This window comes from Micromonospora sp. NPDC051925 (assembly GCF_044548625.1).
Classification (GTDB): domain Bacteria; phylum Actinomycetota; class Actinomycetes; order Mycobacteriales; family Micromonosporaceae; genus Micromonospora.
Genome location: NZ_JBIUCH010000013.1, coordinates 23,052 through 80,560 on the forward strand (window position 1 = coordinate 23,052; position 57,509 = coordinate 80,560).

50 protein-coding genes (1 of these 50 only partly in view) are annotated in these 57,509 nt (G+C 73.3%); 34 read left to right on the plus strand and 16 right to left on the minus strand.

Annotated elements, in window-relative coordinates:
* Positions 1-234 precede the first annotated feature (234 nt).
* Positions 235-1,128: a ribokinase gene (locus ACIG87_RS18800; RefSeq protein WP_396851873.1), complete on the plus strand. Its 894-nt coding sequence runs from the start codon at positions 235-237 to the stop codon at positions 1,126-1,128.
* Positions 1,129-1,165: 37 nt separating this feature from the next.
* On the opposite strand, the gene ACIG87_RS18805 is transcribed toward ACIG87_RS18800, so the two are convergent.
* Entirely contained in the window at positions 1,166-1,936 is a 771-nt protein-coding gene (locus ACIG87_RS18805; protein WP_396851874.1) for a hypothetical protein, read from the minus strand.
* Between the two features lie 228 nt (positions 1,937-2,164).
* Here ACIG87_RS18805 and ACIG87_RS18810 point away from each other — a divergent pair, with 228 nt between their 5' ends.
* A complete protein-coding gene (locus ACIG87_RS18810) occupies positions 2,165-3,745 on the plus strand; it encodes an alpha/beta fold hydrolase (RefSeq protein ID WP_396851876.1) in 1,581 nt (526 codons plus the stop codon).
* 41 nt (positions 3,746-3,786) lie between these two features.
* Here ACIG87_RS18810 and ACIG87_RS18815 read toward each other — a convergent pair whose 3' ends face one another.
* Both ACIG87_RS18815 and ACIG87_RS18820 read right to left on the minus strand, forming a co-directional pair.
* Positions 3,787-4,272: a DUF6232 family protein gene (locus ACIG87_RS18815; RefSeq protein WP_396851878.1), complete on the minus strand. Its 486-nt coding sequence runs from the start codon at positions 4,270-4,272 to the stop codon at positions 3,787-3,789.
* Positions 4,273-4,473: 201 nt separating this feature from the next.
* Positions 4,474-4,983: a DUF6232 family protein gene (locus ACIG87_RS18820; protein WP_396851880.1), complete on the minus strand. Its 510-nt coding sequence runs from the start codon at positions 4,981-4,983 to the stop codon at positions 4,474-4,476.
* Positions 4,984-5,083: 100 nt separating this feature from the next.
* On the opposite strand from ACIG87_RS18820, the gene ACIG87_RS18825 reads away from it, so the two are divergent.
* From ACIG87_RS18825 to ACIG87_RS18840, 4 genes are all read left to right on the plus strand, one after another.
* Positions 5,084-5,857: an enoyl-CoA hydratase-related protein gene (locus ACIG87_RS18825; protein WP_396851881.1), complete on the plus strand. Its 774-nt coding sequence runs from the start codon at positions 5,084-5,086 to the stop codon at positions 5,855-5,857.
* Positions 5,858-6,158: 301 nt separating this feature from the next.
* Positions 6,159-7,781: an acetolactate synthase gene (locus tag ACIG87_RS18830; protein ID WP_396851883.1), complete on the plus strand. Its 1,623-nt coding sequence runs from the start codon at positions 6,159-6,161 to the stop codon at positions 7,779-7,781.
* A gap of 134 nt (positions 7,782-7,915) precedes the next feature.
* Entirely contained in the window at positions 7,916-8,884 is a 969-nt protein-coding gene (locus tag ACIG87_RS18835) for an ATP-binding cassette domain-containing protein (RefSeq protein ID WP_396851884.1), read from the plus strand.
* A complete protein-coding gene (locus ACIG87_RS18840; RefSeq protein ID WP_396851886.1) occupies positions 8,881-9,699 on the plus strand; it encodes an ABC transporter permease in 819 nt (272 codons plus the stop codon). Before ACIG87_RS18835 ends, ACIG87_RS18840 begins: the two co-directional genes overlap by 4 nt.
* Positions 9,700-9,818: 119 nt before the next feature.
* Here the strand turns inward: ACIG87_RS18840 and ACIG87_RS18845 are convergent, their stop codons facing one another.
* Genes ACIG87_RS18845 through ACIG87_RS18855 form a run of 3 tightly spaced genes read right to left on the minus strand, consistent with a single transcriptional unit; the run spans position 9,819 to position 11,062 of the window.
* Positions 9,819-10,313 (minus strand): PLD nuclease N-terminal domain-containing protein, encoded by a 495-nt coding sequence (locus ACIG87_RS18845; protein ID WP_396851888.1) that lies wholly within the window; start codon positions 10,311-10,313, stop codon positions 9,819-9,821.
* A 27-nt stretch (positions 10,314-10,340) separates the two neighbouring features.
* Positions 10,341-10,673 carry a DUF202 domain-containing protein gene (locus tag ACIG87_RS18850; RefSeq protein WP_396851890.1) on the minus strand — a complete coding sequence of 111 codons (333 nt, stop codon included), beginning with the start codon at positions 10,671-10,673 and terminating at the stop codon, positions 10,341-10,343.
* Entirely contained in the window at positions 10,670-11,062 is a 393-nt protein-coding gene (locus tag ACIG87_RS18855; protein WP_396851891.1) for a YidH family protein, read from the minus strand. The genes ACIG87_RS18850 and ACIG87_RS18855 overlap by 4 nt, the downstream gene beginning before the upstream one ends.
* Positions 11,063-11,102: 40 nt before the next feature.
* On the opposite strand from ACIG87_RS18855, the gene ACIG87_RS18860 reads away from it, so the two are divergent.
* The 4 genes from ACIG87_RS18860 (at position 11,103) to ACIG87_RS18875 (ending at position 14,298) form a co-directional block, all read left to right on the plus strand.
* Positions 11,103-11,900 (plus strand): GNAT family N-acetyltransferase, encoded by a 798-nt coding sequence (locus ACIG87_RS18860; RefSeq protein ID WP_396851893.1) that lies wholly within the window; start codon positions 11,103-11,105, stop codon positions 11,898-11,900.
* 2 nt (positions 11,901-11,902) lie between these two features.
* Positions 11,903-12,310 (plus strand): hypothetical protein, encoded by a 408-nt coding sequence (locus tag ACIG87_RS18865; protein WP_396851895.1) that lies wholly within the window; start codon positions 11,903-11,905, stop codon positions 12,308-12,310.
* 237 nt (positions 12,311-12,547) lie between these two features.
* Positions 12,548-13,327 carry an electron transfer flavoprotein subunit beta/FixA family protein gene (locus ACIG87_RS18870; RefSeq protein WP_396851897.1) on the plus strand — a complete coding sequence of 260 codons (780 nt, stop codon included), beginning with the start codon at positions 12,548-12,550 and terminating at the stop codon, positions 13,325-13,327.
* Between the two features lie 11 nt (positions 13,328-13,338).
* The gene (locus tag ACIG87_RS18875) at positions 13,339-14,298 is read left to right on the plus strand and encodes an electron transfer flavoprotein subunit alpha/FixB family protein (RefSeq protein WP_396851899.1); all 960 of its coding nucleotides are present in this window, start codon (positions 13,339-13,341) and stop codon (positions 14,296-14,298) included.
* Positions 14,299-14,463: 165 nt separating this feature from the next.
* On the opposite strand, the gene ACIG87_RS18880 is transcribed toward ACIG87_RS18875, so the two are convergent.
* Entirely contained in the window at positions 14,464-15,345 is an 882-nt protein-coding gene (locus tag ACIG87_RS18880) for an anti-sigma factor (RefSeq protein ID WP_396851900.1), read from the minus strand.
* Entirely contained in the window at positions 15,299-15,904 is a 606-nt protein-coding gene (locus ACIG87_RS18885) for an RNA polymerase sigma factor (protein ID WP_396851902.1), read from the minus strand. The genes ACIG87_RS18880 and ACIG87_RS18885 overlap by 47 nt, the downstream gene beginning before the upstream one ends.
* A 251-nt stretch (positions 15,905-16,155) precedes the next feature.
* Between ACIG87_RS18885 and ACIG87_RS18890 the strand changes: the two genes are divergently transcribed.
* The 7 genes from ACIG87_RS18890 (at position 16,156) to ACIG87_RS18920 (ending at position 23,001) form a co-directional block, all read left to right on the plus strand.
* Positions 16,156-16,986: a DUF4397 domain-containing protein gene (locus ACIG87_RS18890; RefSeq protein ID WP_396851904.1), complete on the plus strand. Its 831-nt coding sequence runs from the start codon at positions 16,156-16,158 to the stop codon at positions 16,984-16,986.
* Entirely contained in the window at positions 16,983-17,654 is a 672-nt protein-coding gene (locus tag ACIG87_RS18895) for a class F sortase (RefSeq protein ID WP_396851906.1), read from the plus strand. Before ACIG87_RS18890 ends, ACIG87_RS18895 begins: the two co-directional genes overlap by 4 nt.
* A 177-nt stretch (positions 17,655-17,831) precedes the next feature.
* Positions 17,832-19,007, plus strand: coding sequence for a cysteine desulfurase family protein (locus tag ACIG87_RS18900; protein WP_396851908.1), 1,176 nt, complete (start codon positions 17,832-17,834; stop codon positions 19,005-19,007).
* A gap of 322 nt (positions 19,008-19,329) precedes the next feature.
* Positions 19,330-20,403 carry a tRNA 2-thiouridine(34) synthase MnmA gene (gene mnmA / locus ACIG87_RS18905; RefSeq protein WP_396851910.1) on the plus strand — a complete coding sequence of 358 codons (1,074 nt, stop codon included), beginning with the start codon at positions 19,330-19,332 and terminating at the stop codon, positions 20,401-20,403.
* A 44-nt stretch (positions 20,404-20,447) separates the two neighbouring features.
* Positions 20,448-21,455 carry a methionine synthase gene (locus tag ACIG87_RS18910; RefSeq protein WP_396851911.1) on the plus strand — a complete coding sequence of 336 codons (1,008 nt, stop codon included), beginning with the start codon at positions 20,448-20,450 and terminating at the stop codon, positions 21,453-21,455.
* Between the two features lie 36 nt (positions 21,456-21,491).
* Entirely contained in the window at positions 21,492-21,860 is a 369-nt protein-coding gene (locus ACIG87_RS18915; protein WP_396851913.1) for a VOC family protein, read from the plus strand.
* Between the two features lie 139 nt (positions 21,861-21,999).
* Positions 22,000-23,001, plus strand: coding sequence for an ADP-ribosylglycohydrolase family protein (locus ACIG87_RS18920; RefSeq protein WP_396851914.1), 1,002 nt, complete (start codon positions 22,000-22,002; stop codon positions 22,999-23,001).
* A gap of 144 nt (positions 23,002-23,145) precedes the next feature.
* On the opposite strand, the gene ACIG87_RS18925 is transcribed toward ACIG87_RS18920, so the two are convergent.
* Positions 23,146-23,658: a type II toxin-antitoxin system PemK/MazF family toxin gene (locus tag ACIG87_RS18925; protein ID WP_396851915.1), complete on the minus strand. Its 513-nt coding sequence runs from the start codon at positions 23,656-23,658 to the stop codon at positions 23,146-23,148.
* A gap of 162 nt (positions 23,659-23,820) precedes the next feature.
* Here ACIG87_RS18925 and ligA point away from each other — a divergent pair, with 162 nt between their 5' ends.
* The 7 genes from ligA to gatB all read left to right on the plus strand — a co-directional run bounded on the left by ligA (position 23,821) and on the right by gatB (position 34,672).
* Positions 23,821-25,977: an NAD-dependent DNA ligase LigA gene (gene ligA / locus ACIG87_RS18930; RefSeq protein WP_396851916.1), complete on the plus strand. Its 2,157-nt coding sequence runs from the start codon at positions 23,821-23,823 to the stop codon at positions 25,975-25,977.
* 387 nt (positions 25,978-26,364) lie between these two features.
* Positions 26,365-28,980 (plus strand): putative bifunctional diguanylate cyclase/phosphodiesterase, encoded by a 2,616-nt coding sequence (locus ACIG87_RS18935; RefSeq protein ID WP_396851917.1) that lies wholly within the window; start codon positions 26,365-26,367, stop codon positions 28,978-28,980.
* Between the two features lie 209 nt (positions 28,981-29,189).
* Positions 29,190-29,495, plus strand: coding sequence for an Asp-tRNA(Asn)/Glu-tRNA(Gln) amidotransferase subunit GatC (gatC, locus tag ACIG87_RS18940; protein WP_067307096.1), 306 nt, complete (start codon positions 29,190-29,192; stop codon positions 29,493-29,495).
* A gap of 76 nt (positions 29,496-29,571) precedes the next feature.
* Positions 29,572-31,047: an Asp-tRNA(Asn)/Glu-tRNA(Gln) amidotransferase subunit GatA gene (gene gatA / locus ACIG87_RS18945; protein ID WP_396851918.1), complete on the plus strand. Its 1,476-nt coding sequence runs from the start codon at positions 29,572-29,574 to the stop codon at positions 31,045-31,047.
* 10 nt (positions 31,048-31,057) lie between these two features.
* On the plus strand, positions 31,058-32,449 hold the full coding sequence (locus ACIG87_RS18950) for an AAA family ATPase (RefSeq protein WP_396851919.1): 1,392 nt from the start codon (positions 31,058-31,060) through the stop codon (positions 32,447-32,449).
* Positions 32,449-33,078: a hypothetical protein gene (locus tag ACIG87_RS18955; RefSeq protein ID WP_396851921.1), complete on the plus strand. Its 630-nt coding sequence runs from the start codon at positions 32,449-32,451 to the stop codon at positions 33,076-33,078. Before ACIG87_RS18950 ends, ACIG87_RS18955 begins: the two co-directional genes overlap by 1 nt.
* Before the next feature lie 94 nt (positions 33,079-33,172).
* Complete coding sequence (gene gatB / locus ACIG87_RS18960) at positions 33,173-34,672, plus strand: Asp-tRNA(Asn)/Glu-tRNA(Gln) amidotransferase subunit GatB (protein ID WP_396851923.1); 1,500 nt, start codon at positions 33,173-33,175, stop codon at positions 34,670-34,672.
* A 202-nt stretch (positions 34,673-34,874) separates the two neighbouring features.
* On the opposite strand, the gene ACIG87_RS18965 is transcribed toward gatB, so the two are convergent.
* The 3 genes from ACIG87_RS18965 to ACIG87_RS18975 all read right to left on the minus strand — a co-directional run bounded on the left by ACIG87_RS18965 (position 34,875) and on the right by ACIG87_RS18975 (position 39,656).
* On the minus strand, positions 34,875-36,497 hold the full coding sequence (locus ACIG87_RS18965; protein WP_396851925.1) for a metallophosphoesterase: 1,623 nt from the start codon (positions 36,495-36,497) through the stop codon (positions 34,875-34,877).
* Between the two features lie 122 nt (positions 36,498-36,619).
* The gene (locus tag ACIG87_RS18970) at positions 36,620-37,780 is read right to left on the minus strand and encodes a PQQ-dependent sugar dehydrogenase (RefSeq protein WP_396851927.1); all 1,161 of its coding nucleotides are present in this window, start codon (positions 37,778-37,780) and stop codon (positions 36,620-36,622) included.
* Between the two features lie 70 nt (positions 37,781-37,850).
* On the minus strand, positions 37,851-39,656 hold the full coding sequence (locus ACIG87_RS18975) for a GAF domain-containing SpoIIE family protein phosphatase (protein ID WP_396851929.1): 1,806 nt from the start codon (positions 39,654-39,656) through the stop codon (positions 37,851-37,853).
* A gap of 183 nt (positions 39,657-39,839) precedes the next feature.
* Here ACIG87_RS18975 and ACIG87_RS18980 point away from each other — a divergent pair, with 183 nt between their 5' ends.
* Positions 39,840-40,766: a 2-hydroxyacid dehydrogenase gene (locus ACIG87_RS18980; RefSeq protein ID WP_396851931.1), complete on the plus strand. Its 927-nt coding sequence runs from the start codon at positions 39,840-39,842 to the stop codon at positions 40,764-40,766.
* Between the two features lie 28 nt (positions 40,767-40,794).
* On the opposite strand, the gene ACIG87_RS18985 is transcribed toward ACIG87_RS18980, so the two are convergent.
* Complete coding sequence (locus tag ACIG87_RS18985) at positions 40,795-41,169, minus strand: PH domain-containing protein (RefSeq protein WP_396851932.1); 375 nt, start codon at positions 41,167-41,169, stop codon at positions 40,795-40,797.
* 265 nt (positions 41,170-41,434) lie between these two features.
* On the opposite strand from ACIG87_RS18985, the gene ACIG87_RS18990 reads away from it, so the two are divergent.
* Entirely contained in the window at positions 41,435-43,966 is a 2,532-nt protein-coding gene (locus ACIG87_RS18990; RefSeq protein WP_396851934.1) for a putative bifunctional diguanylate cyclase/phosphodiesterase, read from the plus strand.
* Between the two features lie 30 nt (positions 43,967-43,996).
* Here the strand turns inward: ACIG87_RS18990 and ACIG87_RS18995 are convergent, their stop codons facing one another.
* Entirely contained in the window at positions 43,997-45,016 is a 1,020-nt protein-coding gene (locus ACIG87_RS18995) for a LacI family DNA-binding transcriptional regulator (protein ID WP_396851935.1), read from the minus strand.
* 384 nt (positions 45,017-45,400) lie between these two features.
* Between ACIG87_RS18995 and ACIG87_RS19000 the strand changes: the two genes are divergently transcribed.
* From ACIG87_RS19000 to ACIG87_RS19030, 7 genes are all read left to right on the plus strand, one after another.
* Positions 45,401-46,681, plus strand: a complete 1,281-nt coding sequence (locus ACIG87_RS19000; RefSeq protein ID WP_396851937.1) for an extracellular solute-binding protein — start codon at positions 45,401-45,403, stop codon at positions 46,679-46,681.
* 197 nt (positions 46,682-46,878) lie between these two features.
* Complete coding sequence (locus ACIG87_RS19005; protein ID WP_396851939.1) at positions 46,879-47,892, plus strand: carbohydrate ABC transporter permease; 1,014 nt, start codon at positions 46,879-46,881, stop codon at positions 47,890-47,892.
* Between the two features lie 55 nt (positions 47,893-47,947).
* Positions 47,948-48,850: a carbohydrate ABC transporter permease gene (locus ACIG87_RS19010; protein ID WP_396851940.1), complete on the plus strand. Its 903-nt coding sequence runs from the start codon at positions 47,948-47,950 to the stop codon at positions 48,848-48,850.
* Positions 48,847-51,324: a glycoside hydrolase family 2 protein gene (locus tag ACIG87_RS19015; RefSeq protein WP_396851941.1), complete on the plus strand. Its 2,478-nt coding sequence runs from the start codon at positions 48,847-48,849 to the stop codon at positions 51,322-51,324. The genes ACIG87_RS19010 and ACIG87_RS19015 overlap by 4 nt, the downstream gene beginning before the upstream one ends.
* A gap of 153 nt (positions 51,325-51,477) precedes the next feature.
* Positions 51,478-53,487, plus strand: coding sequence for an FAD-dependent oxidoreductase (locus tag ACIG87_RS19020; protein ID WP_396851943.1), 2,010 nt, complete (start codon positions 51,478-51,480; stop codon positions 53,485-53,487).
* A 106-nt stretch (positions 53,488-53,593) separates the two neighbouring features.
* Positions 53,594-53,938, plus strand: coding sequence for an ArsR/SmtB family transcription factor (locus tag ACIG87_RS19025; protein WP_396851944.1), 345 nt, complete (start codon positions 53,594-53,596; stop codon positions 53,936-53,938).
* Positions 53,935-55,599, plus strand: coding sequence for a SulP family inorganic anion transporter (locus tag ACIG87_RS19030; protein WP_396851945.1), 1,665 nt, complete (start codon positions 53,935-53,937; stop codon positions 55,597-55,599). Before ACIG87_RS19025 ends, ACIG87_RS19030 begins: the two co-directional genes overlap by 4 nt.
* Positions 55,600-55,635: 36 nt before the next feature.
* On the opposite strand, the gene ACIG87_RS19035 is transcribed toward ACIG87_RS19030, so the two are convergent.
* The gene (locus ACIG87_RS19035; RefSeq protein ID WP_396851947.1) at positions 55,636-56,109 is read right to left on the minus strand and encodes a DUF2690 domain-containing protein; all 474 of its coding nucleotides are present in this window, start codon (positions 56,107-56,109) and stop codon (positions 55,636-55,638) included.
* A gap of 139 nt (positions 56,110-56,248) precedes the next feature.
* Here ACIG87_RS19035 and ACIG87_RS19040 point away from each other — a divergent pair, with 139 nt between their 5' ends.
* On the plus strand, positions 56,249-57,349 hold the full coding sequence (locus ACIG87_RS19040) for a helix-turn-helix domain-containing protein (protein WP_396851949.1): 1,101 nt from the start codon (positions 56,249-56,251) through the stop codon (positions 57,347-57,349).
* A 20-nt stretch (positions 57,350-57,369) separates the two neighbouring features.
* Here ACIG87_RS19040 and ACIG87_RS19045 read toward each other — a convergent pair whose 3' ends face one another.
* Positions 57,370-57,509: the final stretch of a stress response protein gene (locus ACIG87_RS19045; protein ID WP_396851950.1), read on the minus strand. The gene runs 1,258 nt beyond the window's last position; the window shows 140 of its 1,398 coding nt (coding positions 1,259-1,398); the start codon falls outside the window, past its right edge; it ends in the stop codon at positions 57,370-57,372.

Here is a 57,509-nt window from a genome sequence, read left to right on the forward strand (position 1 = left end):
CCGCCCCGCCCCGCCCCGCCCCGCCCCGCCCCGCCCCGCCCCGCCCCGCCCCGCCCCGCCCCGCCCCGCCCCGCCCCGCCCCGCCCCGCCCCGCCGGTCGATCATGGAGTTGTGGTGGGTTTAATGTCCCGCCGCAACCCTTTTATGAGCAGCACAACTCCATGATCGACGGGCGGGTGGTGGGGTGGTGGGTCTTAGACTTGGGGGGAAGGGGTTGGTGGGTGGGGAGGTTTGGTGGGGCAGAGTCGGATCGTGGTGGTGGGCAGCGCGAACATGGACGTGGTGGGGTCCGGTCCGAAGTTGCCCCGGCCGGGGGAGACGGTGCTCGGCAGCGACTTCGTGATGGTGCCCGGCGGCAAGGGCGCCAACCAGGCGATCGGCGCCGTCCGGGCCGGTGCCGCCTGCACCTTCCTCGGGGCGCTCGGCTCCGACTCGTTCGGGGTCACCCTGCGGGCCCGGATCACCGCCGCCCAGGTGGACACCACCCACCTGCGGGTGGTCTACGGGGCATCCGGGGTGGCGCTGGTCATGGTCAACGCAGCCGGTGAGAACGCCATCCTGGTCACCCCCGGCGCGAACGCCGCCTTCACCGCCCTCACCGACGCCGAACTGGATGCCGTACGCGGGGCGGACGTGCTGGTCGCCCAGCTGGAGATCCCGGTCGAGACGGTGACCGAGGCGGCGACGGCCGCCCGTGCCGCCGGCACCCGGGTGATCCTCAACGCCGCACCGGCCCGGCAGGTACCCGCCGAGCTGTTGGCCACGGTGGACCTGTTGGTGGTCAACGAGACCGAGTCGCAGCTGCTCACCGGCAGCGGGCGCGACGATCCGAAAGCACTGCTGGCGTTGGTGCCCCGGGCGGTGCTCACCCTCGGTGGTGAGGGGGCCTGGTATGTCGACCGGGACGGTCACGCCGTGCACGTGCCGGCCGTCGCGGTGGACGTGGTGGACTCGACCGCCGCCGGGGACGCGTTCACCGCCGCCCTGGCCGTGGCCTGGGGTGAGGGCCGCGAGGTGGTCGACGCGGTGCGCTGGGCGGCGGCGGCCGGCGCGGCCTGCGTACGCCGGCTCGGCGCGTCCGTGGCCCTGCCCAGTCGTAGCGAGATCGACGCCCTCTACACCCCCTGACCGGCCCGCCAGCGCAGCCGGGACACTGACCGAATGCTCAGTTGGCCGGGTCGTCGCTGAGCCGCTCGCCCCGGCGGCGCAACAGTCCCAGGCCAGGGATGCCGGCGACGGCGAGCTTGAGGTCGCGGGTCACGTCGAGCAGGTCGTGCAGGTCCGGGCCGACCCGGTCCAGGGTGGCCAGGATCGGCAGTACGTCCGACGTCAGATGCTCCTTGAGCTTCGGCAGCTCGTCGACGAGCCGGATCGCCGCGACCACCTCCTCGTGGCTCAGCTCGGCCACGAACCGGTTCGCCATCGGCGCACCCCGACGCAGCGCCGGCTCGTACGCGGCCAACAGCTCGGCCGCGACGGTGGCGGCACCCTCCGCGGTGACCACCGTGCCCGCGGCCCGGCTGGCCACCGCCTCGGCCTCGGCGACCACCGTCCCGGCGGCCCGGGACACCTGCTCGGCCCCGGTCACCACCACTGCCGCGGCCCCCGACACCTGCGCGGCCCCGGCCACCACCACGGCCGCCGCGTCCGCGACCTCGGTGGCCCGTTCGATGGCCGTGGTCGCCGCCGTACTGATCACCGCCACCTCGCGAACCGCCGTCTCGGCGTCGGTGAGCACCTGGTCGGTGCGGTCCAGGGTGTCCTCGATCCGGTCCACCACCCCGTTGATCCGGGTCAACAGCGCCTCCACCGCGTCGAGCACGGCGAAGGCGCGGGCCGGCACGGCGGCGAACGAGGCGGCCGAACCGAACGCCTGGTCGAGGGCGGAGCGGGTGAGGCCGACGACGGCGGCCGGTCGGGGCAGGGGGATGGCCATGTCACCCAGTGTGCGCCGGGTCGGCCAGTGGTGCCCCCCGACGCGGGCGGGCGCGGCAGGGGGCGCGGGCGTGGCCCAGGTCGGGGGCGGGCGTGGCGCGGGTTCGGGGTGGGAGTGGCCAGGCTGGGGGAGGGCGCGGTCCGGGTCGGGGGTGGGAGTGGCCAGGGTGGGGCGCGGGCGTGGTCCGGGTCGGGGCGTGGGCGTCCCGGTGGCCGGTAGGGTGCCGGCATGTCGGTCCGTCCCCTCGGCGTCGCGCCGGCCGCCCGCAGCCTCACGATCCTGGCGGTCCTCGCCGTGCTCGCCCTGGCCGCCGGCGGCTACGGACTTTCCCGGGCGGACGCCGGCCTGACCACCCGGCAGGTGACCGTCGACGGGGTGCCGCTGACCGAGGTGTGGGCCGGACCGGCGACGGGTCGCCGACCCGGCGTGGTGATCGCCCATGGTTTCGCCGGCTCGGCCCGGTTGATGCGCCCGCTCGCCGACACGGTCGCCCGGCAGGGCGCGGTCGCGTTGTCGCTCGACTTCGCCGGCCACGGCGGCAATCCGGCCCCGCTGTCCGGGGCAGGGGGCGACGACACCGACTCCCGTGCCACCCTGGAACACGACCTCGAGGTCGCCGTCGGACACCTGCGCAACCGGCCCGACGTCGACCCGACACGGATCGTCCTGGTCGGACACTCGATGGGTGCGGGCGCGGTGACCCGTTACGCCGCCGGTCACCCCGACATCGCCCGGACCGTCGCGATCTCGCTGCCCGACGGGGGTGACCTGCCCGAGGGTCGACTGGAGCGGCTGCTGCTGATCGTCGGTGGCCTCGAGTTCCCCGCCTTCCGGGACACCGCCGAGGTGGCCTCCCGCCGGGGCGTCGGGCGGCGGCTGGTGGTCGTACCCGGGGTCGAGCACATCTCGGTGCTCTTCGCCGGCCGTACCCATGCCGAGGTCGCGGGATGGGTCGGCGGTGGCGGCGACGCACCACCGCGCCCGGCTGCCCGGCTGGTCCCGGCGGGGCTGCTGCTGCTCGGGTTCGGGCTCGGCTTCGTCCCGCTGGCGGCGTTGCTGCTCGGCCGGCGGGTGGGGTCGTCGCCCGGCCCCCGGCCCCGGGCCGGCCGACCGGTCGCGCCGATCCCCGTCGTGCTGGTGGTGGCGGCGTCCGCCACGGGCCTCGGCGTGCTGGCCGGCACGGTGCCGCCCACCACCCGGCTTCCGCTCGCGGTCGGCGGGTACCTCACCGGCTTCCTGCTGGTCACCGGCGGTCTGCTCGCCGCCGCACGTCGGTGGCCGCTCGCGTGGATCACCGCCTCGGTCCCGGCTACCGCCTCGGTCCCGCCCACCGCCTCCGTCCCGGACGCCGGAACCGTCCCGGTCGCCGAGCCGCTCGGCCACCGCGCGCCGGCCCGGTCCGTGGTCGCGGCCCTGCTGCTGACCGGGTACGCGGTAGCCGCCGTCGCCGTGCCGATCCACCTCGGCCTCACCTCGGCCGTGCCGGTGGGTGCCCGGTGGTGGCTGCTGCCCCTGGTGGCCGCCGGCTGCCTGGCCTTCCTGACCGGCGCGGAGCTGGTGACGAACGGGCGGAGCTGGCGGTACGCGGCGGTCGGTGCGCTCGTCGTGCCGGCCCTGGCCGGGGCGGCAGTGGTGGGGCTGGCACCCGGCTTCGTGCTGCTGGTGGTGCCCCTGTTCGCGGTGCTGCTCGGTTGGCAGGCCGCCTGGGCGGTGGTGCTGCGGCGGGCCGGTGCGCCCCGGTGGTCACCGGCCCTGGTGGGTGCGGTCCTGCTGGCCTGGCCGGTCGCCACCGCGCTGCCCCTGACCTGACCGGCTCCGGGCGGCGGTGGGCGAGGGGCGACGACGGGTGCTCACCGGTGTTGTTCTCCGTGCTGTTCGACGGCGCGTTGGACGGCGCGGTAGATCTGCCCGAACCGCAACGCGTCGGGGGTGCGCAGCAGCATCACCTCCTGCCCGAGGTGCTGCACCCACAGCTCGTTCACCCGGTTGCCGCGTTCGTAGGAGCGGTCCAACCAGCCCAGCGGCAGCTCCAGGAAGGGCAGCAGGGCGAGCACCCCGACGCCGCAGGCCGCCAGGACGAGCAGGGCCGGCTTCCAGTCGCCGCGATCCTGCGCCGACCAGACCAGCGAGACCACACAGATCAGCGCGAGCAACGGGGGCAGCGAGAGCAGCAGCACCAGCACGCCGCGCCCGAGAATCCGGGACCGGACGGCCATGGTGGTGGCCCCCCGGGCGTGCCAGACGTACGCCACGTCGGCGAGCCGGACGATGTGCCCGCCGGCCCGGATCGACTCGGAGGTCACCTGCACCGTGTCGTCCCGGTAATAGAGGGTCATCACTAACCCTAACCGTTCGCAGGCAACCGGTGTCGCTGTGTGCCCGACCGATCGCGCCCGAGCGGGGTCGACCGCCCGCCGGTTCGGTGACCCGGATCGCTCGGTGCCGGGCCGTCGGCGGAGTTCGCCGGGCCGTGTGGTGACGCCGGACGGCCACGGCCTGGTGCCGGGCCTCGGGCTGCCGCCGGACGGGCCGATCGCCTACTGCGCCGCCGCCCGGGACGTCGGCCCGGTGTTCCGCCCCGATCGGGGCGGAAGCGCGGTGTTCTCCATCGCCCGCTGCACCGCCCGGTAGATCTTGCCGAAGCGCAGCGCGTCACCGGTGCGCAGCAGCAGTACGGGCTGGCCCCGCCAGCGGACCCACAGCTCGCGCTGCCGGCTGCCCCGGTCGTAGGACCGGTCCAGGTGATTGAAGAGGAAGTCGGCGATCGGCCCGACGGCCAGCCCGACCAGGACCGACGCCCCCACGATGGCGAGCGTGACGGTGGGGGAGCGGTGCAGCCACACGGCCACCGCGATGCCGATCACCGCGGCCACCAGCGGACCGGCCAGGGCCGCGCCGATCGCACCCCGCCCGGCCAGCACCCGCCAGGAGCGGCTGCCCTGGCGGTGCCAGACCAGGCCGATCTCGGCCAACGGGAAGGCCCGGCCGTCGACCCGGATGACGGCGGAGGTGACCTGCACCGACCGGTCGTCGTAGTACGTGATCATCGCGGGACTCCCGACTGCCGCTGGCGAACACCAGACTACGTACCCCAACGACCCGGGTCGTAAGGTTGGCACGCGACTTCGACGAGGAAGTGAGGGCGGCGTGAGCGAGTTCGTGCGGCTGGAGACCAGGGACGGCATCGGCACCATTCGGCTGGAGCGGCCACCGATGAACGCGCTCAACAAGCAGGTCCAGGAGGAGCTGCGGGCCGCCGCCACGGCCGCCGGCACCGACCCGGCCGTCCGCGCCGTCATCGTGTACGGCGGGGAGAAGGTCTTCGCGGCCGGCGCGGACATCAAGGAGATGGCCGACATGTCCTACGTGGACATGGCGGAGCGGGCCGCCGACCTGTCCAGCGCCCTCGGCGCGATCGCCCGGATTCCCAAGCCGGTGGTCGCCGCGATCACCGGGTACGCCCTCGGCGGCGGCTGCGAACTGGCCCTGGCCTGCGACTGGCGGGTGGTGGCCGAGGATGCCAAGCTCGGCCAGCCGGAGATCAAGCTGGGCGTCATCCCCGGCGCGGGCGGCACCCAGCGGTTGGCCCGGCTGGTCGGCCCGGCCCGTGCCAAGGATCTGATCATGTCCGGGCGGATGGTGGACGCGGCCGAGGCCCTGCGGATCGGGCTGGCCGACCGGGTCGCCCCGGCGGCCGAGGTCTACGACACCGCCGTCGCGCTGGTGCGCCCGTACCTGACCGGACCGGTGCAGGCGCTGCGGGCGGCGAAGCTGGCGGTCGACGCCGGCCTGGACATGGACCTGAACTCCGGGCTCGCCTGGGAGAGCCAGCTCTTCGCCGCGCTCTTCGCCACCGACGACCGGCGCGAGGGGATGGCCGCCTTCGTCGAGAAGCGCAAGCCGGACTTCACCGGCCGCTGATGCCGGCAGGCCGCCCGCGCCCGCTACCCCGGGCGGTGGGCCGGGGAGCGGGCGGCCGGCGAACCAGGCTGGGGCCGGACAGCCGGCGAACCCGGGCCGGGGCCGGACAGCCGGTGACCCGGGGCCGGGGCCGGACAGCCGGCGAACCGGGCCGGGTACGCGGTGGCCGGTGAACCGGGGGCGAGCGGCCTGCGGGCCGGCTCCGGCCGGACACCCGGCCCGACCCTGAGCCGAGAAGTGTTCACATCCTGCGTACCGGCCAGTAACGTGTGACTCCGGTCATGGGACGAGGGGAGCGGCGATGACGGAACGGGTCGAGGGCCACGGCGGAGCGCTGGCGCTGGCGGCGTTGCGGGCGCACGGCGTACGGGAGATGTTCACCCTCTCCGGCGGGCACGTCTTCCCGCTCTACGACGCCGCCCACGCCACCGGCTTCCCGATCTACGACGTCCGGCACGAGCAGTCCGCCGTCTTCGCCGCCGAGGCGGTGGCCAAGCTCCAGCGCCGCCCCGGCCTCGCCGTGCTCACCGCCGGCCCCGGCGTCACCAACGGCATCTCCGGTCTGACCAGCGCATACTTCAACGCCTCCCCGGTGCTGGTGCTGGGTGGGCGTGCCCCGCAGTTCCGCTGGGGCTCCGGCAGCCTCCAGGAGATGGACCACCTGCCGCTGGTCGCCCCGGTCACCAAACACGCCGAGACGGTCTTCACCGCCGACGACATCCCACGTGCGGTCTCCACCGCGCTGACCACCGCGCTCACCCCGCACCGGGGCCCGGTCTTCCTGGACTTCCCGCTGGAGGCGGTCTTCTCCGTCGGCGACGCCGAGCTGGCCGCCGCGGCTCCCGTCGCGCCGATCGAACCCGACCCGGACGAGGTGACGAAGGCGGCCCGGTTGATCGCCGCCGCCGCCCGCCCGGTGATCATCGCGGGCTCCGACGTGTACGCCGGTGACGCTGTCGCCGCCCTCCGCGAGGCCGCCGAGGCGCTGCAGGTGCCGGTCTTCACCAACGGCATGGGTCGCGGCGCGCTCCCCCCGGCGCACCCGCTCGCCTTCGCCAAGGCCCGCCGGGTCGCGCTGAAGGGCGCCGACGTGGTGGTCGTGGTCGGCACCCCGCTGGACTTCCGGCTCAGCTTCGGCGACTTCGGCGACGCGGCGGTGGTGCACGTCGTCGACGCACCCACCCAGCGGGCCGGGCACGTCCAGCCGGCCGCCAGCCCCGCCGGTGACCTGCGGCTGATCCTGTCCGCCTTCGCCGAGCACACCGGCGACCGGGCCGACCACACCGACTGGATCGCCCAGCTGCGGAACGCCGAGGACGCGGCGAAGGCGCGCGACGCCGCCGAAATGGCCGCCGAGACCGACCCGATCCGCCCGGCCCGGGTCTACGGCGAGCTGCGCCGGGCCCTCGCCCCGGACGCGATCACCATCGGCGACGGCGGCGACTTCGTCTCGTACGCCGGCCGCTACCTGGAGCCGGCGCAGCCCGGCACCTGGCTCGACCCCGGCCCGTACGGCTGCCTCGGCACCGGTCTGGGCTATGCGATGGGGGCCCGGGTCAGCCACCCCGACCGGCAGATCTGCGTGCTGATGGGCGACGGCGCGGCCGGCTTCTCGCTGATGGACGTGGAGTCGCTGGTCCGGCAGCGGCTGCCGGTGGTCATCGTGGTCGGCAACAACGGCATCTGGGGGCTGGAGAAGCACCCGATGCGGGCCATGTACGGCTACGACGTCGCCGCCGACCTCCAGCCCGAGCTGCGCTACGACAAGGTGGTCGAGGCGCTCGGCGGAGCCGGTGAGACGGTGGCGAAGGCGACCGACCTCGGTCCGGCGCTGGGCCGGGCGTTCGATGCCGGGGTGCCGTACCTGGTCAATGTGCTCACCGACCCGGCCGACGCGTACCCGCGCTCGTCGAACCTGGCCTGACCGCGGGCCCGCGGACGTCGCCGGGCCGGTGCTTCTGTCCACAGCATAAATCGGCGGAATGTCAGCCTCGGCGCACGTAACGTCAGACCCCTCGCCCATCGTTGGACGATCCAGCGATAACGACGGGAGTTCTGATGACATACGCCATCCGCGCCGAGGGACTGGTACGCCGCTTCGGCGCCACCACCGCCCTGGCCGGGGTCGACCTTGAGGTTCCCGCCGGGACGGTGTTCGGGCTGCTGGGCCCGAACGGCGCCGGCAAGACCACCGCGGTCCGGGTACTCGCCACCCTGCTCACCCCCGACGAGGGACACGCCACCGTCGGTGGGTACGACGTCCGCCGCGACGCCCACCGGGTCCGCCAGCTGATCGGCCTCACCGGCCAGTACGCCTCGGTCGACGAGAACCTGACCGGCACCGAGAACCTGCTGCTGATCGGCCGCCTGCTGGGCCTGTCCCGGCCGGCCGCCCGGGACCGGGCCGCCGAGCTGCTGGCTGGCTTCCAGCTCACCGACGCCGCCGGTCGGGCCGCGAAGACCTACTCCGGTGGCATGCGCCGCCGGCTCGACTTGGCGGCCAGCCTGGTCGGTCGGCCGCAGGTGCTCTTCCTCGACGAGCCGACCACCGGGCTCGACCCGCGTAGCCGCAACGATCTGTGGGACATCGTCCGTGGTCTGGTCACCGAGGGGGTGACCGTGTTGCTGACCACGCAGTACCTGGAGGAGGCCGACCAGTTGGCCGGCGAGATCGCCGTGGTCGACCACGGCCGGGTGATCGCCCAGGGCACCCCGGAGGAGTTGAAGGCCAAGACCGGCGGCCAGGTGCTGACCGTCCGGCCGGTCGAGGCCGCCGACCTGCCGACCGTGCTCGCCGTCGTCGGCGAGGTGACCGGGACCGCCCCGGAGGTCAACCAGACCACGGTCACCGTGCCGGTGAGCGGCCCGGGTGCGCTGCCCGCCGTGGTCCGCCGGCTCGACGACGCCGAGGTGTCGGTCGCCGAGTTGGCCCTGCGCGGGTCCAGTCTCGACGAGGTGTTCCTGTCCCTCACCGGCCACCGGGCCGAGGACGACACCGCCGACCAGTTGGAAGGGAGCCCGGCATGACCGCCGCGACCGCCGTCGCCCCGTCGACCCCGGCCGCGCCGGCCCGCCGGCTCAGCCCGACCGCCGGCCTGCGGCACACCGGCACGCTGGCCTGGCGCAGCCTGGTGCAGATCAAACACAACCCGATGGAGCTGCTCGACCTGAGCATCCAGCCGGTGATGTTCGTGCTGCTCTTCACGTACGTCTTCGGCGGGGCGATCTCCGGCAGCCCGGGGGAGTACCTCACCTTCGCGCTGCCGGGCATCATCGTGCAGAACGCCTTCTTCGCCACGATGACCACCGGTTTCGGGCTCAACCAGGACCTCACCAAGGGCGTCTTCGACCGGCTGCGGTCGCTGCCCGTCGCCCGCTGGTCCCCGCTCGCCGGCCGGATCGTCGCCGACACGGTCAAGCAGGCATGGTCGCTGACCCTGCTGCTCGGCGTCGGGATGATCCTCGGCTTCCGGCTCGGTAACGGCCTGCTCGGCCTGCTCGCCGCGTTCGCCCTGCTGCTGGTCTTCTCGCTCGCCGCCGCCTGGATGTCGGTGCTGGTCGGGGTGCTGGTCAGCGAGCCCGACAAGGTGCAGATCTTCGGCTTCACGGTGATCTTCCCGCTCAGTTTCACCAGCAACGCCTTCGTGCCGACCGAGACCATGCCGTCCTGGCTCCAGCACTGGGTCGAGGTCAATCCGGTGACCATCCTGGCGAACGCGCTGCGGGGTCTGCTGGTCGGTGGGCCGGTCACCGCGCCGGTGCTCCAGTCGCTGCTCTGGGCGGCGGGCATCGCCGCCGTCTTCGCCCCGCTCGCGGTGCGGGGACTCCGCCGTCGGGTGTGACCCCGGCGGCGTCGACCATGACCCCGGGTGGCGGCGGGCCGACGTGGTCGTAGCGGGTGCCCCGGCCGTCCGCGTACCCCTCGGTCCTACCGAGCGTGCGGGAGGCCGGGGTGTCCCGGTCACTTCTCGGGTCGGTCGTCCTCACGGGGCCGGTCGGCGTCACGGGGCCGGTCGGCGTCGCGGGGCCGGTCGGCGTCGCGGGGCCGGTCCTCGTCCGGGGGTGGCGCCTTCCTGTGGGGCGGGTGGCCGTCGTGGCGGCGCAGGTCGTCCTCCCGGCGGCGGAGGTCCTCCTCCCACCGCTGGAAGAGGGCGCTGTCGTCGCGGTGGGTCCGCTCGTCGATCGACTTGAGGAACTCGGGGTCGTCGTCGGGCGCGACGGGCCGCCGGGAGCCAGGGCCGGTCGGCCAGCCCTTCCGACGGTCGGCCCGGGGGACGGGACGCCCGGCGAGGAACCAGGCGATCGAGCCGACCAGTGGGAAGACCAGGATGATCAACACCCAGGCGAACCGGGGCAGCCTGCGGACCGCATCGTCCTCGGCGGAGAGACAACTGATCAACGCGCAGGCGGCGAGCACCACCTGGATCAGGAACAACAGCACGTAGAGCCGGGCCATGCCCCCATCATGACGCAGCGTTGCGCGTCACCACACCCCACGCAGCACCAGCGACACGCAGAGCAGCGCCAGGGCGGCCGTACCGAGAGCCACCAGCGCAACGGCCCGGGTGTCGACCCGGGCCTGACGGCGGCCGGTGGCCCGCCCCCAGCTGACCGCCAGCGTCGCCGACCAGGTCAGCACGGTGACCCCGGCGAGCAGCGCGCCGACGGTGTCGCCGGTGAGCGCCAGCCGGACCGCCAGCACGGTCGTCACCGTGAACGCCAGCGCGGTGCGCCGCCAGGCCAACCGGGTGCGCTCCGGCTGCAGGCCGGGATCGCCACCACCGGTACCGCGCCCGTGCGTCGGGACGCCGGTCACCGGCCGTTCGCCCCCTTCACCAGCACGGCCACCACCAGCAGCAGCGCGCCCGCCGCCACGATCAGGGCGAGCACGGCCGGGAAGCGGGAGGCCGGCAGTTGTTCGCCGAGCCGGATGGCCCGTTCGGTGCGGGACCAGTGGTCCACCGCCCGGACGGCGACGGTGCCGCCGAGCAGCAGCAGCGCCACGGCGATCACCTCGCGCAGGTGTCGCAGCGGCATCGGCGGCAGGAACTGGGCGGCGGCCAACCCACCGGCGATCAGTGCGAGCCCGGTACGCAGCCAGGCCAGGAAGGTCCGTTCGTTGGCCAGCGAGAAGCGGTAGTCGGGGGTGCTGCCCACCGAGTTGAGGTCCGACGGGTCGAACCACCGTCTGATCGCCTGCCACACGAGGCCGATTATCCGCTTGCGCCCGGCATAGCCTGGAGTGATGACCGATCTTGACGCCACCACCCTGCGCGACATCTACGACCGTCAGATCCGACCGGAGATCCCTGACCCGGTGCCGGCCGGCGTCACCGTCGAGCGGGACGGGCCGTTGGTGCGGGTGCTGGGTCTGGATGGCGGCGGCTTCCTCACCTACCGCACCCTGGACGGGCTGGTCGGGGCGGAACTGGACGCGTTGATCGCCCGGCAGGTCGAGCTGTTCCGGCAGCGCGGTGAGTCGGTGGAGTGGAAGCACAACAGCCACGACGAGCCCGCCGACCTGCCGGACCGGCTGCGCGCCGCCGGCTTCGTGCCGGAGGACCGGGAGACCGTCCTGATCGGTCCGGTCGCGCCGCTGGCCGGCGCCGTACCGGTGCTGCCCGAGGGGGTACGACTGCGTGAGGTCACCAGTCGCGTCGACCTGGAGCGGATCGCCGCGATGGAGGAGGAGGTCTGGCGCAACGACCGCTCCCACCTGGTCACCGGCCTGGCCCGGGAGATCGAGGCGGGCCCGCAGTCGATCACCGTGGTGGTGGCCGAGGCGGGGGATACGGTGGTCAGCGCCGGTTGGGTGCGCTACCTGAACGGCGCCGGCTTCGCCAGCCTGTGGGGTGGCTCGACGCTCGAACAGTGGCGGCACCGGGGCATCTACCGGGCGCTGGTGGCCTACCGGGCCCGTCTGGCCGACCAGCGCGGCAAGACGTTGTTGCAGGTGGACGCCTCGGAGAACAGCCGACCGATCCTGGAACGGCTCGGCTTCGTCCCGGTCACCACGACCACCCCCTACGTCTACACTCCGTGATGATGGAGCAGCGGCTGACGGACGACGAGCAGCAGGTCCTCAAGACGGGTGCCTTCGGGGCGGTCTTCCTGGTGTCGAACGCCGATCCCGGAGTATTCGGGATGATCCGGGAGAGCTTCGCCGCGTCCGGGGCGTTCGCCGAGGCGAGTGGGCTGGTGAAGGAGGCGCTCATCAGCGGCTCGCTGCCCCGGCTGCCCCGCGACTCGGCCCTGGAGGTCGAGGCGGTGGTGCTGCCGGCGCTGGGTCGCGCGGTGGACATCCTGCGGGCGAAGTCACCGGCCGATCTGTCGGCGTACCGCGACCTGGTGATCACCGCGGCGGAGCAGGTGGCCCGCGCGCACCGGGGGGTGACGCCGCCCGAGGCGGACGCCATCGACCGGATCAGGGCCGCGTTGACCGGGCCGGCCTAGGTTCCGGAACCCGTCCCGGCCCCGCAGCGCTCCGACTCCGGATAGACGCTGGTGGGTGCCCGGTGAGCTGTGTCACTGTGGCTGCCCGGGAAGGGTAAACTACCGGCGGGTAACATTGCGTTCGTGGGCAACTGCACAGCAGCCTGCGGTTGACCGGGTGTCAACGAACGCGCGAAGCTCCGCCCGTGACCGGGCGAGCAGATCGCACACCACCAACAGGAGGGTCGTCGAATCGCGATGAACATTGTCGTACTCGTCAAGCAGGTGCCTGATTCGGGCGCGGACCGCAACCTGCGTGCTGACGACAACACCGTGGACCGCGGTTCGGCGAACAACGTCATCAACGAGATGGACGAGTACGCCATCGAGGAGGCGCTGAAGATCAAGGAGGCGCACGGTGGCGAGGTCACCATCCTGACGATGGGGCCGGACCGCGCCACCGAGTCGATCCGCAAGGCGCTATCCATGGGTCCGGACGCCGCCGTGCACGTCCTCGACGACGCCCTGCACGGATCCTGCGCCGTGGCCACCTCGAAGGTGCTCGCCGCCGCCCTCGGGCAACTCGGAGCCGATTTGGTGATCTGCGGCGCCGAGTCGACCGACGGCCGGGTCCAGGTCATGCCGCACATGCTCGCCGAGCGACTCGGGGTCGCGGCGCTTACCGGCGCACGCAAGCTCACCGTCGACGGCGGCACGCTGACCGTGGAGCGGCAGACCGAGGAGGGCTACGAGGTGGTCACCGCCTCGACCCCGGCCGTGGTCTCCGTCTGGGACACCATCAACGAGCCGCGCTACCCCTCCTTCAAGGGCATCATGGCCGCCAAGAAGAAGCCGGTCCGCACGCTCGCCCTGGCCGACCTGGGCGTCGCGCCCGTCGAGGTGGGCCTCGCCGGCGCGACCAGTGCCGTCGTCGAGCACACCAAGCGTCCACCGCGCGCCGGCGGTACCAAGATCACCGACGAGGGCGAGGGCGGCGTCAAGCTGGTCGAGTTTCTCGCCACCGAGAAGTTCGTGTGAGGGGTCTGAACATGGCTGAGGTTCTCGTCGTCGTCGAAGCCACCCGGGAATTCGGCGTCAAGAAGGTCACCCTGGAAATGCTCACCCTCGCCCGCGAGCTGGGCACCCCGAGCGCCGTGGTGCTCGGCGGGCCCGGTGCCGCCGAGACGCTGAGCGCCAAACTCGGCGAGTACGGCGCGGAGAAGATCTACGCCGCCGAGAGCGAGGAGATCGACGGCTACCTGGTGGCCCCCAAGGCGACCGTGCTGGCCGAACTGGTCAACCGGGTGCAGCCGGCCGCCGTCCTGCTGGCGTCGGCCCAGGAGGGCAAGGAGATCGCCGCCCGGCTGGCCGTCAAGCTGGACAACGGCATCCTGACCGACGTGGTCGGCCTCGGCGCCGACGGCACCGCCACCCAGGTCGCCTTCGCCGGCTCCACCATCGTCAAGTCCAAGGTCACCAAGGGCCTGCCGCTGGTCACCGTACGGCCGAACTCGGTCACCCCGACCCCGGCGGCGGCCACCCCGGCCGTCGAGCAGCTCACCGTGGCGGTCACCGACGCCGACAAGCTGGCGAAGGTCGTCGAGCGGGTCGCCGAGCAGAAGGGCTCCCGCCCGGAGCTGACCGAGGCCGGCATCGTCGTGTCCGGCGGTCGCGGCGTCGGCAACGCCGACAACTTCAAGCTGGTCGAGGAGCTGGCCGACCTGCTTGGCGGTGCCGTCGGCGCGTCCCGGGCGGCCGTCGACTCCGGGTACTACCCGCATCAGTTCCAGGTCGGGCAGACCGGCAAGACCGTCTCCCCGCAGCTCTACGTCGCGTTGGGCATCTCCGGTGCGATCCAGCACCGGGCCGGCATGCAGACCTCGAAGACGATCGTCGCCGTGAACAAGGACGGCGAGGCCCCGATCTTCGAGCTGGCCGACTACGGCGTGGTCGGTGACCTGTTCAAGGTCGTACCGCAGGCCGCCGAGGAGATCCGCAAGCGCAAGTGACCCGAGCGGGTCCGCACCGAGCCGCCGTCCGCAGTCCCGGGCGGCGGCTCTGTCGTGCTCGGCGCGCCCTCGTCGACCTGGGGCGATGGTGCACGGCACCGTCGGTGTGTCGGGTGCGGCGAGGGGAGCTGATCGGCGGGCCGGGGAGCTGAACCGGCCCGCCGATCAGCCCGTCAGGGTGCCCCTCAGCAGGCTGTCGCCGGAGTGGGCGGGCTGATTGTCGTACTGCTCGGCGGAGACGTCGACCACCGAGTACGCGTGCAGATCCACGTTCGGCGGCAGGGGCAGCAGGGCGTCGCCCGAACTGCCTCGCAGCACACCCACCGAGAACATCTCCATGGTCGTCGGATTGATCAGCCAGACCTCGTAATACCCAGGAACGTCCGGGAGATTCGCGACGTGCAGGTGCAGTCGTCCGTCGGCGAAGATCCGGGCGTCACCGTTGGCGTCCTTCGGAGTGCTGCCGTACGCGGCCAGTGGTGCGCTGGCCAGCACGGCCTGCTCGGGCGGTCCGCCCCGGTCGCCGAGGACGGCGACGGTACCGAGCACCGCGATCGCGGCGGCGGCGGTCGCCGTGACGACGGTGGTCGCCCAGCGCGGCCAACGCCGGCCCCGCCGGGACCGGCCCGCCGGACGCGAACCGGCGCGCTCACCGGCCGGGTACGGCGACTGCCGGCGGCCGGGTTCGGGTCGGTCACCGGTCACCGCCGACGGTTGCCGGCGAGGGGCAGCGGCCCGATCCCCGGCCGGTGGTGGGGAGTCCCCGGGAGGTACCTCCTCCACGCCCTGGCTCAGCTCGGCCCCGGCCGGTGGCGACACCTCCCCGGCGGCGTCGAGTTCGGCCAGGATGCCCGCCCAGACGTGGGCCGGCGGGTCGGGCAGGGCGTGCAGGCCCTGCGTGTCCGCGCCCAGCCCGGCGACGTGCCGGAGGGCCTCCAACTCGTCCCGACAGGTCACGCAGCCGCCGAGGTGGTCGGTCTCACCGTGGTCCGTCTCGCTCTCACCGAGCGCCAGAAAGACCAGCCGGTCGTGGTCCAGGTGCGGCACCGTCCACCTCCCATCTGCGTTTCAAGCTCGCCATGCCCCGTCTGATGTGGCTCTTGACCGTGCCCAGCGGCACCCCGGTCACCGCGGAGATCTGCTGGTGGGTCAGGTCGTCGTAGAAGGCCAGCTCCAGCATCCGCCGCTGGTCGTCGGGGAGCCGGGCCAGTTCGTCGGCGACCACCAGCCGGTCGACCACGGTGTCCGGATCCCCGCCGGTGGCGACCGGCTCGGGTAGCTGTCGGACCGTCTCCACCACCCGGGTCTCCCGGGCCGAGGCGCGCAGCCGGTCGATCACCTTGCGCCGGCCGATGCCGAGCAGCCAACCGAGCAGCGAGCCCCTGGCCGGGTCGAAGGTGTCCCGCCCCAGCCAGGCGGCGACGAACGTCGCCTGGGTCACGTCCTCCGCGTCGCTCCGGTTGGCCAGCGTGCTGGTGGCCAGGTGGTGCACGGCCCGGCCGTACCGGTCGTACGCCTCCCGCAGCGCGGTCTCGTCGCCCGCCCGGAAGCGCGCGGCGAGATCGTCCGGGGGTGGTGGATCGGGTTCCTGTCCTGCTGTTCCCACCGCTGTCACCGGGCGGGTCGCCTTCCCTGGGGCATGCCCGACTGTAACGCCCACAGCCTCCGCCCCACTCTCCCGGTCCGTGTCCGCCTCCACTCGTCTCACCTGCTGTTCGTCGCCGGGGGCGGTCCCGGATGCGCTCCGGACGAAGAAAAAGAAAGTGGTGTCCGGCTGCATCCGGCGGCGCGGACGACGGCGTAACCCGTTCTGCAAGCCAGACCTGACGAACCAGTACCGATCACCAGGAGGCAGACATGCAGCTCGCCATCTTCCGTCGGGTCGCCGCAGGCGGCGCGGTGGCCGCCCTGGCCTTCGCGGGCGTCGGCGCCGCGACCACCGGCCCGGCGTACGCCGCCTCGTCCAAGGTCTCCGTCGTGCACGGCATCCCGGACACCCCGGTCGACGTGTACGTCAACGGCAAGAAGACCCTCGACAACTTCAAGCCCGGCGACGTGGCCGGTCCGCTGACCCTGGCCGAGGGCGAGTACGACATCGCCCTCACCAAGCCCGGCGAGCCGATCGGCAGCGCGATCCTCACCGTCGACAACGCGGAGGTGCCCGGCGGCGCCAACATCAGCCTCGCCGCGCACCTCGGCGCGGACGGCAAGCCGCAGATCACCCCGTTCGTCAACGACACCGCCAAGCTGGCCGCCGGCAAGGCCCGGCTGATCGTCCGGCACACCGCCGCCGCCCCGGCGGTCGACGTACGCGCCGGCGGCAAGCCGGTCTTCGAGGGGCTGACCAACCCGAAGGAGGCCAAGGCCGACGTCGACGCCGGCACGGTCAAGGCCGACGTGGTGCTGGCCGGCACCGACACCGTGGCGATCGGCCCAGCGGACCTCACCCTCAAGGAGGGCACCGCCACCATCGTCTACGCGATCGGCTCCGCCGAGGCCAAGAACCTCGACCTGGTCGCCCAGACCGTCACCGGGTTGCACTCCGCGCCGGGCGGCGTGCCCAGCGGCACCGGTGGCCAGGCCGGCACCGGCGTGGACACCTGGTGGTACGTGCTGGCCGGTGCCGGCGTACTGCTGCTGGTCGGCGGCGGGGCGCGGGTGGCCACCACCCGGAGCGGTCGCCGGTGACGGTGCGCCACCGCGGGGCGCTGGCGGCGATGGCCGCCGGCGTCGCCGCGCTCACCGTCGCCACCGGCGTGGCCTGCGGGTCGCAGCCGGCCGAGGACGTCGGCGTCGGCGAGGCGGCGGCCCTGGCCAGCAGCACGCCGAGCCCGACCGCCGCCGGCACCGCGCCCGGTGGCCCGTCGGTGCCGGTGACCTCCGGTGACCTGCCGACCGGTGAGCGGACCGTCCCGCCGGTGAAGCTGCGCATCCCGGCGATCGACGTCACCGCCACGGTCAACCCGGTGGGCGTCGACCAGCGGACCGGCGAGTTCGACGTGCCGCCGAGCGTGGACCAGATCGGCTGGTACCGGTACGGCCCCGGGTTGGAGGCCGACGCCGGCTCGGTGGTGATCGCCGGCCACGTGGACAGCTCCGAGCAGGGCAAGGGGGCGTTCTTCCGGCTCCGCGAACTGGACCGGGGGGACACCCTCACCGCCACCGGCGCGGACGGCGGGCAGCGGGCGTACCGGGTCGTCGCCCGCGAGGAGTACGCCAAGACGAAGATCCCGCTGGACCGGTACTTCGCCCGGGACGGCAGGCCGCGCCTCACGTTGATCACCTGCGGCGGCCCGTTCGACCCGAAGACCCGGCACTACCGGGACAACATCGTCGTCACAGCCGCACCGGCGTGATCCCGGCCGGGTCGGGGGCGGGGTGATCCGGGCCTCGGTCCCGGCCCGGCGGTCCGGCCCGGTCCGGCCCGATCCGACCCGATCCGGTCGAGGGCGGGCCGGCGCGGGTCGATCCACGCTTCGGTACAGGTGGTCCGGCATCCGACCGACCGTGCGCCGGCCGTTACGCTGAACGTGATGGCATACCTGGATCACGCGGCGACCACCCCGATGCTCGACGAGGCGTTGGCGGCCTATGTCGCCACCGCCCGCGAGGTCGGCAACCCGTCGTCGCTGCACGCGGCGGGCCGGCGTGCCCGGCGACGGGTGGAGGAGTCCCGCGAGCGGGTGGCCGCGGTGCTGGGTGCCCGCCCGTCCGAGGTCATCTTCACCGGTGGCGGTACGGAGAGCGACAACCTCGCGGTGAAGGGCATCTTCTGGGCCCGGCACGCCGTCCGGCCCGACCGGGTCCGGGTGGTCTCCAGCGCGGTCGAGCACCACGCCGTCCTCGACGCGGTCGACTGGCTCGCCGACCACGAGGGCGCCGAGGTCGACTGGTTGCCGGCGGACGCCGCCGGCCAGCTCGACCCGGAGCTGCTCCGCGCCGTGCTGGCCGGGTCGGCCGAGCGGGTCGCCGTGGTGACCGCGATGTGGGCCAACAACGAGGTCGGCACCGTTCAGCCGGTGGCCGAGCTGGCCGCCGTGGCCGCCGAACACGGGGTGCCGTTCCACACCGATGCCGTGCAGGCGGTCGGCCAGGTGCCGGTCGACTTCGCGGCCAGCGGGGTCTCCGCGCTCACCGTGACCGGGCACAAGCTCGGTGGCCCGACCGGGGTCGGCGCGCTGCTGCTCGCCCGGGACGTCGTGGCCACCCCGCTGCTGCACGGCGGCGGGCAGGAACGGGACGTACGCTCCGGCACCCTGGACACCGCCGGCATCGTCGCCTTCGCGGTCGCCGTCGAGACGGCGGTCAAGGGCCAGCAGGAGTACGCGGCCCGGGTGGCCGCGCTCCGTGACGACCTGGTCCGGCGGGTCCGGGAGGCGGTGCCCGAGGTGGTGTTCAACGGCGATCCCGTCGACCGGCTGCCGGGCAACGCGCACTTCTCCTTCCCCGGCTGTGAGGGGGACGCCCTGCTGCTCCTGCTCGACGCCCAGGGCATCGCCTGCTCCACCGGCTCGGCCTGCTCGGCCGGGGTGGCCCAGCCCAGCCACGTCCTGCTCGCGATGGGCGCGGACCACGACCGGGCCCGCTCCTCGTTGCGCTTCACCCTCGGCCACACGAGCACCTCCGCCGACGTCGACGCCCTCATCGCCGCCCTGCCCACCGCTGTCGACCGCGCCCGCCGCGCCGCCGCCTTCCGCACCCCCCGCTAACCCCCACCCCACCCCACCCCCGCCCGCCCCGCCCCGCCCCGCCCCGCCCCGCCCGCCCCGCCCGCCCCGGTGATCAAGAGCTTTACGTCAAAATCCCGGCCACCACCTGACCTAAACCTCTTGATCACCGCCCAGGCCCCAGCAGCCCACCGTTGATGTCTGGTGATCAAGAGGTTTCTGTCAGGAGCAGGCTCTCGGATGACGCAAAGCTCTTGATCACCGGGGCGGGGCGGAGGGGGAGGGGCGCGGAGGGGGAGGGGGAGCGGGGGAGGGGGAGCGGGGGCGGGGGTGGGTAGGCTCGGGGGGAAGGGAGCGTGGGCTGGTGAAGGTTCTGGCGGCGATGTCGGGCGGGGTGGACTCCGCCGTCGCGGCGGCGCGAGCCGTGGCGGCCGGCCACGATGTGACCGGGGTGCACCTGGCGCTGGCCCGTAACCCGCAGACCTTCCGGACCGGGGCACGGGGGTGCTGCACACTGGAGGACTCCCGGGACGCGCGGCGGGCCGCCGACGTGATCGGCATCCCCTTCTACGTGTGGGACATGGCCGACCGGTTCCACGCCGACGTGGTGGACGACTTCGTCGCCGAGTACGCGGCGGGCCGTACCCCGAATCCGTGTCTGCGCTGCAACGAGAAGATCAAGTTCGCGGCGGTGCTGGACCGGGCCGTGGCCCTGGGCTTCGACGCCGTGGTCACCGGTCACCACGCCCGGCTCGGCCCCGACGGTCTGCTGCGTCGCAGCGTCGACCTCGCCAAGGACCAGTCGTACGTGCTGGCCGTGTTGACCCGCGCGCAGCTCGACCGGTCGATGTTCCCGCTCGGCGACGCCACCAAGGCGGAGGTCCGCGTGGAGGCGGCCCGGCGCGACCTGGCAGTGGCCGAGAAGCCCGACTCGCACGACATCTGCTTCATCGCCGACGGCGACACCCGGGGCTTCCTCGCCGGGCGGCTCGGCGAGGCCCCCGGCGCGGTGGTCGACGCGCTGACCGGCGCGGTGGTCGGCACCCACACCGGCGCGTACGCCTACACGGTGGGCCAGCGGCGGGGCCTGCACCTGGACCGGCCGGCCCCGGACGGGCGACCGCGTTACGTGCTCTCCATCACCCCGAAGACCAACACGGTCACCGTCGGCCCCGCCGAGGCGCTGGAGGTCTCCCTGGTCCGCGCCACCCGCCCGGTCTGGACCGGCGGGGAGCGGCCGACCACGCCGATCGAGTGCGAGGTGCAGTTGCGGGCGCACGGGGACGTCGTACCGGCGACCGTGACGGTGGACGGCGACACGTTCACCGCCGAGCTGCGCCGTCCCGTCCGGGGGGTGGCCGCCGGGCAGGCCGTCGTGGCGTACCGGCCGGACCCGGCCGGGGACGTGGTGCTCGGCTCCGCCACCATCACCGGCTGACCCGCCGTCCGGCTGACCGACCCGGGGCCGGTTACCCTTCGGCCGTGACCCAACAGCAGCTCTGGCCCTGGCCGACGGGAGCGGCGACCGGCATCGGTTCGCTGCCCGGCACCGACATCGCCGAGGCGCAACGGATCGTCCTCGGTGAACTGCCCGGCCTGCCCCACCTGCCCGAGTTGCCCGCCCGAGGGCCGGGCGCCGACCTGATCGGGCGTACCGGTGGGCTCCTCGTCGAGCTGCCGGTCGAGTTGTACGCCGCCCGTTGGCGGATCGCCCCCCGCCCCGGTCGGGACCTGCGTCGCGCCCGGGACCTGCTGGAACGTGACCTCGACCAGCTCGCCGAGCAGGCCGAGGCGTACGCCGGGCCGGTGAAGGTGCAGGCGGCGGGGCCGTTCACCATGGCCACGGCGGTGGAGCTGCCGATCGGCGGTCGGCTGCTGCGCGACCCGGGCGCGGTGCGGGAGCTGACCGCGTCCCTGGCCGAGGGGCTGCGGCTGCACGTCGCGGCGGTGGCCCGTCGACTGCCCCGGGCGTCGGTGCTGCTCCAACTCGACGAGCCATCGCTGCCGGCGGCGCTGGCCGGCCGGGTCCGCACCGAGAGCGGTCTGGGCACCTACCGGCCGGTCGACACCGCCGTCGCCCGTACCCTGCTCGGCGAGGTGATCACGGCGGTCGGGGTGCCGACCGTGCTGCACTGCTGCGCGCCGGACGTGCCGTTGGAGCTGATCCGCACCGCCGGCGCGGTCGGGGTGGCGCTGGACCTCGCCCTGGTCACCGACCTGGACCCGCTGGGCGAGGCCATCGACGCCGGCCTCGGCCTGCTGGCCGGGGTGGCACCGACACAGCCGCCGTCGGCCGGCCGCGCGCCGACCTCGGCCCAACTCGCCGATCGGGTACGCGGACTCTGGGACCGGCTCGGCTTTCCGCGCCGCCAACTCGCCGAACAGGTGGTGGTCACCCCGGCCTGCGGCCTGGCCGGGGCTACCCCGGAGTACGCCCGGGAGGTGCTCACCGCCTGCCGGGACGCCGGGCGGCGGCTGCACGAGGAGTGAGGTTTCCCGTCGTACCCGACGGGCAGGATGACGGTCATGATTGGACAACTGCGTACCGTGGTCCTCGACTGTCCCGACCCACGGGCACTGGCCGGCTTCTACGCCGAGCTGCTCGGCCTGCCCCTGGTCGAGGAGGATTCCGACGGCGACGAATGGGTGGTGCTCGGCGGTCCGCGCGGGCGCCAACCCCGGCTCGCCTTCCAGCAGGCGACCGACCTGCTTCCCCCGGCCTGGCCCGATCCGGCGCGTCCGCAGCAGTTCCACCTCGACGTCACGGTCGACGACATCGAGGTGGCCGAGAAGGCGGCGCTCGCCCTGGGCGCCTGCCGGCTGCCCGGCGAGGGAGAGGGCTTCCGGGTCTACGCCGACCCGGTGGGCCACCCGTTCTGCCTCTGCTGGGACTGACCTCCGCACCATCCGGCCTGCAACAACCGGTCGCTGCGCCAGCGCCGCCGGCCGCGCTGCGGTCGAGGGCCGGCGGTGTTCCCGCCCGCTTCCGCCCGCCCGGCGTGCCGAGGTGGCGGGGGCGAGGCATGATCGGTCGGTGATCGACTCCTCGCTCCGCCGCGCCTCCGGCTCGCTGTTCGGGCTCGCCTACGGCGATGCGCTCGGCAAGCCGACCGAGTTCCTCACCGTCGCGGAGATCCACCGACGGTACGGCCCGAGCGGGCCGCGGGAGCTGGTCGGTGATCCGGCGCTGGTCACCGACGACACCCAGATGGCGCTCGCGGTGGCGTGGGCGCTGCACGACGCGCCCGGGTACTCGCCGGAGGCGGTCGAACCGCTGTTGCGGCAGCGCTTCCTGGACTGGGCCGCCAGCCCGGACAACAACCGGGCCCCGGGGATGACCTGTCTGCGGGCCTGCGGCGAGCTGGGTCGAGGGCTGCCCTGGCAGCAGGCGACCGTGATCGACTCGAAGGGGTGCGGCGCGAACATGCGGGTCACCCCGGTCGGGCTGCTCGACGTCGACCTGGACACCCTCGCCGGGTTGTCCCAGCTCCAGGCCGGCCTCACCCACGGCCACCCGACCGGTCTGGCCGCCAGCGAGCTGACCGCGTACGCGGTGCGGCTGCTGCCCGACGGCACGGCACCGGCGGAGCTGCCCGGCCTGCTGGGCGACCGGGCCCGGACCCAGCGCCGGACGTACCGGGGCGACTGGCTCGGCGACCTGTGGCAGCGTTCCGGGGCCGACTCCCCGGCCGAATTCATCGCCCGGGGTTGGGACGAGTGCCTTCAGGCGTTGGATCGCCTCGACGCCGCGCTGCGCCGGCCGGACGACGGCGGTGACCCGTGCCGGTACACCGGTGAGGGCTGGGTCGCCGAGGAGGCATTGTCCACCGCGCTGCTCTGCGTCCTGCGGCACGCCGACGACCCGGTCGCGGCGATCGGCCGGGGCGCGACCACCGCGGGCGACTCGGACTCGATCGCCGCGCTGGCCGGCGCGTTCCTCGGCGCGGCCCACGGGCTGCCCGGCTGGCCGACCGAGTGGTCCACCCGCATCGAGTACGCCGACCAACTCGCCGCCCTCGGCGCGACCTGGGACTGACCCGGTCTGCCACCTACCGCAGTGCCGGCGGCGCGGCCCGGGACCGACCCGGTCTGCGCCGTACCGCAGCGCCGGCGGAGCACCGCGTGGATCGGGCACTCGCGGCGTGGGCCGGGTCGGGCCGTGCCGCTCGGGGAGCGGGGGTCAGGCCGGGCTACGCCGTCCGTGCAGTCGCTGTACCTGCCGCCACAGGGTCGGGTCGCAGCTGCCGGCCCGACGGGAGAAGGCGTCGGCCGGGATGCGCAACGGCTCGGCAAGGTCGAGCCAGCTGTCGTGGTCGGCGTCCGGATCCCAGCCACGGGTGGGGATCGGCACGTGGTCGTCCCGGCCGCTCTTGTCCTGACTGGTGATCTTGAGCACCTCGCCACCCCGGTCGTCGGCGCGCAACACCAGGCAGGGTCGTACCTTCGAACCGGCGCCGTCGTGGAACGGCACGTCCGCCCACCAGATGTCGCCCGGTCGGGGCGTACCGGTGGGGGTGCGGGGGCGGGGCGGCGCGGTCGGGCGCACCCGGTTCCGGGGCGGGGTGCCGCGCTCCGGCCGGGTGCGTCGGCCGCCGCTCGACGGCCGGCCACCCCGTCGACGCCACTCGTTCCAGCCCCAGCCGGCGACGACCGCCAGGACGATCAGCAGCCCCCACAGCACCCACTCCGGCATCGGTACCCCGCCTCCATCCGGGCGGCCCCGACACCGCCGACGTGCGGCGATCGTCGCATGCTCCGGGGTCGGCCGCCCGTCGGGCGCGATGGGGGAGCCGCCAGATTGTCCTACCGGCCGGTTACCGTGCTCCAGTAGCGTGATCACGGGGAGGTTCGCACGATGTCCGGAGGCGGCACGGTGTCGGAGGAAGAGATTCCCCAGCAGGTCAGCGCGGCGCAGGAGGCGGCGGCCGGCGGTGAGCCGACCCCCGAGGCGCGGGAGCGGCACGCCACGTTGAGCCAGGAGTTGACCGAACACCAGTACCGCTACTACGTCCTCGACGCGCCGACCATCCCGGACGCCGAGTTCGACCGGCAGCTGCGCGAGCTGGAGGCGTTGGAGGCGGAGTACCCGGCGCTACGCACCCCCGACTCGCCGACCCAGCGGGTCGGCGGCACCTTCTCCACCGACTTCACCCCGGTCACCCACGCCGAGCGGATGATGTCGCTGGACAACGCCTTCGCCGACGAGGAACTGGCCGCCTGGGCCGAGCGGGTCGAGCGGGACGCCGGCGGCCCGGTGCCCTACCTCTGTGAGCTGAAGGTCGACGGCCTGGCCATCAACCTGACCTACGAGAAGGGCCGGCTGGTCCGGGCCGCCACCCGGGGTGACGGGCGCACCGGCGAGGACGTCACCGCCAACGTCCGCAGCATCCGGAGCGTGCCGGCCCGGCTCACCCCGTCCGACGAGTTCCCCGACGTACCGGAGCTGCTGGAGGTACGCGGCGAGATCTACTTCCCGGTCGCCGGCTTCGCCGACCTCAACGCCAGCCTGGTCGAGCAGGGCAAGGCCCCGTTCGCCAACCCGCGCAACGCCGCCGCCGGCAGCCTGCGCCAGAAGGATCCGCGGATCACCGCCTCCCGGCCACTGCGGCTGGTGGTGCACGGCACCGGCGCCCGCAGCGGCTTCCGGCCGGCCACCCAGTCCGAGTCGTACGCGGCGCTCAGGGCCTGGGGGCTGCCCACCAGCGACCGTTGGCGGGTGGTGCCCGACCTGGCCGGTGTGGCGGGGTACATCGCCCACTACGCCGAGCACCGGCACGACGTCGAGCACGAGATCGACGGCGTGGTGGTCAAGGTCGACCCGGTCCCGATCCAGGGCCGGCTCGGCTCGACCAGCCGGGCGCCCCGTTGGGCGATCGCCTTCAAGTACCCGCCGGAGGAGGTCAACACCAAGCTGCTCGACATCGAGGTCGGCGTCGGGCGGACCGGCCGGATCACCCCGTACGCGGTGCTGGAGCCGGTGCACGTGGCCGGTTCGACGGTCGCCCAGGCCACCCTGCACAACGCCCGCGAGGTCGAGCGCAAGGGGGTGCTGATCGGCGACACGGTGGTGCTGCGCAAGGCCGGCGACGTGATCCCCGAGGTGCTCGGCCCGGTGGTCGAGCTGCGTCCCGCCGATGCCCGCCCGTTCGTCATGCCCACCGCCTGCCCGTCCTGCGGCACCCCGCTCGCCCCGGCCAAGGAGAGCGACGTCGACATCCGCTGCCCCAATTCCCGCAGCTGCCCGGCGCAGCTGCGGGAGCGGGTCTTCCACCTCGCCGGGCGGGGCGCGTTCGACATCGAGGTGCTCGGCTACAAGGGGGCCGCCGCGCTGCTCGACGCCGAGATCATCGGCGACGAGGGCGACCTGTTCTCCCTCGACGCCGAGCAGTTGGCCCGCTCGCCGTTCTTCGTCAACAAGGACGGCAGCCTCGGCACCAACGCCACCAAGCTGCTCGACAACCTCGCGGTGGCCCGGGAACGTGACCTGTGGCGGGTGCTGGTGGCGCTCTCCATCCGGCACGTCGGTCCCACCGCCGCGCAGGCCCTGGCCCGGCACTTCCGCTCCGTCGAGGCGATCGAGGCGGCAGCCGAGGAGGAGCTGTCCTCGGTGGACGGTGTCGGCCCCACCATCGCCGCCAGCATCAAGGAGTGGTTCGCCGTCGACTGGCACCGCGACGTGGTCCGCAAGTGGGCCCAGGCGGGCGTACGGATGGCCGAGGAGGCGGTGGACGAGGGGCCGCGCCCGCTGGAGGGGGTCACCGTGGTGGTGACCGGCACCCTGGCCGGGTTCAGCCGGGACCAGGCGGCCGAGGCGATCCAGAGCCGGGGCGGGAAGGTCACCGGCTCGGTCTCCAAGAAGACCGGCTTCGTGGTGGTGGGCGACAACCCCGGCTCCAAGGCGGACAAGGCGGCCGGTCTGAAGGTGCCGGTGCTCGACGAGGACGGTTTCCGGGTGCTGCTCGACGCCGGCCCTGAGGCGGCCCGCGAGGTGGCCCAGGTCGCCGAGAGCTGACTGTCGGCTCCGTCCCATCCATCCCGGTGCGCCCTTTACACCCCGCCGGGCCAGGTTCGTTCTTTCCGCCCCGCCGGTCCAGGTTCGCCCCTTCCACACCGCCGGCCGGGCTCGCCACGTCCATCCCGCCAGGCTGGGATCCCCACGTCCATCCTGCCAGGCCGGATTGCCCTGATTGCTCGACTGGCATTTTCCACCCACACTGGCCGGTATAACCATTTTCGTCCGGCTCGCCCGGCTGAGTGGTGAATCTTGAGGTCGTATACCAACTTAGTCACGACTACAACCGATTCGCGGCTGTCGTGCGGGTGTCCCGGTGCCAAGGGCGTTTCATGGTGGCAGGTGTGCGACCGGCGTACACCCTGATGGGCGTGCCCGGGAGGTGCGATGCAGACCGCCGACCCCCGCAACTGCCTCCCGCACGGGCGGGCGGCGCGGTTCGTGGGTCTCGTCGTCGGGGTGATCGGCCTGGCCGTCCTGGTCTCCGTCATGCCGCTGGTCGACCTCGCCGATCGACCGGACCGGCTGCCGGCGGCGTTCTGGACGATGGCGGTGCTCGCGGTCGGCTGCGACGCCCGCCCCTTCGTGCCCTCGGGACGCCGGCAGACCTCCGCGATCTTCCCCTCCACCTGCTTCACCTTCGCCATCCTGCTCGGCTGGGGTCTCGGTCCGGCGGTGCTCGTGCAGACCGTCGCGGTCGCCGTCTCCGGCGTGCGGCTGGGGCATGCCCCCTGGCGGACCACCTTCAACGCGGCCCAGTACACCTGCGCGCTCGCCGCCGCGTACCTGGTGCTCCGGCTCGGACCGGGCGGCCTGTTCGACGGCGACCGGTTGAGCTGGACCGACGTCCTCGCGGTCGGCGGCGCGACGGTCACCTGGTTCGTCGTCAACTACGGCCTGGTCAGCACCGCGCTGCGGCTGCGCTTCGGCGGCCGGTGGTGGCCGGCAGCCCGACAGGGGCTGCCGTTCGAACTGCTCTCCACCGGCTCACTGCTGCTGCTCGCCCCGGTCCTGGTCACCGCCGCGCGGGCCAGCGCCGCGCTGATCCCGCTGGTGCTGGTGCCGCTGTTCGCGGTCTACCGGATGGCCCACCTCTCCGACGAGCAGGAACAACTCGCCGCCCTCGACCCGCTCACCGGTCTGCCCAATCGCAAGGCGTTGCTCGCCGAGGTGGCCGAGCAGGTGCACCGGCACGCCGACCGGGTCGCCAAGGGTGAACCCGGCGCGCAGATGGCGCTCCTGCTGCTCGACCTGGACCGGTTCAAGAACGTCAACGACGCGCTCGGGCACGCAGTCGGTGACCGGCTGCTGGTCGAGGTGGGCGCCCGACTCGCCGGGGTGGTCGGCGACCGGGACCTGTTGGCGCGGCTCGGCGGGGACGAGTTCGCCATCGTGGCCGGTGGGCTCGACGGCGTGGAAGAGGCCCGGGAGTTGGCCGGCCGGGTGGTCGCCGCGCTGACCGAACCGGTGTCGTTGGACGGGCTGCCGCTGGACGTCGGCGGTTCGATCGGCATCGCGCTCTTCCCCGAGCACGGCGAGGACTACGCCACCCTGATGCGCCACGCCGACGTCGCCATGTACGACGCCAAGCATCGCAACGACACCGTCGCCGTCTACGCCGCCGAGTCCGACCACCACACCGCCGAGCGGTTGGGACTCCTGGCCGACCTGCGGCGCGTACTGGAAGCGAAGCCCGTGGCCGGGCAGACCGTGCGGGGCGGCGACGGCGCGGCACTGTCGCCCCGACTGGACCCCGCCCCCGGGGGCGACGGCGCGGTCCCCGGGGTCAAGGCCCCTCGCACCGACTCGGCCCCCGGCCCCGGCGGCGCGGCCCCCGGCACCGATTCGGCCCCCGGCCCCGGCGGCGCGGCCCCCGGCACCGATTCGGCCCCCGGCCCCGGCGGCACGGGCCCCGGCCCCGGCCGGGCGCACTCGGGCCCTGCTGCCGGCGGTGCCGGCGGCCCGGGGGTGGGCCGGTGGTGGCTGCCGCGCCGACGGCCCCGGCCGACGCCGGCACCTCCCGACGAGCTGCTGAACCGGATTCTCACCGGGGCAGACCCGGTCCGCCGCCGGGGCGCCCCGGAGCACCGGCCGCCCGTGGTGACGTCGACGCCGGACGTGACATCCGTCGCCGGCCCGGCGGAGAACGCGACGCCCATCCCGACCGGGGAGCCGGCGACGCCGCAGGACCAGGCGGCGGAGGCCGGCGACCAGGCGGCGGAGGCCGGTGAGATCACCATGTACTACCAACCGCAGGTCGCCATCGCCACCGGGGAGGTGGTCGGGGTGGAGGCGCTGCTGCGCTGGCGGCACCCGCGCCGGGGGATGGTCGACCCGGAGGAGCTGATCCGGGTCGCCGAGCAGAGCGCCGTGATGCGTCTGCTCACCTACCGGGTGATCGATGACGTGGTGGAGCAGCTCGCGAAGTGGTCGGCGGCCGGGATCACCCTGCGGGCAGCGCTCAACGTCAGCGTCCGTGACCTGCACACCGGTGAGATCGTCGAGCGGATCGCCGACCGGTTGGCCCGCTGCGGGGTACGCCCGGAGCGGCTGCAACTGGAGATCACCGAGGGGGCGCTGATGGCCGATCCCCGGCGGGTGCTCGCCACCATCACCCGGCTGCACCAGCTCGGGGTGGCCATCTCGCTGGACGACTTCGGCACCGGCTACTCGTCGTTGCAGCACCTGCGTCGGCTGCCGTTGTCCGAGGTGAAGGTCGACCGGTCGTTCGTGCTGGGGATGGCCGACGACGCCGACGACGCCGCGATCGTCCGGTCGACGATCGAGCTGGCCGGGGCGCTCGGCCTGCGGGTGGTGGCCGAGGGCGTGGAGGACGAACGGACCTGGCGGCTGCTGTACGCGGCCGGCTGCGACGTCGCGCAGGGCTGGTTCTACGCCCGCCCCATGCCGGCCGAGGAGTTGGCCGCCTGGCTGGCCCGCTACCGCCCGTTGAGCCCGGTCCCCAGCCCGGACGCCGAGATCCCCCGCCGGCACGCCCGTTGACCGACCCCGTCCGCACCGGGGCGAGACGGACCGCCGGGACGAGACGGAGCGTCGGGACGAGGGGGAGTCGGAGACGTCGGGGTGAGGGGGAGTCGGAGACGTCGGGGTGAGCGCAGGACAATAGACTCGCTCCGGTCACCGCGCGTCATCCCACCGACGGCGTGGCCGGCACACCCAGACGCAGCAGCACAGTCACGAAGGGGGCACCGATGGCCGCCATCTCCCGCGAGGAGGTCGCGCACCTCGCGCGACTGTCGCGGCTCGCCGTCACCGAGGAGGAGTTGGACACCTTCGCCGGCCAACTGGACGTGATCCTCCAGTCGGTCGCGCAGGTCGGCGAGGTCACGGCGGCGGACATCCCGCCGACCTCCCACTCGGTGCCGCTGACCAACGTGCTCCGCGAGGACGTGGTGGTGCCCGGACTGACCCCGCAGGAGGCGCTGTCGGGTGCCCCCGACGTCGCCGAGCAGCGGTTCCGCGTCCCGCGCATCCTGGACGAGGACGTGGCGTCGTGAGCGGACGCGGCAGGCGAACCATCGAGCCCAGCGCGCCGGGTGCCCGGGGCGCCGGTGAGCGGAGCGAGGCGACGGCATGACCGACCTGACCAGAATGACCGCTACCGACCTCGCCGGGCTGGTGGCCGCCGGTGAGACCTCCGCCGTCGAGGTGACCCGGGCCCACCTGGACCGGATCGCCGCCGTCGACGAGCGGGTGCACGCCTTCCTGCACGTCGACGCCGAGGGGGCGCTGGCCTCGGCCCGCGCGGTCGACGAGCGCCGGGCCGCCGGCGAGGAACTGGGCCCGCTGGCCGGCGTGCCGGTGGCGGTGAAGGACGTGCTCACCACGAAGGGTGTGCCGACCACCGTCGGCTCGAAGATTCTGGAAGGCTGGCGTCCGCCGTACGACGCGACGATCGTGCAGCGGCTGCGCGAGGCCGGCACGGTGATGCTCGGCAAGACCAACATGGACGAGTTCGCCATGGGCTCCTCCACCGAATACTCCGCGTACGGCCCGACCCACAACCCGTGGGACCTGGCCCGTATCCCCGGCGGTTCCGGCGGGGGCAGCGCCGCCGCGTTGGCCGCGTACGAGGCGCCGCTGGCCATCGGCTCCGACACCGGTGGCTCGATCCGCCAGCCCGGCGCGGTCACCGGCACCGTCGGGGCGAAGCCCACCTACGGCGGCACCTCCCGGTACGGCCTGGTCGCCTTCTCCTCGTCGCTGGACACCCCCGGCCCGTGCGCCCGGACCGTGCTCGACGCGGCGCTGCTGCACCAGGTCATCGGCGGGCACGACCCCCGTGACTCCACCTCCATCCCGCAGCCGGTGCCGGACGTGGTGGCCGCCGCGAAGCGGGGTGCGACCGGCGACCTGACCGGGGTGCGGCTCGGCATCGTCAAGGAGTTCACCGGTGAGGGCGCGGAGCCGGGCGTGATGGCCGCGTTCCGGGAGTCGGTGGACACCCTGGCCAAGTTGGGCGCCGAGATCGTCGAGGTGTCCTGCCCGCACTTCCGGTACGCGCTGCCGGCGTACTACCTGATCGCGCCGAGCGAGTGCTCCTCCAACCTGGCCCGCTTCGACGGTGTCCGGTTCGGCCTGCGGGTCGGCGACGACGGCAACCGGTCGTTGGAGGAGGTCATGTCGCTGACCCGTGAGGCCGGCTTCGGCCCCGAGGTCAAGCGGCGGATCATGGTCGGCACGTACGCGCTCTCCTCGGGCTACTACGACGCCTACTACGGCCAGGCGCAGAAGGTCCGTACCCTGATCACCCGGGACTTCACCACGGCGTTCGAGCAGGTCGACGCGCTGATCTCGCCCACCACGCCGTTCGTGGCGTTCCCGATCGGGGCGCGCACCGCCGACCCGTACCAGATGTACCTGGCGGACCTGTTCACCATCCCGACGAACCTCTACGGCGGGCCGGGCATCTCGGTGCCGTGCGGCCTGTCCGACGGGCTTCCCGTCGGTCTCCAGGTGATGGCCCCGACGATGGCCGACGACCGGATGTACCGGGTCGCCGCCGCGCTGGAGTCCGTGGTCGGCACGTTCACCCCACCGGCACTGTGAGGCGGGCGGGATGCTGACGCGAATCGAGATCGACGGTTTCAAGTCGTTCCGCGACTTCTCGTTGGACATCCCGCCCTTTCTCGTGATCATCGGATGGAACGCGGCGGGCAAGTCGAACCTCTTCGACGCCATCCAGTTCCTGAGCAGGTTGGCCGGTGATCCCGTCCTGGAAGCCGCCCAGCACATGCGGGGCGATGTCGCGGACCTTTTCCACAAGCACACCGACGGCACGTCGGTGGAGGTGATGTCGTTCGCGGTCGAGGTGTTGCTGGGCCGCTCGGTCACCGACGCCTTCGGTGACACCGCCGAGGTCAACCACTCGCGGCTCCGTTACGAGCTGGCCATCGAACTTCGATCGACGGGTAGCAGCGGGACGCAGCGCCCGTACGTCGTCCGTGAGTCGGTGCGGCGAATCCGGCGCGCGGGCGACACCTGGATGGAGAAGTTCACCGCGGAGCAGCGACGGCGGTTGGCGGTCTATCGAACGGGTGCCGATCCGTTGGAGACCGAGCAGGACGACCAGGGGCGGCCGGTCTTCAGCATCAGGCAGCAGGGCAACCAGGGACGGAAGCGGAAGCTCCCGGCCACGGCGGCCACTGCCACGGTGCTGTCCAGTCTGACGACCGCCACCGACTTTCCGCTGCTCTATGCGCTCAAGCGGGAGATGCAGTCGTGGCGGCTGCTGCACCTCGACCCGAGTGCCCTGCGCGCCCCGGATTCCTACGACGATCCTGACAGCCTGTCCGCCAACGGCGGACACCTTGCCAACACCCTCCGCAGGCTGGCGGACGAGACAGGCAGCCCGGACCGACCCGAGGGTGCCCTGAACGATCTCTCGGCCGACCTGGCAGCCGTCATTCCCGGCGTTGTCCGGGTGCGGTTGACCGAGGACGACGCGCGTCGGCAACGTCAGGTGGAGGTGATCACGCGGGAGGAGGCACCGTTCTCGGCCCGGGTGGCCTCGGACGGCACCCTCCGGGCGATCGCGCTGTTGGCGGCGCTCTACGATCCGCGCGGCGCGGGACTCATCTGCTTCGAGGAGCCGGAGAACGGCATCTTCCCGCAGCGCCTCGCGCAGTTCGTCAGATACCTCAGGACCCTGGTCGAAAGGGCGTTGGCAGCCGGCAACGATGGCACCGCGTTGACTCAGTTGGTGCTGAGCAGCCATTCGCCGGCGATTCTGCGGGCGCTGGAGCCCGCGCAGGCACACGTGCGCCCCGATGCGGTGTTCATGGATGTGGTGAGCCGGGTCCAGCGCGGCACGGCGCGTAGCCGGGTCAGCCGTTGGCGGTCGATCGCCGGTGCGCAGCAACTGACGATCGAGGACGCGCTGGACGTCGGCAGCGTGGTGAGCCCGCGGGAGATCGCCGAGTTCGAGGTGATGGCGGAGTTGGACACCTGATGCGGTACCTCACCTCCGCGCTGGTGTCCGAGGGCGTCACCGACGACCAGTTCCTGCCGAGGCTGCTGGCCAGGGCACTTACTGAGATCTGCCAATCGGAGTTCGAGGACGCGGTCGAGGTCGCCGACGTCCAGCCCCTGCGCGACCGGAAGGGTCCGTGCTCGACGGCGGATGTGATCAGGCTCGTCGAGCAGAATCCCGCCAGCTTCTCGCTCATCTGCTTCCACCACGACCAGGGTGCCAGCGCAGACCGGGTCGCCGCCGAGTGGCTGCGTCCGCTGCGGCAGCTGTGGGGAGATCGCGCAGAGCAACTGATCGCCGTGGTGCCGGTCCGCGAGACGGAGGCCTGGCTGTTGACCGACGGCGACGCGCTGCGCACCGCGCTCGGCGTCCGGTGGACGGATGCGGAGATGGGGTTGCCCGCGCAGCCGAGACGCGTGGAGCGCATCGCCGACCCCAAGAAGGTGCTCAACGACATCATGGGTCGGGTCAGTCGTTCCACCACCGATCACTTCGGCCAGCTGGGGGAGCTGGTCTCCCTGGCCAGGCTCGATGATGTTCCGGCCTACCGGCAGTGGTGGTCCGACACGCTGGACGCGCTGACGCGGCTGGGCTACCGGCGAGCCTGACCAACGGCGAGGGGGATCGAAACCCGGGGGTGGGGCGGCTAGGCAACCCCATTAGGCTGGACGGGTTCTGTCCGGATCGCGCCTGGAGCGTCTCATGACCACGACACTGCCCGCGTACGACGAGGTCGTTGCGCGTTACGAGCCGGTGATCGGCCTGGAGACCCACGTCGAGCTGGGCACGAACACCAAGATGTTCTGCGGCTGCCCGACCGACTTCGGCGGCGAGCCCAACACCCGGGTCTGCCCGGTCTGCCTGGGCCTGCCCGGTTCGCTGCCGGTGGCCAACAAGGCGGCCATCGAGGCGACCATCCGGATCGGCCTGGCGCTGAACTGCTCCATCGCGCAATGGTGCCGGTTCGCCCGGAAGAACTACTTCTACCCGGACATGCCGAAGGACTTCCAGATCAGCCAGTACGACGAGCCGCTGTGCGCCGACGGCTACCTGGACGTCGAGGTCGACGGCGAACTGGTGCGGATCGGCATCGAGCGGGTGCACCTGGAGGAGGACACCGGCAAGACGCTGCACGTCGGCGGGGCCACCGGCCGGATCCACGGTGCGACCGAGTCGCTCGTCGACTACAACCGGGCCGGCATTCCGCTGGTCGAGATCGTCACCAAGCCGGTCCCCGGCACCGGCGCGCTCGCCCCCGAGGTGGCGAAGGCGTACGTGACCGAGCTGCGCGACGTGCTGCGCTCGCTGGGCGTCTCCGACGTACGGATGGAGGAGGGGTCGCTGCGCTGCGATGTCAACACCTCCCTCAACCTGCCCGGCCAGGAGTGGGGTACCCGTACCGAGACCAAGAACGTCAACTCGTTGCGGTCGGTGGAGCGGGCGGTCCGCTCGGAGATCCTGCGCCAGGCGTCCGTGCTCGACGCGGGTGGCCGGATCACCCAGGAGACCCGGCACTTCCACGAGGACACCGGCGACACCACGCCGGGCCGGTCCAAGGAGACCGCCACCGACTACCGGTACTTCCCGGAGCCGGACCTGGTGCCGCTCGCCCCGGACACCGCCTGGGTCGCCGAGCTGAAGGCGGCCCTGCCGGAGCTGCCCCGGCTGCACCGTCGCCGGCTCCAGGAGCAGTGGGGCCTGTCCGACCTCGACATGCAGTCGGTGCTCAACGCCGGTGCGGTCGAGCTGATCGAGGCGACCGTGGCGGCCGGCACGACCCCGGCGGCGGCCCGCAAGTGGTGGCTGGGCGAGTTGTCCCGCCGGGCCAACGAGACCGGTGTGGAGCTGGCCGACATCGGGGCCACCCCGGCGCAGGTCGCCGAGCTCCAGGGCCTGGTCGACGCGGGCAAGCTCAACGACAAGCTGGCCCGTACGGTGCTGGAGGGCGTGGTCGACGGCGAGGGTTCGCCGACCGAGATCATGACCAACCGGGGCCTGGAGGTGGTCTCCGACACGGGTGCGCTCACCGCCGCCGTGGACGAGGCGATCGCCGCCAACCCGGGCATCGCCGACAAGATCCGCAGCGGCAAGGTGGCCGCCGCCGGCGCGCTGGTCGGCGCGGTGATGAAGGCCACCCGTGGCCAGGCCGACGCCAAGACCCTCCGTGACCTGATCCTGGAGCGCCTCGGCGTCCAGGGCTGACCGGTGCGCGCAGGGGCCCGGGACGGCCTGAGGCCCCTGCGCGCGACCCGGTGGCGCGGGGGCCGGGGCTGGCGGTGCGGTGCGAGCGGTGCAAGCCGTGGCGCGGGGGCCGGGGCTGGCGGTGCGGTGCGAGCCGGGCGGCAAGCCGATCCGGCGGGCCCGCCGGCAATCCCGCCCCGCGGGCTCGGTCAGCGGTGACGGGTCAGCGGGTCGGGCTGGCTGACGTCGGGGTGGACGGGGACGCCGGGGGCGACTCCGATCCACCCCGGGTCGGGGTCGGGGTGACCGGGACGTCGGCGCCCTTCGTCGGCTCCTGGATCACGTGGCGTTCCAGGTTCACCTGGGCCTGCCCGGTGCCGCCGACGGTGATGTCGTCGTACGCCTGGAGCAGTTTCTGCTGGTCGAAGTAGAGCACCGTCATCGACAGCGGGGTGGGCTTCTCGCCCTCCAGACCGCGTAGCCCGGCACCGCCGGTGGAGCCCTCCACCATCAGCTGGGTCGGCTGCTGGCCGGCCACCTGCGGCAGCTTCGACATCTGCCGGGCGTGGGTGTGCCCGGCGAGCACCAGCGGGCAGGTGCCGGAGAGCGGCCCGGCCGAGGCCGGGTCGTGCACCAGCGCGATGTTCACCGGTCGTGGCGAGCTGCGGACCGTGGTGGCGAGCGTGTCGCCGGCCCCGATGACCTGGTTGGCGACCTGGGCGGTGAGCCCACTGCCGGCGGGTGAGGTCTCCTTGTCCGGGGTGAACCGGGGGTCGCCGATGCCGGCGATGGTCAGTCCGGCGACGGTGGTGGTCGAGTTGTTCAGCACCACCGCGTTCGGCTGGCGGGCCACCGCCGCCGCCGTACGGGGTGAGTCGTGGTTGCCCCGGATGTAGACGTACGGCTTCTTGAGCAGGCCGATCGAGCCGACGTACGACGCCTCGGGTTCGCTGCCCCAGTCGGTCAGGTCGCCGGTGTCGATCACCACGTCGATGCCGAACTGCTCGACCACGGTACGGATCAACTGCCAGCCGGTCGGGTTGAGGTGCATGTCGGACACGTGCAGCACCCGGGTGGTGCCCGGCGCCGGTTCGTACACCGGCAGCGCCGAGACCGTGGTGTAGAGCTGGCTGACGTTGCCCACCAGCCGTTGCAACTGCTCGGCGTACCGGGTGTAGTCGTTGGCGATCCGCCGCGCGTCACCGACGATCGCCGGGGCGTTGACCAGCAGCCCCTCGTAGCGGGGCTCCTCGATGGACTGCGGGCGCAGGGTGCCCGCCGCCAGCCCGAGACTGCCGGCGGTGACCACCAGGGCGAGCCCACCGGCCCAGGCGGTACGCCGGGTGTCCCGAAAGATCAACGCGGCCAGCACCAGGGTGACCAGCAGCGCCGCGCCGAGGGTACGCAGCCCGAGCCGCAGCACCCCGTTGCGGACGTCCTCCACCGCCGACTGGCTGGCCCGGCTGATGCTCGCCGGGTCGTCGATCAACGCCTCGGTCTTGCGCTGGTCCAGTGCGCCCAGCCCGACCGTCAGGTGGGTGGGGCCGTCGTGGCTGTCGAGTTGGAGCGCGCCCAGCGGCGGGATGTCGACCGTGGTGCCACCCCGCACGGCCGGGGCGAGGGTCAGGTCGGCGCGGAACGGCCCGATGTCCGTGCTGACCCGACCACCGGCGAACACCCCGATGACCGTTCCGGTCAGGGCGACCAGCAGCACCGCCAGCACCACACCGACCCGCCGGGCCCGCTCCGACCGGCCGTCGCGCCGCCAGGGTCGCCAGCGCCGCTCACGCCGGGTGGGGATGTCGGTGTCCCCGGGCCCGCGCTGCTCGTTCTCCTGACCGTCCATGCTGAGATTCTCACCTGCCCAGTGAAAGATCTTGGCAAACCCGCCGGACGGGCGGCCGATCCGCCCGGTACCTGCCCTGCTGTCCGGCTGTTGTTCCGGTCAGCGTTCCCGCCGGTGGGGCGTCAACTCCGGCCCGCGCCGCCGTCGCCGAAGACCACCCGCAGCAGCCGGTCGTCCTCCGGCACCGGCTGGCCCCGCCCGTCGTGGTTGGAGGTGGAGACCCAGAGCGATCCGTCCGGGGCGGCGGCTATCGCCCGCAGCCGACCGAACTTCTCGGTGAGCAGTTCCCGGGGCGAACCGAGCACGGTGCCGCCGTCGGTCAACTCCACCAGCCAGAGCCGCTCGCCGCGCAGGCAGGCGGTGGCCAGCAACCGGCCCGTCGCCGCCAGCCCCGCACAGGACGCCTCCGAGGTGCCCCACTGCACGATCGGGTCGACGAACCGGTTGTCCCCGGTCTGCCCCTCCACCGTCGGCCAACCGTAGTTGGCGCCCTTGTCGATCCGGTTGATCTCGTCCCAGGTGTTCTGGCCGAACTCGGTGGCGTACATCCGCTTCCCGGCGTCCCAGGCCATGCCCTGCACGTTGCGGTGCCCCAGCGACCAGACCGGCGAGTTCGGGAACGGGTTGCCCGCCGCCGGCTTGCCGTCCGGGGTGATCCGCAGGATCTTGCCGGCCAGGTTGGCGCGGTCCTGGGCGGCGTTCCGCTCCCCGGCGTCGCCGGTGCTCACGTAGAGCTGCCCGTCCGGGCCGAAGGCGAGCCCGCCGCCGTTGTGGTTGCCGGCCTTCGGGATGCCGGTCAGGATCGGCGTGGGGGCGCCACCCAGCGTCAACCGGGCCACCCGGTTGTCCTGCTCGGTGGTGTAGTAGACGAAGACCGACCGGTCCTGCGCGTACGCCGGGGAGACGGCGATGCCGAGCAACCCCGCCTCACCGGACGCGGCCACCCCCGGCACGGTCTGCACCGGGGTGACGGTCAACCCCTGCGGCCCGGACTCCGGCCCGACCTTGAGGATCCGGCCGCTGTCCCGCTCGGTGACCAGCGCCGCCCCGTCCGGCAGGAAGGCGATCGCCCAGGGCACCCGCAGCCCCGCCGCCAGCACCGTGGCCACCACCTGCTCGGGGGCGGTCGCCGACGTCGACGGGGTCGGCAGGTTGGGTGGTTCGCCGGCCGGGTCGGGCTCCGGCGGGCCGAAACTGCACCCGGTCAGCAGCAGCGCGACGCCGGAGGTCGCCAGGGCCGCGCGGACCCGGGCGGTGCGGGGGTACGGGAGACGGGCGCTCACCCGCCCCAGCCTAGCCCGCGAATCCGGGCCCGCCGGGCCACCGGGGAGAGGGCCGCCGGCCGGTGGACGCTCAGCGGGCCCGCACGGCCAACATCGCCACGTCGTCCTCGCGCCGCTGTTCGGTGCCGAGCAGCAGGTCACACAGGTCGGCGGCGGGCCGGGCCCCGGCGGCGGCGACCCGTTCGCACAACTGCGCCATGCCCTCGTCGATCGGCTGGTCCCGCCGCTCCACCAGCCCGTCGGTGTAGAGCAGCAGGGTGTCCCCGGGGGCGAGCAGCACCTCCGCCCCGGTACGCGGGACCGGGCGGGTCAGCCCCAGCAGCGGCTCCCGCCGGCCGTCGAGCAGTCGTACCACGCCGGCGGCGGTGACCAGCAGCGGCGCGGGATGGCCGGCGTTGCACCAGGTGACCGACACCCCGCCCGGGGCCGGGCGCAGTCGGGCCAGCACCGCCGTGGCGGCGGTCGGGATGCGCAGCCCCGAGATGGTGGCGTCGAGCCGGCTCATCAGCTCGTCGACCGGATCGCTGCGACCGTACGCGTTGCCCCGGACCAGGTTGCGCAGCTGCCCCATGGTCGCGGCGGCCTCGATGTCGTGGCCGGCGACGTCCCCGATCGCCGCGATCAGGTCGCCGTCGGGCTGGACGAAGGCGTCGTACCAGTCGCCGCCCACCTCCACCCGGTCGGCGGCCGGCTGGTAGCGGGCCACCAGCTCGACCCACGGGCTCTGCGGCAACCGTGGGAGCATGCTGTGTTGCAGCACCTCGGCGACGTGCCGCTGCTCGCCGTAGATCCAGCCGTTGCCGACCGCCTGCCCGGCGCGTCGGCCGATCTCCAGGGCGGTGCCCAGGTCGTCGTCGTCGAAGGCCCGCCGATCGGGCCCGTTGACCAGGGTGACCGTGCCCATCACCGCGCCCCGGCCGGGGGCCGGCACCGGCACGGTCAGGTGGGAGGCGAAGCCCAGCCGTGCGGCGAGGGTCACCAGCTCCGGGGCGTCGCTGGCCCGCCGGACGTCGTCCAGGTGGGCGGTGCCGCGCAGCACCGGCTGGCCGGTCCGCAGCACCGTCCGGGTGATCGAGTCCGGGCCGAGCCGGGTGACCGCCAGCTCGCCGAAGCGGGCCACCTCGGCGGCGCGGGCCGGATCGCGGTGCACGGCGGTGACCCGACGGGGCGTGCCGGCCCGGTCGACCAGGGTCACCACGGCCCAGTCGGCCAGCAGCGGCACCACCGCGTCGGCGAGCCGGCCCACGGCCGTCTCCACGTCGAGCGTGCCGGCCAGCGTCTCGCTCAGCGAGGCGAGCAGGTTGAGTCGCTCGTGCGCCTGCTCGACCAGGCGGCGGGCCTCCTCGGCCCCGTCCAGCGCGATCCGCAGCCGCAGCTCCGAGGAGCAGGCCGCCGCCAGGTCGGACAGGGTACGCAGCTGGGCCTTCGTCCAGGCCCGGGGTTTGCTGTCGATCGCGCACAGCGAGCCGAGCACCCGGCCGTCCAGGTCGGTCAGCGGCATCCCGGCGTACGCGATGACGCCCAGCTCCGGGACGGCCAGGTTCCTGCGCACCCGGGGGTAGAGCCGGGCGTCGGGAAGCACCAGTGGGATCTCGGTGTCGATCACGTGCTGGCAGAACGAGTGGCTCAGCGGGGTCTGCCGGCGGCCGGCCCACGGGTCGGGCAGCCCGACCGCGCCGGGGAAGAACTGTCGGGTCTCGCTGACCAGGGAGACCAGCGCCACGGGGACGTCGAGCAGGTCGCTGACCAACCGGGCGAACCGGTCGAACGCCTCGTCCGGCGCGGCGCCCAGACCGGTGTCGGTCAGCGACCGCAGCCGGGCCGGTTCGGCGAGCGCGGCGATGTCGACGGCCGCCCGTTCGGTGCGTTCGGTCATCGACCACCTGTCTGCCGTGGAGGGGGACGCCGTTCGACGTTCCGACCCTCGGTTATACCCGTCCTGTCCGACCATCGCCCGCGGACGTGGGCGACGTCGCCCGGCGCGGCGTCGGCCGGCTGGCCGGCCCGTCGGAACGGCCCGTCGGAACGGCCCGTCGTCGGAGGGCTATCGTCGGCACGCGTGAAGGTATGGATCCCGCATCCCGCCGGTGTCGAACTGCTCGGGCCGGTGCCGTCCGGTGTCACCGTACAGCCGTGGGCCGATCCGGCGAATCCGCCAGCCGACCCGACGGACGTCCGGTTCTGGGTGCCGCCGTTCCTGGCCGGCGCGGACACCACGACGATGCTGGACCGGCTGCCGGATCTGGCGGTGGTGCAGCTCCTCTCCGCCGGGGCGGACGCCTGGGCCGGCCGGGTGCCCGCCGGGGTCACCCTGTGCGACGCCCGGGGGGTGCACGACGCCGGCACCGCCGAGTGGGTGGTCACGGCGATCCTCGCCCAGCTGCGCAACTTCCCGGCGCTGGCCCGCGCCCAGGCGCGGCGGGAGTGGGCGTACGACCGGGTCGCGCCGACCGACGAGCTGACCGGCAAGCGGGTGCTGATCGTGGGGGCCGGTTCGATCGGCACGGCGGTACGGGCCCGGCTGGCCCCGTTCGACGTCACCTTCACGCTGGTCGCCCGCAACGCCCGGCCGGCCGAGGGGGTGCACGCGGTGGCCGAGCTGCCCCACCTGCTGCCCGAGGCCGACGTGGTGGTGCTGCTGGTGCCGCTGACCGACGCCACCCGAGGGCTGGTGGACGCCGACTTCCTGGCCGCCATGCCGGACGGGGCGCTGCTGGTCAACGCCGCCCGGGGTCCGGTGGCGGACACGTCGGCGCTGGTCGCGGAGCTGACCTCCGGTCGGCTGCGGGCGGCGCTGGACGTGACCGACCCGGAGCCGCTGCCCGCCGACCATCCGCTCTGGGAGCTGCCGAACGTGCTGCTCACCCCGCACGTCGCCGGCTCGGTACGCGGGTTGCTGCCCCGGGCGTACCGGCTGGTGGGGGAGCAGGTGCGCCGGTTCGCCGCCGGGACGCCGCTGGTCAACACGGTGGTGGACGGCTACTGACGCCGTCGGCCGTGGCGGGTCCGGCGGGTCAGCGGGCGTTCGGCAGGGTCTGCCCGGTGATCGAGACCAGTCGGGGCAGGTCCGCGCCACGGACCGCGGGGAGGGGCAGCTGCTGCCCGTCGGCGAGCCGGACGACGGCCCGGCCGCGTGGGTCGGCGGCCAGCTCGACGACCTGTTCCCAGGGAATCCGTCGGTCCCCCACCAGCGCCCGCAGCCGCAGCTCGCGCGGGTCGGCGTCGGTGCCGGAACGCCAGGCCCAGATCGCGACGGCCAGCGGGACGAGCAGCACCGGCAGCAGGTACCACCGGGCGGCGGCCAGGGGCAGCGCGCCGATGGTGGCGATGACGGCCGCCACCAGGATGGCCTGGTTGTGCCGGAAGCGGATGGTGTCGGCGCGACTCACCCACCGATGATCCCACCCGGGCCCGGGGCGGTTCCGGCCGGGCGGTCGACCACCGGCGCGGCGGAGCGCGGCTGGTGTCGGTGGCGGCCGGCGTGGTGACCGCCGCCGAGAGTCGGTGACATGGGTCACGGTCCAAGGGCATAACCGGTGCGGTGGTAGCTCGTTAGAACGGTAATCCTTGTCGCACCGCCCCGTGTCCCCCCTCACGAAGGCGACCACCGTGCCCTTCGCTCACCTCCTCCGTCGTTCACCCTCCGCATCGGTCGTGTTGTCGGTGCTGGCCGCGTTGCTGGTCGGCACCGCCCTGGCCGGTGTCCTCCCACCACTGGCGGCCACCACGCTTGCCGGTGCCGCCGGGTGCGCCCTGGCCAGCTTCCGGCTGTCCCGACTGACCGCCGCCGCCGGCGGGCGGGACCGGCGGGCTCCGTACCGCCGTCGGGCCGCCGTCCTGCTCAACCTCGCGGTGGTGGCGGCCGGGACGACCGTGGCGGTGCTGCCGCTCACGCCGACGGTACGGCGGGCCGAGGTCGCCGCGGCCGGGCTCGGTGCCGCCACGCTGGCCTACGCGATCGGTCTGCTCCTGCTGCCCGGCCACTCCCGGTTGACGCCCCGGGCCCGGTGGCGGCGTGGGGTGGACGTGCTCGGACTCGGCACCGCCCTGCTCTTCGCCGGCTGGGTGCTGGTCCCGTCCGGCCCGGTGCCACCGGTGGTCCGGTTGGTCACCGTCGTCGGCGCGGGTGGACTGGCCGGGCTGCTGGTGAGCGCGCTGGCCGACCGTCGTCGTCCCGGGGCGGCCCGCTGCCGGGTCGGGGCGGCGGCCCTCCTGCTCGGGCTGGCCGACCTGGTGACGCTGCTGGCCTACCGGGCCCCGGCAGCGGCGCTGCTGACCGCGGTGCCGTTGCTGGTCGGCGGTGCCCTGCTGACCGCCGCCGGGATGGCCCGGGTCTCGGCGGGCGACCCGGGCCATCCGGCCGGTCCGCCGTCGGCCTGGCCCCGGTTGACCGCCCCGGCGGCGGTGGCCACCGCAGCGGCGGCCGGCCATCTGGCGTTCGTCGGCAGCTTCACCCCCACCGCTGTCCTGCTCGGGCTGGCGGTGATCCCGGCGTTGGTGGGCCGGGAGCTGATCTGGGCGACCGACAACCGGCGGTGGGCCGGGCGGCTGGCCGCCCGGGAGGCGTACTTCCGGTCGTTGGTCTCCGGTGGCCGTGACCTGATCCTGGTGCTCGACGACGGGTTGCGGGTCCACTGGCTCTCGGCGGCCGGCGAGCGCTGGTTCGGGTTGCGCCAGGACGAGGTGTGCGGGCTGCCGCTGGCCGACCTGTTGCACCCGGACGACGCGCCGGGCATCCTGACCCGACTGGCCGCGCGGCCGGACGACGGCGTTCCGCCACTGTTGGTGGCCCGGATGCGTACCGATGACGGCGGCTGGCGGGAGGTCGAGTCGACGGTGAGTGACCAGCGTGACGTGCCGGAGGTGGCCGCAGTGGTGCTGCACGTACGAGACGTCGGGGACCGCCGTCGGTTGGAGCGTGAGCTGCGTCGGGTCGCGGCCACCGACCCGGTCACCGGGCTGACCAGCACGCAGGAGCTGCTCCGGGTCCTCGGCGAGCGGGGCGGCACGCCCGGCGCCCTGCTCCTGGTCGACGTGCACGGCCTCGGTCCGGTGCACGACGGACCCGACCCTGCGGCGGACCCCGTCCTGGTCACCACCGTCCGTCGGCTGCGTGACGTGGTCGGCCCTCGGGACCTGGTCGCCCGGTTGTCCGGGGAGGAGTTCGTGGTGGTCACCGACGCCGGATCGGTGTCGGGCTACGCGTTGGGCGAACGGTTGCTGGCCGCGTTGACCGAGCCGTGTCCGGTGCCGACGGGGATGGCCCGGTTGCGGGTCAGCGTGGGCCTGGCCGAGCTGGCCGCCGGGGGACCGCAGGACGTGCTGCGCCAGGCCGGCCTGGCGCGTCGCCGGGCCGTCCAGCTCGGCCGGAACCGGATCGAGTGGTACGACGCCTGTCTGGAGGAGCAACTGGTCCGCCGGCTGGACCTGGAACGCGAACTGCCCGGCGCGGCGGCGCGGGGCGAGCTGGACCTGGTCTACCAGCCGGTGTTGGCGCTGGCCGACCGGCGACCGGCCGGCATCGAGGCGTTGTTGCGGTGGCGCAGCCCGGTGTTGGGCACCGTGCTGCCGGCCGAGTTGTTGCCGGTTGCCGAGGACCTCGGCATGCTGGGTGAACTGGGTCGATGGGTGCTGGACCGAGCCTGCCGGCAGCTCGCCGACTGGTCGGCCGAGGGCCGGGAACTGTGGTTGGCGGTCAACGTCACCCTGGCCGAACTGCTGGCGCCGGATCTGGTGCCCCGGGTGGCGGCGGTGCTGGCCGGACACGGCGTCCCGGCGGAACGGCTGGTGCTGGAGATCGCCGAGTCGAGGCTCGGCAGCGACCTGCCGGCGGTGGTGGCCCGGCTGACCGGGCTGCGGTCGATGGGGGTGCGCACCGCGTTGGACAGCTTCCGGGCGGAGCACGCCTCCCTGGCCCAGCTGCGCCGGTTGCCGATCGACCTGTTGAAGGTGCAGCCGCAGCCGGTCGGGCCGGACGAGGGGCCCCGTCCGCTGATCGACGTGGTGGTGGGCCTGGGGGAGCGGCTGGGGATGACCGTGGTGATGGCGGAGTTGGAGTCCGAGCCGGATGTCGACCGGGCGACGCGGGCCGGCTGCCGGTACGGCCAGGGCTTCGCGTTGGCGCGTCCGGCCACCGCCGAGCGGGTCGAGGCGTACTTCGAGGAGTTCCCGTCGACGTCCCGGTGACCTGATCGGTTCAGTAATTGCTGAACCGGTTCATCTCCCCCGGGGTGGTGCGGTGCTGCCGCGCGGGGTCAGGTGTGCCGTCTCGTCCTGGAACCCGTTCACCTGCTCACCGGCGATGACGGCCAGCAGTTGGCGGGCTGCGTGCGCGCCGTAGGCGGGGATGTCCCGGCCGAGCGCGGTCAGCGGCGGGTGCACCAGTCGGCACAGCGGGGAGTCGTCCCAGGCCACGATGGACAGGTCGGCGGGGACGCCGAGGCCCATCTCCTGGGCCACGGAGAGCCCGGCGATCGCCATCACGTCGTTGTCGTAGATCACCGCGGTCGGGCGTTGGGCGGAGCTGAGCAGCCGTCGGGTGGCGCGGGCGCCCTCCTCGCCGGTGTAGTCGGACCACACGGTCGCCGCCTCGGTGAGCCCGAGCCGGCCGCACACCTCGGCGAAGGCGTCGGTGCGGATCTCGGTGTGCAGCAGCGAGGGCAGCCCGCCGACCCGGGCGATCTTGCGGTGCCCGAGCACGACCAGGTACTCCACCGTTTCGGCCAGGGCCGCCGCGTCGTCCGCCCAGACGCTGGCCAACGTGCCGGTGTGCCCCGGCCCGCCGATCACCACGGCGGGCAGTTGCAGCTCCTCCAGGGCGGGCACCCGGATGTCGTCGGTACGCAGGTCGCAGACGAAGACGCCGTCGACCCGCCGCTCGGCCCACCACCGTCGGTAGACCGCGATCTCGGCCTCCTGGTCGGCCACCACCTGGAGGGTCAGCGCGTACGACCGGGCGGAGAGCTCGGCCTCGACGCCGCTGATCAGCTCCATGAAGAACGGTTCGATGCCCAGTATCCGGGCCGGCCGGCACAGGGCCAGGCCGACCGCGTTGGCGGTGGCGCCGGAGAGCGCGCGGGCGGCGCTGCTCGGACTGAAGCCGATCTCGGCGGCGATCGCCAGGATGCGTTGGCGGGTGGCCTCCGAGACGCCCGGTTGCCCGTTGAGCGCGTACGAGACCGCGCCCTTGGACACTCCGGCGCGTCGGGCGACATCGGCGATGGTCGGCCGCTTCACCGGCGTGTCTCCTCCACTTCTCGCGGCCTGGCAGGCCGTCCCACGGGGCCGGGTGCGCCGGCGGCCCACAGGCTACCGGTGCGTGCTGTGGCCGGTGTTCCCGGCGTGGTCGCGTCGCGTACGCGGCAGGGCCGGTCACTTGCCCGGTTAAGGGTACGGGCCGACGGTGGGGTCGGCGGCGGTCCACCGGCGGGTCGAGCTGCGCAGGAGACGGCTTCACCACGGTTGGCCGCGCCCCGGTGGGCACGCCGAGGTTACCGGTTGACGGCGCTGTTAACCGGCCGTTGACAGGGTGGGGGGTGGCCCGTACGGTGGCCTCACTTATCCGGTTCAGTCGACGTTCCTCGATGTCAGGAGCGTTCCCCTTCATGCGCGGAGGATGAGATGACACGGTCCTGGACCCACTGGGCCCGCGCGGCGACAGCCGGCGCCATCGGCCTGATGATGGTGGCCGGATGTAGCGGTAGGAGCACCACCGACTCGGGCGGCGGGGACGGCCAGGTCACTCTGAAGATCAATTTCTGGGGCGACTTCGGTCTCCAGGACCTCAAGACCAGGTACGAGGCCGACCACCCCAACATCAAGATCCAGCTCAACTCGGGCGAGTACAACGCCCAGCACGAGGATCTTCAGAAGAAGCTCGTCGCCGGCACCGGCGCGGCGGACATCGCCGCGATCGACGAGGGCTTCATGGTCCAGTTCCGCGGCCAGTCCGACAAGTTCGTCAACCTCCTCGACAAGGGCGCCGGCTCCTACGAGAGCAAGTACCTGCCCTGGAAGTGGAAGCAGTCGCTGTCGGCCGACGGCAAGACCCAGATCGGCCTCGGCACCGACGTCGGCGGCCTGGCCATGTGCTACCGCACCGACCTGTTCAAGGCCGCCGGGCTGCCCACCGAGCGCGACCAGGTCTCCGCGCTCTGGCCCACCTGGGACAGGTTCATCGAGGTCGGCCAGCAGTACACCGGCAGGACCAACAAGAAGTTCATCGACTCCGGCACCAACCTGTTCAACCCGATCCTCGGCCAGCAACCGGTCGGCTTCTACACCGACCAGGAGCAACTCCAGATGGAGCAGGGCCCGAAGGTCGCCTTCGACTACACGATCAAGGCGATCCAGGCCGGTCTCTCGGCCAACATGGTCAGCTTCCAGGCCGACTGGGACAAGGGCTTCACCGCCGGCTCGTTCGCCGTCCTCGCCTGCCCGGCGTGGATGCTCGGCCACATCAAGGACACCGCGCCCGGCACCCAGGGCAAGTGGGACATCGCCGCGGTGCCCGGTGGCGGCGGCAACTGGGGTGGCTCGTTCCTCACCATCCCCAAGCAGAGCAAGCACGCCGAGGAGGCGTACCAGCTGCTGGAGTGGTTGATCCAGCCGGAGCAGCAGATCGAGATCTTCAAGAAGGTCGGCAACCTGCCCTCGCAGCCTGCGCTCTACGCCGACCCGGCGATCGCCGAGTTCAAGAACCCGTTCTTCAACGACGCGCCGGTCGGGCAGATCTTCCCCAAGATGGCGCAGGGGCTGACCCCGCAGTACCTGGGCAGGAAGAACGGCCCGACCCGGGTCGCGGTGGAGAACGTCATCACCCGGGTACAGAACAGGACCCTGAAGCCGGACGCCGCCTGGGCGGAGGCGGTCAAGGAGGCCGAGAAGGCCGCCAAGTCCTGACCATGCGGTGAGCGGTGGCGGAGCGGCGCGGCAACGACCCTCCGCCACCGGCCGGCGGCGCGGCGACGAGCAGCTCCGCCACCGGCTGGCGGCGTTCGGCGACGACCAGCTCCGCCACCGGCCGGCCTCCCGGCGCCCCGGACGCAGCCCGACGGCGCCGCTCCCCCCGTCACGTCCTCGGCCCTGGAGTGTGTCCTGTGTCCACCACCCGTGCCGCGCCGCCGTCGAGTCACCGCCCCGACCCGGAGCGCGGCGGCTCCGGGGCCGGCGACCGGTCGCTCGGCTGGCGCAACCGGTTGTACCGCTTCGACATGCGCTACATGCCGTACCTGATGATCGCGCCGTTCTTCCTGCTCTTCGGTGTTTTCGGGCTCTTCCCGCTGCTCTTCAACGGTGTCGTCGCGCTGCGCAACTACCGGCTCGACGACCCGACCCTGCCGTACTGGGCCGGCTTCGCGAACTTCACCCGGCTCGTCGGTGACGAGGACTTCTGGAACGCGCTCTACAACACGTTCGGCATCTTCCTGCTCTCCTCCGTACCGCAGCTGCTGCTGGCGCTGGTGGTCGCCTCGCTGCTCAACCGCAAGCTGCGGGCGCAGACCTGGTGGCGGGTCGGGGTGCTGTTGCCGTACGTCACCCCGATCGTCGCCTCGACGATGGTGTTCAGCGCCTTCTTCTCGCGCAGCTTCGGGATGGCGAACTGGCTGCTCGCCGAGGTGGGCATCGGCGGGGCCGGGGACGCCGCGATCGACTGGCGGGCCGACAAGCCGCATGCCTGGATCGCCATCGCCACGATGGTCAACTGGAAGTGGATCGGCTACAACGCGCTGCTCTACCTGGCCGCCATGCAGTCCATCCCGCGCGACGTCTACGAGGCGTCGGCGATCGACGGCGCCGGCCCGTGGCGGCAGCTCTGGCGGATCACCGTGCCGATGATCCAACCGGTCATCGTCTTCACCGTGGTGCTGTCCACCATCGGCGGGCTGCAACTGTTCACCGAGCCGATGCTGTTCGACCTCAACGCGCAGGCCGCCACCGGCGGGCCGAACGGCGAGTGGCAGACCATCGCCCAGCTCATCTACAAGGTCGGCTGGAAGAACCTCGACCTCGGCTACGCCGCCGCGATGTCCTGGGCGCTGTTCCTGATCATCCTGCTCGTCACCGGCCTCAACACCCTGCTCACCAACCGCCTGTCCGGAGGACGCCGATGAGCGCCCGCAGCACGGCGTGGCCCGGTCACCCGGGAGCGAACGAAAGGAGGCCCGGATGACCGCGGTCGCCCCGCCCCGGCCCGCCGAACCGGCCCGCCGCCACCGGCCCGCCCTGCTGGGGCGGGCGCCGCAGGACACCCCGGCCGGCTTCTGGTCGTACCTGCTGCTGTCGCTGACCTTCCTGTTCGCCGCGTTCCCGCTGTACTGGATGTTCGTCATCGCCACCAGCGACGACGAGGCGCTGGCCAAGCTCCCCCCGGCGGTCGTCCCCGGCAACCGGTTCCTGGTCAACCTGCGCGAGGTCTTCTCCCTCCAGGACGTCTACTTCGCCGCGTCCCTGATCAACAGTTTCATCGTGTCGACGGTGGTGACCGCCTCGGTGCTCTTCTTCTGCTCGCTGGCCGGGTTCGCCTTCGCCAAGCTGCGGTTCCGGGGCAGCAACGCGCTGATGCTCTTCGTGGTGCTCACCCTCACCGTCCCCAACCAGCTCGGCATCGTCGCGCTCTACATCGTGATGGGCAAGCTCGGCTGGAACGGCACCCTGCTGGCGGTCATCGCGCCCGGCCTGGTCACCGCGTTCGGCGTGTTCTACATGCGACAGTTCATCGTCAACAGCGTCCCGGACGAACTGGTCGAGTCGGCGCGGGTCGACGGGGCCACCACCATGCGGGTCTACCGCAGCATCGTGCTGCCGGCGATCCGCCCGGCCCTGGCGGTGCTGGGCCTGCTCACCTTCGTGGCCACCTGGAACGACTTCCAGTGGCCGCTGATCACGCTCAGCGGCACCGACTACCCGACCTCGATGGTGGCCATCTCAGACCTGGCCAGCGGCAACTACGTCATCTACCGGCGGGTGCTCGCGGGGGCGTTGGTCGCCACCATCCCGCTGTTGGTGATGCTCTTCGTCGGTGGCCGGCAGATCGTCCGGGGAATCATGGAAGGCGCGGTGAAGTCGTGAACCGTCAGGCGTTGCACGAGGGCTGGCAGCTACGCGCGGTGCCGGGGCCGCAGGTGCCCGACACCGTCGCCGGTCGGGCGGTGCCGGCCACCGTGCCGGGCTGCGTGCACACCGACCTGCTCGCCGCCGGCCTGATCGACGACCCCTACCTCGACGACAACGAGACGGCGCTGGCCTGGATCGGCCGCACCGACTGGGTGTACGAGACCACCTTCGTCCACCGGCCCGGCGACGACGACCGGGTCGACCTGGTCTGCGCCGGGCTGGACACGGTCGCCACGATCACCCTCAACGACGTCGAGGTCGGCCGCACCGCGAACATGCACCGGTCGTACCGCTTCGACGTGCGGTCGGTGCTGCGGCCCGGAACGAACACCCTCGCCGTCCGGTTCGGCTCGGCGTACCGCTACGCCGAGGAGCAGCGGGACCGGCTCGGCGACCGGCCCAACGCCTACCCGGAGCCGTTCCCGTTCATCCGGAAGATGGCCTGCAACTTCGGCTGGGACTGGGGGCCGACGGTGGTGACCGCCGGGATCTGGCAGGAGATCGGGCTGCACGCCTGGTCCACCGCCCGGCTCGGCACCGTCCGTCCACTGGTGACGGTCGTCGACGGCGAGGGGCGGGTGGAACTGCCCGTCGAGGTCGAGCGGGCGACCGACACGCCGCTGACCGTCCGGGCCGAGGTCGCCGGCGTGGCCGGCGAGACGACCGTCCCGGCCGGGCAGCGCACGGCCGTGCTGACCCTCACCGTCGCCGACCCCGACCTGTGGTGGCCCCGGGGGTACGGCGACCAGCCGCTGTACCCGCTGGCCGTCACCCTGCTGACGGCGGACGGCGACACCCTGGACACCTGGTCGCACCGGATCGGCTTCCGCGCGGTCCGCCTGGACACCACCCCCGACGCCCACGGCACCCCGTTCACCCTGCACGTCAACGACGTGCCGGTGGTGGTCCGGGGGGTCAACTGGATCCCCGACGACGCGTTCCCCACCCGGATCACCGCAGACCGGTTGGCCCGGCGCTTCACCCAGGCCGCCGACGCCAACATCAACCTGCTCCGGGTCTGGGGCGGCGGCCGGTACGAGTCGGCCGACTTCTACTCCCTCGCCGACGAGCGGGGCCTGCTCGTCCAGCAGGACTTCCTGTTCGCCTGCGCGGCGTACCCGGAGGAGGAACCGTTCGGCACGGAGGTCGAGGCGGAGGCGCGCGAGCAGGTGACCCGGCTGGCCGGCCACCCGTCGCTGGTGCTCTGGACCGGCAACAACGAGAACATCTGGGGTTGGCACGACTGGGACTGGCAGGAGCCGCTGGCCGGGCGCACCTGGGGGCGGGGTTACTACCTCGACCTGCTGCCCCGGGTGGTCGGTGAGTTGGACCCGACCCGCCCGTACTGGCCGGGCAGCCCGTGGTCGGGCAGCGAGGCGATCCACCCCAACGACCCGGCGCACGGCACCACCCACATCTGGGACGTCTGGAACACCGACGACTACACGAGGTACCGCGAGTACGTTCCCCGGTTCGTCGCCGAGTTCGGCTACCAGGCGCCCCCGGCGTACGCGACGTTGCGGCGGGCGATCTCCGACGAGCCGCTCGCCCACGACTCGCCGGGGATGGCCCACCACCAGAAGGCGGCCGACGGGGACGCGAAGCTGCGGCGGGGCCTGGACGCCCACCTGCCCGCCCCGGCCGACTTCGACGACTGGCACTACCTGACCCAGCTCAACCAGGCGCGGGCGATCCAACTGGGGGTGGAGCACTTCCGCTCCCACCGGGACGTCTGCACCGGCGCCATCGTCTGGCAGCTCAACGACTGCTGGCCGGTCACCTCCTGGTCGGCCGTCGACGGCGACGGCCGGCGCAAACCCCTGTGGTACGCGCTGCGCCGGGCGTACGCCGACCGGCTGCTCACCGTCCAGCCCCGTGCCGGCGGGCTGGCCCTGGTGGCGGTCAACGAGACCGGCACCCCGTGGCGGGCCCCGGTGACGGTGACCCGGTCGACGCTGGCCGGCGAGCCGAGGGCGAAGACCTCGTACGACCTCGACGTGCCGGCGTACGCGGCGGTGACGTTGCCGCTGCCGGTGGACCTGGCGGTGCCGGAGGAGGCGCGCCGGGAGCTGCTGGTCGCCGCGGCCGGTGGCACCGCCGAGCGGGCGCTGTGGTTCTTCGCCGAGGACCGGGACGCGCAGTGGCCGGCGGCCCGCTACGAGGCGACGGTGGAGCCGGTCGACGGCGGCCAGCGGGTCCGGGTGGTCGCCCGTACCGTGCTGCGGGACCTGACCCTCTTCCCGGACCGGCTGGACCCCACCGCCGAGGTCGACGCGGCCCTGGTCACCCTGCTGCCGGGGGAGTCGGTCACGTTCACGGTGACCGGCGGTGCGTCGCTGGACCCGGCGGCGCTGACCAGCCGCCCGGTGCTGCGCTGCGTCAACGACCTGGTCGACGCCGACGGGTCGGCCCCGCCTCCGGCGGGCTGATCCGGCCGGGCGGCGGATCGACGCCCTCCTCCCATTCGGCGGGTGGGAGGACGGCGTCGATCCGCCCCTTGACAACCCTCGCCAGTTCGACAAAGGTCGATGCACATCGGTGCGGCGGCGCGCTCCTTCCCCTTTCTCAGAAGGGCAGCCGCGATGTCGCCTGCGTTCACCCGCCGTCACCTGCTCCGCCTCGGCGGGGCCACCCTCGTCGTCGCCGGCAGCACGGGTCTCGGCCTGCCCGCTCTGGCCGCCAACACCGTCACCGCCGACCTGGTGATCTACGGCGCCACCTCGGCCGGCATCATGGCGGCCGTGCAGATGCGCCGGCTGGGCGGCAGCGCCGTGATCGTCGAACCGGGCCCCCATGTCGGCGGCCTGACCACCGGCGGGCTCGGCTACACCGACAGCGGCACCAGCGCCGCCATCGGCGGTCTCGCCGGGGAGTTCTACCGCCGGGTGCACGCCCGATACCAGGGCACCCCGGTCACCCCCGACTCGCCGATGCGGCTGGTCTTCGAGCCGCACGTGGCCGCCGAGGTCTTCGACGACCTGCTCACCGAGCACGCGGTCCCGGTGTACCTGGGCGCGCGGCTGGGCACGGTCCACCGGACCGGTGACCGGATCACCGGGCTGGTCGCCGACAACGGGCAGCTCTTCGCCGGCCCGATGTTCCTCGACGCGACCTACGAGGGTGACCTGATGGCCGCCGCCGGGGTGTCGTACGTGGTCGGTCGGGAGGCCAACACCGAGTACGGCGAGACGATCAACGGGGTGCAGCTGCGCGGGGCGCACCAGTTCACCCTGCCGGTCGACCCGTACGTGGTGCCGGGCAGCCCGGCCAGCGGCCTGCTCCCCGGCGTCTCCGCCGATCCGGTCGCGCCGAACGGCACCGGCGACGACCGGATCCAGGCGTACAACTTCCGGATGTGTCTGACCCAGGCCGCCGGCCGGATCCCGTTCCCGAAGCCGGCCGGTTACGCCGCCGCCGACTACGAGTTGCTGCTGCGGTACGTGGCGGCCGGGTACACCGGGCCGTTCTTCACCACCCAGAGCGTCGGCGGCGGGAAGACCGACTCGAACAACAACGGGGCGTTCTCCACCGACTTCATCGCCGCGAACTACGCCTACCCGGCGGCGACCTGGGCGCAGCGGGAGAGCCTGATCGCCGACCATCGGACGTACCAGCAGGGGCTGATGTGGTTCCTGGCCAACGACCCCCGGCTGCCGGCGTCGGTCCGGGCGGGCACCGCCGCCTGGGGCCTGGCCGCCGACGAGTTCACCGCCACCGGCGGCTGGCCACCCCAGCTCTACGTCCGCGAGGCCCGCCGGATGGTCTCGGCGTACGTGATGACCGAGCGGGACTGCCGGGGCAGCGTACGGGCCGCCGACGGGGTCGGGCTGGCCAGCTACACGATGGACTCGCACAACTGTCAGCGGGTGGTGGTCGGCGGGGTGGTGAAGAACGAGGGCGACGTCCAGGTCGCGGTGCCCGGCCCGTACCCGATCAGCTACCGCTCGATCGTGCCCACCGCGGCCCAGTGCGCCAACCTGTTCGTGCCGGTCTGCCTGTCGGCCACCCACATCGCGTTCGGGTCGGTCCGGATGGAACCGGTCTTCATGATCCTCGCCCAGTCCGCCGCGACGGCGGCGAAGCTGGCGCTCGACGCCGGGGTGCCGGTGCAGCAGGTGGACGTCGCCGCCCTCCAGACCCGGCTGCGCGCCGACGGGCAGATCCTGAGCTGGCCGCCCACCGCCGAGGGCGAGATCGTGGTGGACAACCGGGCGGCCGGGGTCACCCGGGCCGGCGTCTGGGTGGGCAGCACCGCGATCGGCGGCCACTGGGGGCCGGACTACGAGCACGACGGCAACACCGGCAAGGGCGTCAACCGACTGCGCTTCACCCCGTCCCTGCCGACGGCCGGAAGCTGGGCGGTCCAGCTGCGCTGGACCGCCGACCCGAACCGGGCCAGCAACGTCCCGGTCGACGTGGTGCACGGCGGTGGGGTGACCACCCGGGTGGTCGATCAGCGCACGTCGGGCGGGCAGTGGGTGTCGCTCGGGACGTATCAGTTCGCGGCGGGCACGGCCGGCAGTGTGCTGATCCGCACCGAGGGCACCGACGGGTACGTGGTCGCCGACGCGGCCCGTTTCGTGCCGGCCTGACCCCACGCGCTGCGGTACCGAAGCGGGAGTCACGAACCACGCGACGGGTGAATTGAAGGATTTCGCAAGTGCTAAATTCTTCATGACTCGACCGGAGGGGTGTGCCATGTCGGTGCCGCTGTACCAGGCCAAGGCGGAGCTGTTCCGCACCCTCGGGCACCCGGTGCGCATCCGGGTGCTCGAACTGCTCCAGGACGGCCCGAAGCCGGTCCGCGACCTGCTCGCCGTCATCGAGGTCGAGCCGTCCAACCTCTCCCAGCAGCTCGCCGTGCTGCGCCGGGCCGGCCTGGTCACCTCCTACCGGGACGGCCCGCTGGTCATGTACTCGCTCAGCACCCCCGACGTGGCCGACCTGCTGGCCGCCGGGCGGCGCATCCTCGGCACCGTACTCACCGACCGGGACGCCCTCCTCGACGAACTCCGCGCCGATCCGGCCGGGCCGGGCCGGTGAACATCGCCGCCATCGGCGACCGGGTCCTCGGCCTGCTCCCCGACCGTGCCGACTGGCAGGCGGTACGCCGCTCGCCCCGGCGGGACCTGGTCGCCGGGCTGACCGTGGCGGTGGTGGCCCTGCCGCTCGCCCTCGCCTTCGGCGTCACCTCCGGGCTGGGCGCCGAGGCCGGGCTGGTCACCGCCGTGGTCGCCGGGGCGGTGGCGGCTGTCTTCGGCGGCTCCCACCTGCAGGTGTCCGGCCCCACCGGGGCGATGACCGTGGTGCTGGTGCCGGTGGTGCAGCAGTTCGGGACGACCGGCGTGCTGATGGTCGGCGCGCTGGCCGGGCTGCTGCTGATCGCCCTCGCCCTGGCCCGCGTGGGCCGGTACGTCCGCTACCTGCCCACCCCCGTCATCGAGGGCTTCACCGCCGGCATCGCGGTGGTCATCGCCCTGCAACAGCTACCCGCCGCGCTCGGCGTGACCGACGCGCACGGCGACCGGGTCTGGGCCGTCGCCGCCGACGCGGTCGTCCGGTTCGCCGTACACCCCCGGCCGGTGGCGTTGGCGGTGGCCGTCGGCGTCGCGGCGCTGATGCTGCTCGGTGCCCGCTGGCGGCCCGGCGTGCCGTTCTCGCTGCTCGGGGTGGCCGCCGCGACCGCCCTTGCCGAGGCAGCCCCGGTCGACCTGGCCCGGATCGGCACCCTGCCGCAGGGGCTTCCCGCGCCGTCGCTGGGCTTCCTCGACCTCGGCGCGGTCGGGGTGCTGCTGCCCTCGGCGCTGGCGGTGGCCGCGCTCGCCGCATTGGAGAGCCTGCTGTCGGCCACCGTCGCCGACGGGATGACCGTCGGGCAACGGCACGACCCGGATCGGGAACTGTTCGGCCAGGGCCTGGCCAACCTCGCCGCGCCGCTGTTCGGCGGCATCCCGGCCACCGCGGCGATCGCCCGTACGGCGGTCAACGTCCGCGCCGGGGCGTCGTCGAAGCTGGCCGCCCTCACCCACGCCGTGGCGCTCGCCGCGATCGTGCTCGCCGCCGCCCCGCTGGTCGGCCGGATCCCGCTCGCCGCGCTGGCCGGGGTGCTGCTCGCCACCACGGTACGGATGATCGAGGCCGGTTCGCTCTGGGCGCTCGCCCGTGCCACCCGGGGCGACGCGCTGGTGCTGGTGCTCACCTTCGTCGTCACGGTGCTGTGGGACCTGGTCACCGCCGTGGCCGTCGGGGTCGCCGTGGCGGTGGTGATCGCCCTGCGGGCGGTGGCCCGTACCGCCCGGCTGGAACAGGTCCCACTCGACCGGGGTGAGCACAGCGCCGAGGAACACGCCCTGCTGGCCGAGCACATCGTGGCGTACCGGCTGGACGGCCCGCTCTTCTTCGCCGCCGCGCACACCTTCCTGCTGGAACTCTCCGAGGTGGCCGACGTCCGGGTGGTCATCCTGCGGATGTCCCGGGTGTCGGCGCTCGACGCCACCGGTGCGCACGTGCTGGGCGACGCGATCCGGCGGTTGCGGGGCCGGGGGATCACCGTGCTGCTCTCCGGCATCACCCCCGACCACGACCAGGTGCTCGCCACCCTCGGGGTGGCCGACGAGCTGCGCCGCGACGGGCTGGTCTTCACCGACACCCCGGCGGCCATCGCCCACGCCCGGGAGCTGCTCCGGGGCCCGGTCGCCGCCTGAGCCGTGTCGCTCAGCGCCCTCGGTGGGTCGCCACGATCACGCGCAGAGCGGTGAACTCGTGTACGTGACGCCGTTGTAGACCACCTCGCCCACCGCGCAGATCGTCGAGGTGTCGCCGTAGAGCTGGTCGCCGTAGTACTGGGTGCCGGTGCCGCCGTACCACGGGGTCGTCTTGCGCGGGCTGTCCCGGTAGGCGGTGACCTTGACGCTGCTCGGGCTCACCCGGTTGTTGATCCGGCCCCAGTTGGTGCCGCAGGTGGGGCTGTAGCGCAGCTCCACCACCGCCAACGTGGTCGCGCCCTTCACGATGTACGCCGGCTGGTTGGTCGCGTTGCGGGCGTCGGCGGAGCAGCCGGTGTTGCTCGGGTCGGTGCCGTCGCAACCGGTGGTGGTGCAGCCGACGGCGCTCGCCGGGCTCGCCACGAGCAGGCTCGCGGCGACCAACGCGCCGGCGGCCACGGCGGCCGACGTCCGGCGAACGGCTCTCGGCGTACGGGGTGCGAGTGTCATCGTTCCTCCGATGTGGATGGTCGACTCCCGGGCGGGGAAGTCGTCTCCCATCTCTACCTTCCGTAGGCGGTCGTCTCTACGCTGTGTGGCGTCGGACAATCAAAAGCCGGTGTTGGTCAATCAATCCGAGGAGTCACGGATGGCCCGGGCGGAACGCCCCCTCGATCCCGACGCCGACCCCGTGCAGGCCTTCGCCGCCGACCTCCGCAGGCTGCGCGAGCAGGCAGGCCGGCCCACCTACCAGGCGCTGGCCCGGCGGGCACACCGGTCGTCCAGCTCCCTGTCGGAGGCGGCCGGCGGCCGGAAGCTGCCCACCCTGGACACCACCCTGGCGTACGTCCGGGCGCTCGGCGGCGACGAGCGGGCCTGGGCCGAGCGGTGGCGGCAGGTCGCGGCGAGCGTGCCCGGGGCGACGACCGGCGGGCCGACCGCTTCCGTCGCCGACGACGGCAAGGGGCTGCCCAGCGCCGACCGGCCGCCCACCGTCGAGCGCCCTGCTGCCGATCGACCGTCCGCTGCCGACCGGCCGCCTACCGCCGACCGGCCGCCTACCGCCGACCGGCCACTTACCGTCGACCGGCCACCTGTCGTCGACCGGCCGCCCGGAGGTGCCGGTGGGACGGCCGACCCCGGGGCGCTGCCGCCTCCGGCGCGGCCCGGTCGGTTCCGGCACCGGCTGCTGCTCCCCGCCGCCGGGGCGGGCCTGCTCCTGGCGCTCGCCGTCGGGTTGGCCTCGGCCGGTTGGCGTTCCGCCGACCGGACACCGGTGCGGTCGACCCCGCCGGCCGGGTCGGTGACCCCGCCACCCGTCGCGTCCGCCCCGGTCGTCGAGGTGCGTGACGGGGCAGACCCGAAGGACGCCGGTTGCGCCGCCGACCCTGCCGTGGCGACCGTGGACAGCGCGGCGGTGCTGGTCGACGAGCGGGTGGTCGGCCTGGTGGAGCTGCGCTACTCGCCGGTCTGCGGGGCGAGCTGGCCCCGGTTCATGCCGGCCCCGGCGGGCACCCCGACCGTGCCCCGGCCGGCCCGGGTGGTGCTCACCGTCACCGACGGCGACACCCCGGCCCGCAGCCGTGACTTCACCATCGACTACGCCGGCATCTCGGCCTACGGCAACCTGCTGACCAGCACCCGGACCTGCGTCTGGGCCCAGGTGCGGATCACCGGGGACGGCTGGGCGTCACCGCCGGGCCGGACCGGCTGCTACCGGGGCGCCACCCAGGTCCGCCCGATCCCCTGAGGCCGACGCCGTGTGCCGGATCACTCATCTGACTGGCCGGCAGACTCGAGTCGTTCGGACCCTGCCGACGGTGCGTCGAACTTCGGATCGTCCTGGGACGAGATGGCGGTGGAGACCAGGCTTGCCGCCTCCGGCTGTACGGGGAGGACGTCGTCGGGCG

Bases quoted from the DNA above. Each gene is read 5' to 3' on its own strand.
- ACIG87_RS18805 (WP_396851874.1), bottom strand. From the start codon at position 1,936: ATGGCCATCCCCCTGCCCCGACCGGCCGCCGTCGTCGGCCTCACCCGC.
- ACIG87_RS18810 (WP_396851876.1), top strand. From the start codon at position 2,165: ATGTCGGTCCGTCCCCTCGGCGTCGCGCCGGCCGCCCGCAGCCTCACG.
- ACIG87_RS18815 (WP_396851878.1), bottom strand. From the start codon at position 4,272: ATGACCCTCTATTACCGGGACGACACGGTGCAGGTGACCTCCGAGTCG.
- ACIG87_RS18820 (WP_396851880.1), bottom strand. From the start codon at position 4,983: ATGATCACGTACTACGACGACCGGTCGGTGCAGGTCACCTCCGCCGTC.
- ACIG87_RS18830 (WP_396851883.1), top strand. From the start codon at position 6,159: ATGACGGAACGGGTCGAGGGCCACGGCGGAGCGCTGGCGCTGGCGGCG.
- ACIG87_RS18835 (WP_396851884.1), top strand. From the start codon at position 7,916: ATGACATACGCCATCCGCGCCGAGGGACTGGTACGCCGCTTCGGCGCC.
- ACIG87_RS18840 (WP_396851886.1), top strand. From the start codon at position 8,881: ATGACCGCCGCGACCGCCGTCGCCCCGTCGACCCCGGCCGCGCCGGCC.
- ACIG87_RS18845 (WP_396851888.1), bottom strand. From the start codon at position 10,313: ATGGCCCGGCTCTACGTGCTGTTGTTCCTGATCCAGGTGGTGCTCGCC.
- ACIG87_RS18860 (WP_396851893.1), top strand. From the start codon at position 11,103: ATGACCGATCTTGACGCCACCACCCTGCGCGACATCTACGACCGTCAG.
- ACIG87_RS18865 (WP_396851895.1), top strand. From the start codon at position 11,903: ATGGAGCAGCGGCTGACGGACGACGAGCAGCAGGTCCTCAAGACGGGT.
- ACIG87_RS18870 (WP_396851897.1), top strand. From the start codon at position 12,548: ATGAACATTGTCGTACTCGTCAAGCAGGTGCCTGATTCGGGCGCGGAC.
- ACIG87_RS18875 (WP_396851899.1), top strand. From the start codon at position 13,339: ATGGCTGAGGTTCTCGTCGTCGTCGAAGCCACCCGGGAATTCGGCGTC.
- ACIG87_RS18890 (WP_396851904.1), top strand. From the start codon at position 16,156: ATGCAGCTCGCCATCTTCCGTCGGGTCGCCGCAGGCGGCGCGGTGGCC.
- ACIG87_RS18900 (WP_396851908.1), top strand. From the start codon at position 17,832: ATGGCATACCTGGATCACGCGGCGACCACCCCGATGCTCGACGAGGCG.
- ACIG87_RS18915 (WP_396851913.1), top strand. From the start codon at position 21,492: ATGATTGGACAACTGCGTACCGTGGTCCTCGACTGTCCCGACCCACGG.
- ACIG87_RS18925 (WP_396851915.1), bottom strand. From the start codon at position 23,658: ATGCCGGAGTGGGTGCTGTGGGGGCTGCTGATCGTCCTGGCGGTCGTC.
- ligA (WP_396851916.1), top strand. From the start codon at position 23,821: ATGTCCGGAGGCGGCACGGTGTCGGAGGAAGAGATTCCCCAGCAGGTC.
- ACIG87_RS18935 (WP_396851917.1), top strand. From the start codon at position 26,365: ATGCAGACCGCCGACCCCCGCAACTGCCTCCCGCACGGGCGGGCGGCG.
- gatC (WP_067307096.1), top strand. From the start codon at position 29,190: ATGGCCGCCATCTCCCGCGAGGAGGTCGCGCACCTCGCGCGACTGTCG.
- gatA (WP_396851918.1), top strand. From the start codon at position 29,572: ATGACCGACCTGACCAGAATGACCGCTACCGACCTCGCCGGGCTGGTG.
- ACIG87_RS18950 (WP_396851919.1), top strand. From the start codon at position 31,058: ATGCTGACGCGAATCGAGATCGACGGTTTCAAGTCGTTCCGCGACTTC.
- ACIG87_RS18955 (WP_396851921.1), top strand. From the start codon at position 32,449: ATGCGGTACCTCACCTCCGCGCTGGTGTCCGAGGGCGTCACCGACGAC.
- gatB (WP_396851923.1), top strand. From the start codon at position 33,173: ATGACCACGACACTGCCCGCGTACGACGAGGTCGTTGCGCGTTACGAG.
- ACIG87_RS18965 (WP_396851925.1), bottom strand. From the start codon at position 36,497: ATGGACGGTCAGGAGAACGAGCAGCGCGGGCCCGGGGACACCGACATC.
- ACIG87_RS18975 (WP_396851929.1), bottom strand. From the start codon at position 39,656: ATGACCGAACGCACCGAACGGGCGGCCGTCGACATCGCCGCGCTCGCC.
- ACIG87_RS19000 (WP_396851937.1), top strand. From the start codon at position 45,401: ATGACACGGTCCTGGACCCACTGGGCCCGCGCGGCGACAGCCGGCGCC.
- ACIG87_RS19010 (WP_396851940.1), top strand. From the start codon at position 47,948: ATGACCGCGGTCGCCCCGCCCCGGCCCGCCGAACCGGCCCGCCGCCAC.
- ACIG87_RS19020 (WP_396851943.1), top strand. From the start codon at position 51,478: ATGTCGCCTGCGTTCACCCGCCGTCACCTGCTCCGCCTCGGCGGGGCC.
- ACIG87_RS19025 (WP_396851944.1), top strand. From the start codon at position 53,594: ATGTCGGTGCCGCTGTACCAGGCCAAGGCGGAGCTGTTCCGCACCCTC.
- ACIG87_RS19035 (WP_396851947.1), bottom strand. From the start codon at position 56,109: ATGACACTCGCACCCCGTACGCCGAGAGCCGTTCGCCGGACGTCGGCC.
- ACIG87_RS19040 (WP_396851949.1), top strand. From the start codon at position 56,249: ATGGCCCGGGCGGAACGCCCCCTCGATCCCGACGCCGACCCCGTGCAG.